The organism is Micromonospora parastrephiae (assembly GCF_016802865.1).
GTDB classification, from domain to species: Bacteria; Actinomycetota; Actinomycetes; order Mycobacteriales; family Micromonosporaceae; genus Micromonospora; species Micromonospora parastrephiae.
Genome location: NZ_JAEVHM010000025.1, coordinates 1 through 47708, shown reverse-complemented (window position 1 = coordinate 47708; position 47708 = coordinate 1). Strand labels below are relative to the sequence as shown.

The following is a 47708-nucleotide window of genomic DNA, read 5'->3' as shown; positions in this document are numbered from 1 at the left end:
GTAACCCTTGACCTTCCCATCGATCATGTCGAGCACCTGCTGGTAGGTACCGTGATCACCGGTCATCCGGGGCAGATACCCGTAGCAGTAGTCGTTCTCGGCCGTGGCCGCATCGCCCCAGTACGCCTTGAGCAGGCTGGCCGCGAACGACTCGGCGTTACCCCAGAAACCCTTCTGACCCGGGTGACGGATGCTGTCCACCCACTCGCCGAAACTCGGGTGGGACGCGTGGTGCGGCATCGGCAGGTAACCCGGCAGCAGGTTGAACAACGTCGGAATGTCCGTGGAGCCCTGGATGCTGGCGTGCCCCCGCAGCGCCATCACGCCGCCGCCCGGGCGACCCATGTTGCCCAGCAACAGCTGGATGATCGCGCCGGTGCGAATGTACTGCACACCCACACTGTGCTGCGTCCACCCCACCGAGTAGATCAGCATCCCGGTGCGCTCCCGGCCGGAGTTCCGCGTCCACGCCTGCGCCAGTTCGAGGAACTGCTCCTTCGGAATGCCGCAGACCCGCTCCACCATCTCCGGGGTGTAGCGGGCGAAGTGCCGCTTGAGGATCTGGTAGACGCAGCGCGGATGCTGCAACGTCTCGTCCCGTTGGGTCTGCCCGCTCACCTGGGCGCCGTGCGACTCGTGCGCCAGCCCCGCGGCGCTGTCCCGCTCCTGAGCGGTGTGCCCGCTGCCGGAGGAGCCCTCGTGCCCCTCGTACTGCCAGCTGTCCTGCACGTAACTGCCGGTCTCCGGGTCGAAGCCGGAGAAGAACCCGTCGCCGTCCTCGGTGTCGCTGAACTGTTCACTGACGATCGTCGCCGCGTTGGTGTACGCGAGCACGTACTCCCGGAAGTCGAGTTCGTTGTCCAGGATGTAGCGCACCACGCCACCGAGCAGGGCGATGTCGGTGCCCGCCCGGATCGGCAGGTACGCGTCCGCCACCGCGCTGGTCCGGGTGAACCGGGGATCGACGTGGAAGACCTTCGCGCCGCGGCGCTTGGCCTCCATCACCCACTGGAAGCCCACCGGGTGCGCTTCCGCCATGTTGGAACCCTGGATCACGATGACGTCAGCGTTGGCGATGTCCTGCTGGAAATCCGTCGCACCGCCACGACCGAAGCTGGCCCCCAGACCGGGGACGGTGGCGGAGTGTCAAATACGGGCCTGGTTCTCGATCTGGAGCGCCCCCATCGCGGTGAACAACTTCTTGATGAGGTAGTTCTCCTCGTTGTCCAGCGTCGCCCCACCGAGACTCGAGATACCCAGCGTGCGGTGGAGTGGCCGGCCCTGCGTGTCGACGTCCTCCCAGGTCTGCTCGCGGGCGGCGAGCATCCGGTCGGCGATCATGTCGAGCGCGGTGTCGAGCTCCAGGTCCTCCCACTGCGTCGAGTACGGTCGGCGGTAGCGGACCTTCGTCTGCCGTAGCGGGCTGGTCACCAGACTCTTGCTGGCCGCACCCTTCGGACAGAGCCGACCCCGCGAGATCGGGCTGTCCGGATCACCCTCGATCTGACTGACCTGCCCGTCCTTCACGAACACCCGTTGACCACAGCCCACGGCGCAGTACGGACAGACGGACCGGGCCACCGAGTCCGCGGTGTCGGTGCGGGCGGTCAACGCCCGGGATCCGGCGGACTTGGCCGCGGCGCCCCGGCCCAGTGGGTCGGTGCCGGTGAGCTGCCGGTACACCGGCCAGCCCTCGATCCAGCTCCGCACCCCCATAGCCGTACCTTCCCGACTAATCCGACTAATATGAACAGCCTGACATTAGTCGAGGTGCCCGACCGGGCGCAGCGGAACGGCGGGGGCGGTCAGCCCCGCCCGGGCGGTGTGGCCGGCCAGGGCGCCGAGATTCGCACGGCCCAGTGCGGGCAGCGACGTCGGTGGACGGTCGCTACGATCTCCGCCCATGCGTCGTGTCGCCCCGTTCCTGGTATCCGTACTCCTGCTGGGCCTACCCGCCTGCGCCGCGCAGCCCGAGGAGTCCACGGAGGTCGCGCTGACCGCCTTCCTGGACAACGACGTGACGGCGGAACGGAAGAGCGCCGTGGAGCAACGACTCCGGTCGATGCCAAGCGTCGAGAAGGTGGCTTTCGAAACCCGCGAGCAGGTGTACGAGCGTCAGAAGGAGGACTTCAAGGACAATCCTGAGCTGCTGGCGAGCCTCAAGCCGGAGGACGTGCCGGAACTGCTCCACGCCACGGTCACCGACGTTCGGATCGCCGAGGCCGTCGAGCTGGTGATGGCCGAGGTGGACGGCGTGGACGATGTCACGCTCAGGGCCGCGGATGTCGATCCCCTGCCGTCGCGGATCGGGATCGTCGTCCGGCTCACGTCGTCGGCGACCGGCGAGCAGCGAACCGCCGTGGAGCAGGCCGTCCGGGCACTGCCGAACGTCAAGTCGGTCGAGTTCGAGAACCGCGACGCCGCGTACGAGCGCCTGCGCCAGCGATGCCGGGACAAGGGCGACCTGGCCACGCAGCTCAGACCGCAGATGGCACACGAGTCATGGCGGTTTGTGGCGCCTCTGGACAAGAAGGGCGCCGGATTGTCCGACCTGATGAAACTCGGCGGCGTCGACGGCGTCCTGCTGGTCCCGGTGGCGATGCTGTAGCCCCGGCGCCGGCTGGCTGCTCAGACGACGTGCAGCAGCCGGAAGCGTTGGGCCACCACCAGGGTGTCGTCGTCGACGGTGAAGCCGGGGTCACCCAGCTCGGCACGCACCTCCGCGCTGTGCCAGAACGTCTCGTGCCCCGCGCGCCACTGTGCCACCGACTCGTCACCCTCGCCCTCGTCCAGGGCGTGTTGCAGGTCGACGTCTCCGAGGCGGACCACCCGCACGTCGGTCAGTTCGATCACGGCGACCCGCCGGCCCCCGGAGTCCACCACGGCCGAGCGCTGGCCGACCTCGGGCAACGGCTCGTTCGCGCGCTCGTAGCCGACCAGCAAGCCGGACGTGGAGGTCTTCGCGCCGGCGAGGATCGCGGCCACGAGCCTGTCCCGCAGCGGCCCCGGAAACGCGAACTCGGCAAGGGGAAGATCATCGAGGTCCATCCGCGGAGGGTACGTGATCCGACGGGCCACCAGCGCCCACGGCCTTGTCAAGCGCCACTGGATCGCGCGCCGACCTCCGCAGGACCCGCGGACACGGAACTGGTCCCGGTCGGCGAGCGACCGGGACCAGTGGGCGGCGGCGTCAGGAGGCGGCGATGCCCTCCATGCCGATGCCGTCGGTGAACTTCGGCAGGCCCTCCACGGTGGTGACGAGTTTCAGGGAGCCGTCCTCGTTCACCTCGTAGCCCTGCACGTTGCCGGCGGTGGCGTTCTGCACGTACAGGAAGCCGTCGCTGGTGGTCATGTCGATCGACCCGCCGCCGGTGTCGGCGGCGACGGCCTTGACGAGTTCGAGCTTGCCGTCGTCGTCGACCCGGTACGAGCTGATGGTGGAGGTGCCGGCGTTGGCGACGAAGAAGTAGTCGCCGACGCGCTGGATCCAGCAGGGCGCCTGCTGGCCGTTGGGCACCGACGGCCCGACCTGGTCGAGCGCGCCGTCGTCCTCAAGCTCGAAGCGGCTGACCGCGTTCGCACCCGATTCGGTGACGAGCAGCGAGTTCTCGGTGTCGAAGGTGAAGCCGAACGGCGTGTTCCCCGCGTCGCTGATGACGGGATTCCGGGCCAGCCTGCCGTCGCGGCCGATCTCGTAGCTGAACATGACGTTGGCGGCCTTGGTCGACACCAGGACGAACTCGCTGTCCGGGTCGATCTTCACCTGCGCGGGGGCGGTTCCGAACGCGGGCGGGTTGCCGTTGTGCAGTCCGAGCGACCGGTTGGCGCCCTCGATCCGTGACAGGCGCCCCTTGTGCAGCTCGAATCCTTGCACGGAGCCCTCGCCACCGGCGTTGAGGACGTAGACGAGGTCGCCGCGGGCCGCGACGCTGACCGGCAGCAGACCTCCGGACCAGATGACCTGAAGCTTGTGCAGCTTGGTGCCCTCGACAGCGAAGACCGTCACGGTGTTGCTGCCGGCGTTCACGGCGAAGAGCAGCCCGCGGTGGTAGGTCAAGGACCCTTGCGACGCCAGCGCGTCGAGCGGCGCGCCGATGGTGAACCCGCCCAGCCCGCCGGTCTCGTACTCACCCGCCTTGGTGAGACGGCCGTCCTCGTCGCGGTCGTACACCTTGATGGTGTTGCCTTCGGCCTTGTTGGTCTGCACGAAGACCGCGCCCTCGTCGCCGTGGTGGTGTTCACCCCCCTTGCGGTCGTCGTGGTATCCGGGGCCGCCGCCGTCGGCGAAGGCGGTCCCCGGGATGGATCCGACGCTGGTCAGACCCGCCAGGAGGGCTGCCGCGAGCGCAACGCTGCGCTTCATCATCTGCTCCTTACGCCCATGATGGGAGGAATCTGAGTTTTCCTCTCGTTCAAAAGCTATCGGAGGCTGTAGTCGTATTAGGGGTCCTTACCCTAAAGCGGTAATTTCGTGCCGTTCCGTCGAATCGGCAGACGCGGGTGACGTCATGGCATACGACAAAGGCGGCGTTCGTCCCGCGTCCGACAGGAGGCCGGGCCCGGACACGGCCCGGTTCCTGTTGCCGGACGTCAGCCCGCGTCGGGCCGCCACCACGGTTCGAGGATGACCGGGTCGGCGACGTAGCCCTCGACCTGGGTACGCTCCGCCTCGGTCAACGTCAGCGCACGGAGGCGGGCTCCCCATTCCGGCACCCGATCGGTCTTGCCCAGGGCGACCGACAGCTCGATCAGTCCGGCGAGCGCCGTCGCCTGCTCGACCACCGGAGCGTCCTCGGCGCGCCGGCGCATCCCCGAGTCGAGCGCCCGGTAGGCCGCCCGGTCGTCCATCTTGAATTCGCGCAGGATCCTAGCGTTGTCGAGCACCCGCGCCAGGCCCTGCAACTCCTTCGACCCGCCGTACTCCAGGTCCTGCGGCTCGTCCCGGCGGATGAAGGTGATGGTGTTGCCCGACGGGTCGACGATGCTGAACCGCGACGCCCCGGCTCGGAAGCGGGTCATCCGGGGCAGCCCCTTGACCAGCACCTTGCCGTAGGTGCGACGCATCGCGTCGGTGAACGCCGCGTGGTACGGCGCGACCGCGTCGACCATCACCAGGCAGCCACCGGACCACTCCTTCGCCGGGTCCAGGTCTTTCGGCGCCGGGCCGTAGTGCAGCTGGAACCCACTCCAGGTGAAGGCCAGGTACACATACGGCCTGAGCTGCTCATAGGCGACCTCGAACCCGAGCGCCCGCCAGAACGACAGGGTCTCCTCGGGTGCCGCGCAGGGCAGCAGTGGCACGGTGGTCTCGTTCGGCTGGACCCGGTCCTCAGTGGTCGTCATGCGCACTCTCCGTCCGGTCGGCAGGCGGGCCATTGTGCCAGCAGCGGCGACGGGCCTCGACGGGTTTCGTCGTCTCCTACCCAGGGAGGAGGTCGGCTCCGACCGCAGGCCGCATGCAGGGCTCGGGGTCGGACGCGATCGGCGGAGGCGACCACGAGCATCTACAGGCATGACTACTGTTCTGCGCCGGGCGACGCACTGGAACCGCCCCCTGATGTTCCTGGTCTGCGTGATGACGGTGCTCGCCGTCGTCGCCGCGATCGGCATCCTCGTCGATCCGCGCGTCCTCACCGGGGCGCCGATCTGGCTCAAGCCGCTCAAGTTCGGGGTGTCCTTCGTGCTGTACGGCCTGACGCTCGCCTGGATGCTCTCCCTGCTGCCCCGCCGTAGCCGGGTCGCCGAGCGGGCGGCCGTCGTCATCGTCACGGTGGCTGTCGTCGAGATCGCGTGGATCGTCGGTCAGGTGCTGCGCGGGCAGACCAGCCACTTCAACGACAGCACACCGCTGAACGCCGCGCTGTTCGCCTCGATGGGCGCGGCGATCATGGTGCTGTTCTTCGCGCACCTCGTCATCGGAATCGTGGTCCTGATCCAGCGGATCCCGGACCGGGTCGCCGCGACGGCCGTCGGGTGGGGGCTCGGCCTGTCTCTGCTGGGCATGCTCGCGGCGGTGCCGATGGCGCTGCCGACGCAGGACCCGGGGATCGAGGGGATCGGCGGGGCACACAGCGTCGGCGTGCCCGACGGTGGGCCGGGGCTGCCGGTGGTCGGCTGGAGCACCACCGGCGGTGACCTGCGGATCGGGCACTTCGTCGGGCTGCACGCCCTGCAGGCGTTGCCGATCCTGGCGATCCTGCTGAGCCGGTTCGCGACGCGGTTGGACGAGCGCACCCGCGCCCGGCTGCTGGTCGTCGCGGGCGGCGCGTACGGCGTACTCACGGTGCTGTTGACCTGGCAGGCGCTGCGCGGACAGCCGCTGCTGCGCCCGGACGCCAGCACGCTTGCCGCGGTCGCGGCCCTGGTGGTCGCGACCGCGACCGCCAGCGGCCTGGTGCTGGCCCGCCGACGCCGACCGGAACTGGCGCTGGCCGCATGACCGCGACGCTGTTCTCCCTGACGTTCGCGGTGGCCGCGCCGTTCTGGGCGCTGATGATCCTGCTGCCGCGCTGGTCGTGGACGGCCCGGATCATCGCCTCGCCGCTGATCGTGCTGCCGGTCGTGGTGATCTACGCGCTGCTGGCGCTCCCGGCGTTCGGCGACGTGCTGCCGGCCGTGACGTCGCCGACGCTGGCCGGGGTGCGCGACCTGCTCGGCACCTCCGCCGGGGCGGCGGCGGGCTGGGCGCACATGATCGCGTTCGACCTGTTCGTCGGGCGGTGGGCGTGGTTGGACAGCCGGGAACGGGGGGTGCCGGCGCTGGTCATGGCCCCGGTGCTGGTGCTGACCATCCTGCTCGGACCGCTCGGCCTGGCCGCGTACCTCGCGGGCCGGGCCCGGTGGCGGCGGTCGTCGGTCGCCGCCACCGGGCCGCTGCACCTAGGCTGACCACCGTGGTGAGGCCGGTGCGGGTGTTCGACATGCGGGACACGCTCGTGCGGATGATGCTGCTCGACCTCACCGGGGTGGGCTACCTGCTCTTCGTCCCTCATTCGGCCAGCACACCCACGGCGACACAGTGGATCCTCGCGCTGCTCGCGTTCGCCGTGGCGCTGGTGGCGCACCGCCGACCGGCGGTCAACCTGGTGGCCCAGGCCGCCCTGCTGACGGTCGCGATCGGGCTGATCGACGACTTCACGATCAACCAGGTGGGCGCCAGCTGGGCGTTGCTCGAGGTCACCATGCGGGCACGCCACCCCCGAGTAATCTGGCTCTGCACGGCACTGCTGGTCGTGGTCGACCTGACCGACTCGATCGGCGACCCGCTGCGCCGGGTCGCCTCCGGCGTCGTGGGGCTGGCCCTGGAGGTCGGCGTGCCGGTGCTGCTCGGCCTGGTCATCCGCACCAACCGGGAGCTCAGTCGGCAGGCCGTGGAACGGGCAGCCGCCGAGCAGCGGCGGCGCGAGTCGGAGAGCCGCGCGGCGCGCGCCGACGAACGCAGCGCCATCGCCCGCGAACTGCACGACGTCGTCGCGCACCACGTGGCGTCGATGGTGCTGCGGGTCGGCGTGGCACGGCACGTGCTCACCGACCTCGACCCCCGGGTCGGCGCGGTGTTCGACGACGTGCACGGCACGGGCACCGCAGCCCTCGCGGAGCTGCGCCGGCTGGTCGCGGTGCTGCGCGATCCCGATGGGGTACGCGGTGACGCGGCGCTGACGGCCATCGAACCGTCGGCGCTGCCGGCGGCGCTCGGCGCGACGGTCGACCGGGCCCGGCAGACCGGTGTCACCGTGGAGGCCGACATCGACCCGGCGGTCGGCGCGCTCGACGCGGTGCGGGGCCTCGCGGTGCTGCGACTGACCCAGGAGGCGTTGACCAACGTGGCCAAGCATGCCGGGCCCGCCGCGCTGGCGCGCCTCGTGGTCGCCGTCCAGGACGGGGCCGTGCACTGGGGAGGTGTCGGACGACGGGCACGCCGGCGTGCCGGCCGCGGTGCCGACCGGCGGGGGCCACGGCATCACCGGGATGCGCGAGCGCGTGGAGGTCCTCGGCGGGCGGTTGGAGGCCGGCCCGACGCGGACGGGGTTCCGGGTGCGTACCGTCCTCCCGGCGCTGGCCTCCGGCGCCGAGGCGTCGGCCCGGCCGGTGCCCCGTGACCGCGAGGCCCCCGCCGGGTCGCCCGCACCGGAGCCGGCGTGATCCGCGTCCTGCTGGTCGACGACCAGCACCTCATCCGCGCGGGGCTGCGCATGCTCTGCGAGGCCCAACCCGACATCGAGGTCGTCGGCGAGGCGGACAACGGCCGTGCGGCCATCACCTCCGCCGCGCGGCTCCTCCCCGACGTCGTCGTCATGGACCTGCGCATGCCCGGCGTCGACGGGATCACCGCGACCAGCCGGATCCTCGCCGAACGTCCCGCAACCCGCATCCTGGTGCTGACCACGTTCGGCGACGACGACCACCTCTACCCCGCCCTGACCGCCGGCGCCTGCGGGTTCCTGCTCAAGGACGCGCCCCCCGCCGACCTGCTCGACGGCATCCGCCGGGCCGCCGTCGGCGACAGCCCGTTCAGCCCCGAGGTGCTGCGCCGCCTCGTCCAGCGTGCGGTGCACGCCCGCGCCGAGACGCCGCGACCGGTGCAGGGCCTCACCGCGCGCGAACGGGACGTGCTGGCCCTCGTCGCCGAGGGCCTGTCCAACACCGAGATCGCCGACCGGCTCCACATCGGTGTCACCACGGTCAAGACCCACATCACCAGTCTGATGACCAAGACCGACAGCCCCAACCGGGTCCGCCTCGCCCTGTTCGCGCGCGGCGTCTGAGGATCAGGCCCGCAGCCGCGCGGACAGGGCGATGACGAGGGTGAGCGGCACGATCAGCAGCGCCGGCGCGGCCACCGGCAGGTGCAGGGCCACCAGGGCGCCGACCGCCGCGCCGGTCATCAGGGCCAGCAGCACCTGAGCCTTGGGCCGCAGGCTGCGCCACGGGCTACGTGCGGCGACGCCGGCGATCAGGCTGGTGAGGGTGCCGGTCAGGTAGGTGGAGGACAGGCCCGGCACGCCGAAGCGCTGGATCGCGCTGCTCTGTACGCCCAGCGCCGTCGCCGACAGCATGAGCAGCGCGAGGTCGACGTGGTCGACGTGGGTGGGCAGGTTGACCACCCAGACGACGAGGAACACCACGAACACCAGCAACTCCAGGACGAGCGCCCAGGTGACCCGCCGGGGCCAGACGGGATCGTCCGGTCGGGCCGAGCCGACGACGCGGGCGCCGGCGAGGACGCCGACGATGAAGCTGACGATCGCGCACCCGGAGGTCAGGGCGAGGTCGGCGTCGCCTCTGCCCGCCGAGAGCCCGAGGAGGACCATGTTGCCGGTCATGACGCTGGAGAAGGCCCCGCCGAGGGACAGGAAGCCGATGGCGTCGGCGCTTCCGGTGAGGAAGGTGAGCACGACGACGAGGGCGTGCCGCTGTCGTAGGAGACGATCGTCGTCCTGGGCGGCGACGCGAGGACGGGTGACACGGGGCGCGGTGCTCGACACTGTCGCTGTCCTCCAAAAATTGTTCTTCGTATACACTTTTGCCGGACGGTTCACGGAGAGGCGACCAGGTGGCTGAAGACCTGCGGGACAAGCTCGGCGCTCAGCACCTGCCGCTACGCGACCAGGTCCTCGCCGCGCTGCGGACCGCCATCATCGACGGCGACTACCTGCCCGGCGAGCGGCTGACCGAAGACCGGCTGGCCGAGGACTTCGGCGTCTCCCGCAATCCCGTCCGGGAGGCGCTACGCGTCGCGGAGGCCGAGGGCTTCGTCGTGATCCTCCCCCGCCGGGGCGCGGTCGTCGCCTCGCCCAGCAGCGGGACCATCGGGGACATGTTCGCCGTACGGGAGCGCCTGGAAACGCTTGCCGCCCGACTGGCTGCCGAACGGGCGAGCCCGGCGGACGTCGCGGCCCTGCGCGCCCTGCTCGACCAGGGCCGCGAGGCGACGCAGCGGCAGGACCTGCCCCGCGTCGCCGAGCTGAACAGCGCCCTGCACCTGCGCATCCTCCAGATCAGCGGAAACCCCTGGCTGTCGTCGATCGCCAAGTCGCTGTACCTCCATGTCCAGTGGGTCTTCCGGCTGGGTGCCGAGCAACGCGCACCACACTCGTGGGCCGAGCACATCCAGCTGGTCGACGCCATCGAGTCAGGCGACGGTGACCGCGCCGAGCAGGCCGCGCTCGCCCACCTCGACGCGGCGTCCGCGGCGGCGTACGAGAACGCCGAGGGCGGGTACGGCGCCCGCTAACGACCGCACGCGTAGCCCTGCACGCCGCGCGGATTCGCCCCGGCGGCGAGCACGCCGGTGTCCGGATCCCGGGTCACGGCGCAGAGCCGGCCGAGACTCCACGCGTCGGACAGCCGCACGTCGTGCCCGTACGACCGCAGTGCCGCCAGCACGTCCTCGTCGAACCGTTCCTCCACCACCAGGACGCCGGGCTGCATGTCACGCGGATAGAACGACCCCGGCAGGCTGAGCGTGTGCCACGCGGGCGCGTCGATCGCCTCCTGAAGGGACTGACCGCCGACGAGATGGCGCAGCAGGAACGGCACCTGCCACTGGTCCTGCTGGTCGCCACCGGGCGTGCCGCACGCCAGGATCGGCTCCCCGTCGCGGTGCACCATGGTCGGGCTGAGCGTGGTGCGCGGCCGGCGGCCCGGCGCCAGCGACGACGCGAGACCCTCCTCCAGCCAGAACATCTGCAAGCGGCTGCCGAGCGGAAACCCGAGTTCCGGGATCGTGGGCGAACTCTGCAACCAGCCGCCGCTCGGGGTCGCCGAGATCATGTTGCCCCACCGGTCGACCACGTCCACGTGACAGGTGTCGCCCCGGGTCACCCCGTCGGACTGCACCGTCGGCTCCCCCGTCGTCGCGTCCGACGGATCGGCACGACGGTCGGCGCCGGGTTGGACGTGCGCCGCGAGGCGAGGCTCCGCCCCGTCGGGACGCCCCGGCCGCAGCTCCGCCGACGCCCGATCGCCGATCAGGGCGGCCCGCTCCCGCGCGTACTGCGGGGAGAGCAACGCCTTGGCGGGCACGTCGGCGCCGTCGCCGTACCAGGCCTCACGGTCGGCGAAGGCGAGCTTGAGCGCCTCGACCTGGGCGTGGATGCCGGCCGCGGTCCCCGCGTCGTACGCGCCGGCATCGTCGAGCGCGTCGAGGACCGACAGCGTCTCCAGCAGCACCGGGCCCTGGCCCCAGAAGCCGGTCTTCGCCACCGAGTAGCCGTGCCAGTCGAGGGTGGCTGGCGCCTCCCACGTCGCCGAGTACGCGGCCAGGTCGTCGCCGGTGACCAGGCCGGCGTGTGGGCGTCCGCTGGAGTCCTGGAACGGCTGCCGGCTGAACTGGTCGATCGCGTCGGCGACGAAGCCCGTGCTCCAGGCCCGCCGCGCGGCCTCGATCTGCGCCTCCCGGTCGGCGCCGGCCGCCTGCCCCGCCTCGACGAGCCGACGCAGGGTGCGCGCGTACGCCGGGTTGGTGACCATCTCCCCAGCGGCCGGCGCTCTGCCGCCACGCAACCAGAGCTGGGCGGACGTGGGCCAGTGCTCCTCGAACAGCGAACGCACGGCCGCCACGGTGTCACCGACCCTGCCCACCAGCGGGTGGCCGGCGCCGGCGTAGCCGATCGCCGGCTCCAGCACCTCGGCGAGGGAGAGCGTGCCGTGCTCACGCAGCAGCAGGAGCCAGGCGTCCACGGCGCCGGGCACGGCCGCCGCGAGCGGACCGGCGCCCGGGATCAGGTCCATCCCGAGGGACCGGAAGTGCCCGATGGTGGCACCGGCCGGCGCCGGCCCCTGCCCGCACAGCACCTTCGGAGCGGGGTCCTGTGCGGTCGCCACGATGGCCGGCACCTCGCCGCCCGGCCCGTTCAGGTGCGGTTCGACGACGTGCAGGACGAACCCGGCGGTGACCGCGGCGTCGAAGGCGTTGCCCCCGCGTTCGAGGATGCCCATGGCCGACTGGCTGGCGAGCCAGTGCGTCGAGGACACCATGCCGAACGTGCCCTGCAACGTCGGTCTGGTGGTGAACGTCATGACAACACCTCACTGGGGTCTGCGGTGCGGACGTCGGGGCCGGTACCGTCCGGCTGGACCAGGTGGCAGGCTGCCATACCGTCGCCGATCGGCACCTGTCGCGGCACCTCGGTCGCGCACCTGTCGAACGCGAGCGGGCACCGGGTCCGGAAGCGGCAACCGGACGGAGGGTCCAGCGCGGACGGCAGGTCGTCGCCGAGCAGCACCGGCTGACGCTGCCGCTGGCGTACCGGGTCGGCCACCGGCGCCGCCGCCAGCAGTGCCTGCGTGTAGGGGTGGGCGGGCCGGGCGAAGATCCGCTCGCGGGAGCCCTTCTCGACGAGCTGGCCCAGGTACATGACGGCGATGTCGTCGGCCAGGTACTCGACCGCGGACAGGTCGTGGGTGATGAACAGGCAGGCGAATCCGATGTCGCGTTGCAGGTCGGCGAGGAGGTTGAGCACCGACGCCTGCACGGACACGTCGAGCGCGCTGGTGGGTTCGTCCGCGATGAGCAGCATCGGCTCGGAGACCAGGGCCCGCGCGATGCTGACCCGCTGGCGTTGCCCGCCGGAGAGCTCATGGGGGTAACGGCGCGCCACCTCGGCGCGCAGGCCCACCCGCTCGAGTTGCGGAGCGACGCGGGCCTCCCGCTCGCGCCGCGGGACGCGCCTACCGGCCAGCCGCAGTGGCTCGGCCACGATCTCGCCCACCAGCATGCGCGGGTCCAGTGAGGCGGCCGGGTCCTGGAAGACGATCGACACCGCGTCGCGGTGCGGACGCAACTGTCGTCGGGACAGGTGGGTGACGTCCGTCCCGGCGATCCTGACCACGCCCGCGGTCGGTTCGACGAGGCGTACCACGCACCGGCCGACTGTCGACTTTCCGGAACCGCTCTCCCCCACCAGAGCCGTTACCCGCCCTGCGGCGATGGTGAGGGACACCCCGTCCACGGCGCGCACCGGACCGAAGTGCATCACCAGGTCCTCGATCTCCAGGGCGTTCGGCTGCGACGTCATCGGTTCGCCTCCTGGGTTTGCGTCGCGCAGGGGTGCCAGCACGCCGCCAGGTGGTCCGGCCCTCCCCTCGCCACCTCCAAAGGCGGCGCGGAGTCGCGGCACCGCGCGTCGGCCGCCGGGCAGCGGTCGGCGAACGTGCACGCGTCCGGCTGGGTCGACAGGACGGGCACCAGACCGGGGATCTCCGCCAACCGGGTGGTGCTGGCGTGCCGCCCCGGCTTCGGTGACGCCGACAGGAGGCCGGCGGTGTAGCGGTGGTACGGATGCGCGAACAGGTCGGTGATCGGGGCCCGTTCCACCACGCGGCCGGCGTACATGACGACGACGCGGTCGGCGATGTCGGCGATCACGCCGAGGTCGTGCGTGATGATGAGGATGCTCGTGCCGAGCCGGTCGCGCAGATCCCGCAGGACCTGGAGGATGCCCGCCTGGACCGTGACGTCCAACGCGGTGGTGGGTTCGTCGGCCACCAGCACCTTCGGGCCACAGGCCACCGCCATCGCGATCATGACCCGTTGCCGCATGCCTCCGGACAGCTGGTGGGGATAGGCGTCGACGCGGTGCGCCGCGGACGGGATCCCGACGAGTGTCAGCAGGTCGATCGCGCGGACGCGAGCGGCCCGCCGGGACATCCGCTCGTGGATCTGGAGCACCTCCCCGATCTGCCGGCCGACGGTGAGCACCGGGTTCAGCGACGTCATCGGCTCCTGGAAGATGTAGGCGATCTCCCGTCCGCGGACCCGGCGTAAGGCGGACTCGCGGGCGCCGACCAGCTCGGTGCCGTTCAGGCGCACTGAACCGGATACCCGGGCGCTGCCCGGGAGCAGGCCGGCGATGCTCATGCCGGTGACGCTTTTTCCGCAGCCCGACTCGCCCACCATTCCGACGATCTCCCCGGCTGCGAGGTCCAGACTGACCCCGTCGACCGCCGAGACGGTGCCCGTCTCGGTCGGGAACGAGACCGACAGATCGCGCATCTCCAGGACGATCGCGGCGGTGCTTGCGGCGGCCGTGGTCATCGCCGGTCTCCCTTCGGGTCGAGGGCGTCCCGCAGGGCGTCACCGAAGACGTTGAACGCCAGCGCCAAACCCATGATCACGACACCGGGGAGGACGGCGGCCCACGGCGCGCGGGCGGCGAACTGCTGGGCGGTGGCAAGCATGGTGCCCAGGCTGGGGGCCGGGGGCTGGATGCCGAGGCCGAGGAAGGAGAGCACCGCCTCGCCGAGGATCGCCGCCGGGATCGCGACGGTGGCCTGCACGAGGATCACCGACGTCGCGTTCGGCAGGATGTGCCGGGCGAGGACCCACAGGTCACTCGCGCCGTCCACGACGGCCGCCGCGACGAAGTCCAGCGACTTGAGGCGCAGCGTGTCCGACCGCACCACCCGGATCACCCCGGGGATCTGGGCGATGCCGATGGCCACGGCGGCGTTGCCGAGGCTGGCGCCCCGGATGGCCGCCAACCCCACCGCCATGATCAGGAACGGAAACGCGAGCAGCAGGTCGGTGAAGCGCGAGATCACCGCGTCCCAGGCCCGGAAGTAGCCGGCGGCGAGCCCGAGGGGCACACCGATGACCAGCGAGGTGGCCACCGCCAGGAGCCCCACCTGCAACGACGCCCGCGCCCCGAGCATGATCCGGGACAGGACATCACGCCCCAGGTCGTCGGTGCCGAGCAGGTGACCGGCGCTCCCGGGAGGTGCGAGCGTACGGGCGAAGTCGGTCTGGTCGACGGAGTAGGGGGCGAGCCACGGCGAGAGCAGCGCGACGACGGCCGCGAGAGCGAGCACGACGAAGCTCACGACGGCGAGCGGGTTGCGTCGTAGCCGGCGCAGGACGCGCGTCCGGCGGGTGATGCCGGCCGTGCCGGTTTCCGCCATCGGTACGGTGAGGACGGTCATGCCGGATCTCCCGTCACCCGGATACGGGGGTCGATGACGGAGTAGAGCAGGTCCACGAAGAAATTGATCACGATGTAGGCGGCGGCGGTGAGCAGGACGACGGCCTGGATCACCGGATAGTCGCGCTGGAACACCGCGTCGATGGTCATCTTGCCGAAGCCCGGCAGTCCGAAGATCTGCTCGGTGACGACCGCGCCCGAGATCAGCCCTCCCAGTTGCAGGCCCACGACGGTCACCACCACGATCAGGCTGTTGCGCAGCGCGTGCCGGGTGACGACGGCACGGGGGCGCAGGCCCTTCGCCTTCGCCGTCCGTACGTAGTCCGAGGAGAGCGAGTCGAGCATCGCCGAACGGGTCTGCCGCATGATGATGGCGGCCAGGCCGGTGCCGAGGATCACCGCCGGCAGGACGATGTGGTGCAGGTTGTCGACCGGGTCCTCCAGCAACGGCACGAACCCGGAGGCGGGGAACAGGCCGGTCGCCACCGACAGGTAGAGGATCGCGAGCAACCCGAGCCAGAAGTGCGGCACCGACAGCCCGATCAGGGCGAGCGCGTTGGCGAACCACTCCGCCGGGCGGCCACGACGGACCGCCGCGAGCACCCCGGCGCCGATGCCCAGCACCGAGGCGATGACGATCGCCAGGACGGACAGCTCGACGGTCACCGGCAGGGCGGTGGTGAGCATCGACGAGACCGGCGTGCCGGTCCGGATCGACACCCCGAAGTCGCCCTGCGCCACACGTTCCACGTACTGCGCGAACTGGACCGGCAGCGGTTGGTCCAGGCCGTAGTGCCGGCGGATGGCGTCCAGCGCCTCCGGCGACCGGTCCTCCCCCGCCAGGGCGAGGGCCGGGTCACCGGGGAGCGCCCGCACACCGACGAACACCACGATCGTCGACAGCAGCAGGGTGAGCGCCGACTGCCAGGCGCGGGTGAGCAGATACCGGGCCACGGCGACCTACCTGGTGTAGCCGGCGAACGCCGCACGGATCACGCCGTCCGGGAAGACCTGCAGGCCCTGGATCTGCTTGGCGACGGCGGTCAGGTTGCGCTGCCGGTACAGGTAGATCAGCGCGTCGTCCTGCTGGAGCAGCGTGACCGCCTGCCCGTACAGCTTCTTGCGCTCCTCGACGTCGCCGGCCTGCCGGGCCTGGGCCAGCAGCGTGTCGAGCTGGGGGTTGCTGTAGCCGGCGACGTTCTGGCTCGCGCCGGTCCCGACGAAGTTGGTGATGTTGGCGTCCGGGTCGATCCGCCCGCTCCACCCCAGTTGCAGCAGCTCGAAGTTGCCCCGGTCCTGCTCGTCGAGCAGGGACGAGTACTCCACCGGGTTGATCTTCAGATCGAAGCCGCCGTCCTTGACCATGGCCTGGAGTGCCTGCGCGAGGCGCAGCGAGTCCGGCGTGTTCGACGCGAGCATCGTGACGGTGTACGGCGTCTGCACGCCCGCCTCGGCGAGCAGTTGCTTGGCCTTGCCGGGGTCGTGCGCCGGGCAGGTCTGCGCCTCGGCTGACGAGAACGGGCTGGCGGGCGAGATCGGTGAACAGGCGACGGTGTGGACTCCGTTGAAGACGGCGTCGACCAATGCCTTGCGGTCGATGGCGTGCTCGAAGGCCTGCCGGACCTTGGCGTCCTGGGCGAGGGGGCGGTTGATCGGCTTGGGCGGGGTACGCACCCCGTCGACGTTGCCGACGTTGATGGTGAGGCCCTGGTAGCCGAGGGACTGCGACTGCAGGACCGAGACCGAGGAGTCCTGCCGCAGGGAGGCGACGTCCTGGGTGGAGACGGTGTCGGCGACCTGGGCGTCACCGGAGCGCAGGTTGGCGGCCCGGATGCTCGCGTCGCTGAGGATCCGCCACGAGATCGCGTCGAGGTGGACCTTGTCGGCCTCGTAGTAGTTGGGGTCCCGCACCACGTCGATCGAGTTCTGGGGCACCCGCTTGGCGAACTTGAAGGGGCCGACGCAGACCGGCGCCGACGCGAAGTCGTCGCCCAGGCTCTGTAGCGCCCTGCTGCTCATGATCATGCCGGCGCGGTCGGCGAGGGCGCCGAGCAGGGGCGCGAACGGCTGCTTCAGCCGCAGGACGACGGTCTGCGCGTCGGGGGTGTCGACGCCGTCGATGGGACCGAGTTCGCTCTTGCGTGCCGATCGGGCGTTGGTGAGGTGTCGTTGCAGGGTGGCCTTCACCGCGGCGGAGTCGAACGGGGTGCCGTCCGCGAAGCGCACGCCCTGGCGCAGCGGGATCGTGACCGTCCGGCCGTCACCGCTCGTCGTGGGCAGGGCGGTCGCCAACTGCGGTACGACCTGCGCCCGCTCGTCAATGTCGTAGAGCTTCTGGCACATGGCCTGGAAGACGTACCGGGAATAGAGGCTGCGCGAGAGTGTCGGGTCCAGCGCGTCGGGCTCCGCGGAGAGGGCGATGACCAGCTTTCCGCCCTGCTTCACGGCGGCGGGGTCGGCCGGCGCACCGAAGGAGTCCTGGCCCGCCGACTGGTTGTCGCCGGACTGGGTGCCGCCCCCGCTGTCCGACACCGGTGAGCAGGCGACGACCGCGCAGGCAACAGCGACCGCCGCCACAGCGGCCCGGAGTGCACGGCTCGTTTCGCTGACGGAGAGGTTCGTCATGGAGAGCTCCTCGAGTGGGCGATTCGGGGAGCGTATGTTGTATACGATGACCGCCGCAAGACCTCCGTGAAGGGCTTTCCGGGCACCCCCGTGCCCTGGGCGACCGGACCTGGATCAGCTCGCGGATCGGGTCTGGCCACCGCGCAGGAGGCTGAGCAGGACGCCCAGCGCGAGCACCGCCACCACGCCACTGAAGATCTCACCAGCGGGACGCAGACCGGTCGCCTGGATCAGCAGCCCGACCCCGACCGCGGGCACGCCGAGCATGGTGAACAGGATGGCGAAGAAGGTCGACACCGCCTCGGCCTGATGCTGTGGAGCGGTCCTCATCGTGATCGTCGCGATGCCGTCGCCGACCGCCACCCCGGCGGCGACCCCGGTGATCGTCGCGCTGATCGCCAGCGCCGCCAGCACCGCCATCCACATGCTGAACGCGAGCAGGGCGGCGCCCACGATCAGACCGACGCAGGCGCAGGCCAGCGCGGCGCGCGACGACAGCACGCGGGTCAGCAGCTGACCGAAGGCGGCGCCGGTGAAGGCCAGGAAGACCACCAACGCGGCCAGCGTGTGCGAGCTCTCGTGCAGAACCATGCCGAGGAACAACCCGGTCACCGAGGTGAGCACTCCGAGAGCCGCGAAGCCCGCACCGCTGGTGATCGCCGCTCGGATGAAGTCACCGCGGATGTTCGATGGCACGTGCAGCCGCTGAACCCGCACCGTCACCGGCGACCGCTCCCGCACCGTCTCCGGTACGCCGCGCAACGCGACGATCGCGCTCACCGCCAGGATCAGCACGATGGCCCAGGGCAGCCGGAGTGGATCGGGCGCCACGTCCGACACGATTCCGGCCAGCAGGGTGCCGGCGGCGAGACCGCCCAGGTTCGCGAAGATCGAAACGGTGGCGGCACGTCTGGGGTGCCGGGGGTCGATCAGCTCCGCCAGCGCCGCGGTCGCCGCTCCGATGATCAGTGCGGCGGAGAGGCCGGCCAGCACCCGGCCCACGATGATCATCGCGAGGTCCACGGCGAACAGGAAGACGGCGTCGGCGGCGACGGACAGAACGAGCGCGGTCAGGATGACCGGACGCCGGCCGATCTGGTCGGAGAGCCGGCCGAAGACCAGCAACCCGATGACCACGCCCAGCGCGTACAGCGCGTAGACCACGGTCACGGTCAACGACGAGAAGCCGAACTCCAGCTCGTAGAGCGGGTAGAGCGGGGTCGGCACCGTGGTGCCCACGAGCGTGATCCAGAAGGCGAACGCGACCCGCACCGCCCCGGACGTGGAACCCGACCGCGCCCCTACGCCATCGGCGCGGCTGGCGTTGGACATGATCAGTCCCTCCGGGCTCGGACACCCCTGCTGCGGGCCGACGCGGCTCCTCTCCCCCGTGCAGCATGGGTCCTGGCCGTTGGTGGAGGTGCGGTAACGGCCCTAAACGCCCGCATCAGGTGGCGCCGACGTCACGTGCGCGACCCCGGGCCGGCCGTTCTGCACGTGGACGCTGGCCCGCGTCGTGATCAAAGCGCCCGGCGCGTTTACGAACGGCACGACGCGGTAGTCGGTGCGCATCTCCTGGCGACCGAGGTGGCAGACCTGGTACCCACGCTGGGAGTTGTGGAACTTCATGTGCGGGTTCTCGGCCAGCCAGGTCACGCCGAGCGCGTCCATGTCCTGCCCGTTGCCGCCCGAGCTGATCGCCGTCCCGAGGAACTCGGTGCCGATCGTGCGGGAGGCCGGGTCGGAGAAGTCCAGTTTGAGATCGGCGGCCACGCTCCGGTGCGCGTCGCCGGTGATCACGAGGAAGTTGTCGACGTTGCGCTGCGCCAGCCCGTCGAAGAGCCGCTGACGCGCCGCCGCGTACCCGTCCCAGGTGTCCATGCCGAACGTCTCGGGCGCGCCGTCGGTGTGGTCGGCCTCCATCGCGAACACCTGGTTGCCGAGCACGTTCCACCGGGCCGTGGACGCGCCGAGGCCCGCCAACAGCCAGGCCTCCTGCTGGGCACCGAGCATCTGCCGGTTCGGGTCCCAGCGCAGCGACTGGTCGGTGAGCTGCTGGTCCCGGAACCGGCGGGTGTCGAGGACGTCGAGCTGGAGCAGATCGCCGAACGTCAGACGCCGGTAGACCTGCATCTCCGGACCCCGGGGCATCGACGAGCGGCGCAGCGGCAAATTCTCGTAGTACGCCTGGTAGGCGGCGGCCCGGCGCAGCCGGAACACGGCCGGGTCCTGGTCCGGCTCGGTGTCCGGCTGCGAGTGGTCGCCGGCCCAGTTGTTCTCGACGTCGTGGTCGTCCGGTGCGACCACCCACGGCGCGGCCCGGTGCGCGGCCTGCAACGCCGGGTCGAGTTTGTACTGCGAGTACCGGATCCGGTAGTCGGTCAGGGAGAACGTCTCCGCCGCCGGAAGGTGCGCGCGGCCGATCGTGCCCGCGCCGCCGCCCTCGTAGATGTAGTCGCCGAGGTGGACCACGAGGTCCAGGTCCTCCCGGGCCATGTGCTCGTACGCGGTGAAGTAGCCGTCGGTGTAGGCCTGGCAGCTCGCGAACGCGAAGGTGAACGACCGCAGGGCGGTCCCCGGGCGCGGCGCCGTCCGGGTACGGCCCACGGGGCTGACCTGGCCCGCGACACGGAACCGGTACCAGTACACGCGGTCCGGCCGCAGGCCGTGCACCTCGGCGTGCACCGAGTGCGCCCACGCCGCCGTGGCACGCTCCACGCCACGACGCACGATCCGGCGGAACTTCTCGTCCTCCGCCACCTCCCACCGCACGCTGACGGCACGCTCGGGCATGCCCCCCAACCCGTCGAGAGCGAGCGGGTCCGGTGCCAGGCGGGTCCAGAGCACGACACCGTCGGGCGACGGGTCACCGGACGCGACACCGAGCGTGAACGCGTAGCCCGGCAGGGTGATCCGGTCGTCCGGGACGTCGGAGCTCGCCGAGGCGGGCTCGGCGCCGAGCATCGCCGCGCCGGCGGCGACGCCTCCCAGGGCGAGGAAGTGACGACGCGGCAGCGTCAGAGGGGACTGCGACATGGATGCGAGACCTTCCGGAAAGCAGAGCTGTTGCCTGTGCTCCCGTGATCCCAACCGCCCGACATGACGCCCGTCGGAACACCCCGTGAACACGGCTCGGGCAATCCACTCGCGACGGCGAAGCGATCGGGAGGCGGTGGGAAGTCCTGACTCTCTCCAGCATGCGCATTGGCTGGCCCGGCGTGTCGAGGTGCTGTTGAGCGGTATACCTCAGAGTCATATTCATACCTCTGAGGTATACCGCTCAATACCGCGTCCGCCCCGACGGAGGCGACCGACTACTTACTCGTCTAGGAGTTGTACGCCTGCGCGGTCACCGTGACCTGGCGGGCCACGCCCGCCCGCGCGGGCCAGGAGATCCGCACCTGACGGGTCTCCCCCGGCAGGAGCCAGAAGTAGTTGTCGTCGTAACGGGCCGGCAGGACCCGCTTGCCGTGCTGGTCGCGCACGGCCAGCCGGACCAGAGCGGCGACCGCGCGGCCCTGGTTGCGGACCGTGGTGGTGACCGTGGAGCGACCCTCGACGACACGTACCGTGCTGGACGACGTCGACAGCCGGGCCGACGGCAGGCCGTTGAGCGCCCGCATCTCCTCGGCGCTGTCATAGCGCCAGTACGTGTTGTCCGCCAACAGCCGGTCGCGGCCGTCCCGCAGCTCCAGCCGGACCAGGTGCAGCCCGCCGCCGTCGGGCACCGCGAGGGGGAACGCCGCCGTCGTCGCCGAACGCGCCACGTCCACCCGTTGCCGCTGGGGCGTGCCCAGCGACCGGCCGTTCAGGTCGTACCGGCGGGCGGTGACCGTGACGCCGGTGAGCGCCGTCGTGGTGTGGTTGACCACCCGGACCTGCCAGGTGCCCGGGTCGGCCTGGACGTGCACCGGCTCGCACCCCTTGCGGGCGCCGTAGTAGGCGCCGTTCACGTCGAGGTCGTAGTCGTAGGTCTGCCAGACCGTGCTGTGCCACGCCGGGTGCGACATCCACAGCAGCAGGCCGGTCGCGTCCTGCCACAGGTTGGCGTTCCACGCCTCGAACATGGCGCGGTGGCTCTCGTAGTTGACGAACTGCGCCCGGGCGGCGAACTCGTCGAGCGAGCCGGACTCACCGAGCCGCGCGTCGATCGCCGCCTGGTACGTCCCCACGCGCTGGTTACCGACGGTCGACCAGTCGTGGTAGTTCCACACGTCGCCGATCGGCCACTCCGGCGCGTCGCCGACGAGGTTGCGCATGCTCTCGACCACCGACACCACCGGCATGCCGATCTCGGTGTGGAAGCCGAACGCCCCGGTGTCGTAGGTGTTCCGGTTGTTGTAGGTCCCCGGCTCCACCCAGTGGTACGGGCCGTGGCCGCTGACGATGCCGCCGGCCGAGTTCGGGATGTAGAGGATCTCCGGGTGCTCGGTGGCGGCGGCCGCCTTGAGCCCGGCGTCGACGATCGGCGGCGGGTCGCCCTCGTTCGCGCCGCACCACACGACGATGCTCGGGTGGTGGCGGAACCGGCGGATCGTGTCCGCGGCGATGTCCACGTAGCCGGGCGGGTTGGGCAGGAACTGGCCGGCCTGCCAGAAGTCGTTCCACACCAGGATGCCCTGCTCGTCGCAGGCCTGGTACAGCTCCTCGCGGTTGCTGCTGCCGAGCCAGTTGCGGATCATCGTGAAGTTCATGTCGCGGTGCATCTCGACCGTGTCGGCCAGCCGGTCGGGCAGCACCCGCCGCAGCAACTCGTCCCAGCCCCAGTTGCCGCCCCGGGCGAACACCGGCACACCGTTCACGCTGATCTTGAGCTGGGTGACGGCGTTGCTGACGGCCTTGACGTCGGTCCACCGCTGCCCGTCGTCGGAGACCTGGATGACGAAGTCGCGGGCGTACGCCTGCTCCCAGACGATCGTCACCTGGTCGAAGGCGACCGGCGCGCCGAGGTCGACCTGGATCCACTGGTTGTCCTCGAACTTCGAGGACCACCGGGTCCGTGGGTTGCCGTCGACGGCCCGGTCGGGGCCGTTCGAGTCGCTGTCGGACGACGAGGCGGTGGCGGTCTTACGCAGGGCCAGGTCGACGTCCGGCTCGGCCTGCCGCTGCACCGAGAGCGCCCACATGGACACACCCCACGAGGTCACCCGCGCGCCGGTCTGGATGCGCAGGTGCCGGGCGGTCTGGCTGGCGAAGGTCTCGACCTGGGTGGCGCGGCTGCCCAGCGGGGTGTCGTTGCTGACGGCCTTCACGTCGGTCCAGGCGTCCCCGTCGGCGGAGACCTGGACGCGGTAGTCGAGCGCGTACGCCTGCTCCCACACGATGGTGACCCGGTCGAAGTCGACCGCCGCGCCCAGGTCGACCTGGATCCACTGGTTGTCCTCGGCCTGCGACGCCCAGCGGGTCGCCGGGTCACCGTCGACGGCCCTGCCGGGCCCGTTGGTGTCGTTCTCCGACGACGAGGCGGTCGCTTCGCGGCGCAGCGCGAGGTCCGGGCCGGTGCCGTCGGCCACCGACAGCGAGAACATCGAGATGCCCCAGCCGGTGGCACGCTGGCCGGCCTGGATGCGCACGTGTCGGGCGTGCTGCCCGTCGAACGTCACGGTCTGGGTCGCGGCGCCGTCGACGAACTCCAGCGGGGGCTTCCCGGGCGGCGAGATCACGATCGGCTGGTGCCAGTCGTAGGCGAACTCGCGGATGCCGAAGCGGAGCTCGCGCCGGTCGCTGACCGAACGCTTGACGGTGGCGGTGAGCGTCAGGTCGTACAGGTGGGGCTCGCCGTAGCCGTTGGGCCACCAGAGCCGGGGGTCGCGCAGGCGTAGCGCGCGGAAGCGCTCCGGCGCGAAGGTGACCGTTGTGGATCCCCCGGCGGGCACGGTCACGGTGGACTCGACGCGTACCTTGTCGAACTCGGCGCGCACCGTGACCGTGCTGGGGGTTGCCGCCGCGTTGCGCACCGGCACGTTGATGGTGACCTCGGCGGTGTCGGTGTCCGGCAGGTCGGGCAGCGTGGTCAGTACGTGCGGGTCGCCGACGACCACCGCGCCGGTGCTGCGCAGCCGGACGTGGTCCCAGAGCCCGGTGACCCGGTCGCGGACGGCGGGCATCCAGTCCCATCCGGACACCGCGAGGTAGGTCGGCGCGTCGAGGTAGTGGTGGGCCGACTGGAGGAAGGTGCGGCCGTCGGGGCCCTTGTCGCCGGGGGTGCCCGGGTGCGGCATCGGGGTGACCCGGACGGCGAGGACGTGCTCGCGGTGGCCGGCCAGGGCGTCGGTGATGTCGAAGGCGGCCCGCGCGAACGGGTGTGCGACGCTGCCGACCTGCACGCCGTTGACCCAGGCGGTGGTGGTTGATGCCGTCGAACTCCAGCCAAATCCGGCGGCCGGGCGAGGTGTCCAGCTCACGTGGCAGCCGCAGCGCCCGCCGGTACCACCACGTGTGCCGCGACAGCGCCTCCGGGATGCGCATGTTGTTGAAACCGGCGACCGGGTCGGGCAGGTGGCCCTGGTCGACCAGGGTCCCCAGCACGGTGCCGGGCACGGTCGCCGGCAACCAGGACCGGACGTCGACGCCGGCTCGGGAGAGCTCGGTGCCGTCGGTGGTGCCCGCGAAGTCGTCCATCGTCAACGACCAGCCCGACTCCAGCGGCACCGTGCCGTCGGCGGCCACCGTGAGGTCGGGGGCCTTCTCGGTGTTGCCGCCCTCCCAGCTGGTCCAGCCGTCGGCCTTCGGACGGCCCGTCAGGGCGACGCCGTAGACCTGGAAAGCGTTGAGTCCGACCGGGTTGCCGTTGGACCGCCTGGTGGCGGTCATCCGGATCCACCGCGCGGTGACCGGCTGCGGCAGCCTGATGGCCTGCACGCCGCCCTGACCGTCGGTGGTCTCGTACACCGACCGCCAGTCCCGGCCGTCGGTGGAGACCTCGATCCGGTACGCCGTCGCGGCGCTGGAGAGGATCTCGCCACCGTCGGTGTCGGTGTAGTTGCCGTCGAACGGACCGTCGGCGAGGGTGGCCTCGAAAACCAGGGTGACGGCCTCGACGCGGCACGGTGCCTGAAGGTCGACCGATATCCACTGAGGATCGCCCTTCGCGGCCCGCCACCCGCTGCCGCGCACGCCGACCTGCGGCAGGCCGTCCACGGCGAACGTGGCGGGCGTCGGCGCGTAGTCGGTCGAGGAGACCGCCACCGGGCGGTACCGGGCGAGGTCGGTGGGCGGCGGCGTCGCGGCCGGCGTCGCCGCAGCGGCGGTCGCGACCGCGTCCGGTAGGACGGCGGTCACCCCCACCGACGCCAGCAGCGTGGCACCGGCGGAGAGGAAGGTACGCCGCGACAGGGGCGATTGCTCGGACATCGTGCCTCCAGACAATGACAACGTTGTCAGATGGCGGTGATCGATGACAACGTTGTCAGATCGTGGCCCCATGTCTGGCGAGAGTCAAGACCCCCGGTCGAACGTGATTCGACGAATACGGGGTGCGGTTGTGCCACTTCGGACATCGACCGCAAGCACCGGGCTGAAGCGCTGCCTTTGGAGCTGATGTCGTCAGCGATTCAGACTGACCGCCGGCACCGCCCGCCGGCACCGGCCGCCGGCGTCTCTTGCCCGGAGCCCGCAGCTACCAGCTCGCCGCCGGGTCGATGATGTCGCAAACGATTCAGCTCCAAAGGCACCGATCACACTGACCCGTCCCACGCGGATCAGTCAGCCCGCGTCCGGCGTGCGCCGGGTGGCCACAGGACGGTGGTCGGGATGGAACGCTGCCGCGCCCAGCCGACCGTCCGGTCGGTCGCCGCCTCGTGACAGCCGGCCTCCCCGTCCCAGACGGCCACCAGCCGGTGCACCCGGCGCACCAGCTCCCGGTTGGCGGCCACGTACGCCGCCGTGCCGGAATGCGGAAATCCGGTGTGGACCACCTCGGCGGCCCTGCCGAGCAGGTCGTCGAAGGCCGGGCGGCCAGCCGGGGGAATCGCCCGCTCCCGGTAGTCGGGTGCCGGCAGGACCACCTCGTACGCCCCACCGGTGGCCAGCACCGCCCGCGCGAAGACCTGGTCGCGCCGGCGGCCAGGCAGGTGACACCCCGCACCGGCCGTTCGCTGATCCGGCGCAACTCGGTACGCAGCGCGTCGAACACGAGCCGTTCGGTGGCGGGGGTCAGGTTGATGTGCCCGGTGATTCCCACCCGGACCGGCCGAGGGTCCAGCGTCATCCGCCGATCCTCTCTCCCGACGCGCCACCCGAGGCACGCGGGGAGTCACCCGGGGCACCGCCCTGCCGCGGCGGCCCCGGCGGACCGGCGGAGTCGACGCCCTCGGCGGTCAGCCGGATCATCTCGAAACCGGCGTCGGACAACACCTCCGGCAGCGCCCTTATCTCGTTCCGGTTCGTCTCCTGGACGTCCGGCGGCAGCTCGCCCCACGGCCGCAGCGCGGGGTGCCGGCGGCGGGCGTCGTCGCGCGGCTCGCCGTACACCCAGCCCTCCCCCCGTCGTTCCTGGCACCACCGTTCGTGCTCCAGTCGGGCCAGCTCGTCGATCCGGTCGTCGATGGCCCGGCTGGCGCCGGGGTCCGCGGTACCGGCGGTGGGGCCGTGTCGGGGCGCCACCACACAACCGAGGCTCAACAGCTTCGCGGCGATGTCCTGCACGTGGGCGCGGTTGGCCCGACGCAGCGACTCGGGAAGCCGAGCCCAGTCCACCATCGCGGGCGCCGAACCCGGGCGCACCCCGGCGCGCACCTGCGACTGGACGTACTTGTCGTGGATCTGCCGGGCCAGGCGTTCGGTGAGATCCTCGGCGATCAGTTGGGCGTCGCAGGCCCGGGTCAGCACCGGATAGAGCTGGAGCCGGCCGTGCACCTCGTCGAGCAGGTCGTGCCGACGGTCGCCGTGGAACGCGGCGGCGAGTGCCGCCTGCCGGTACACGGGTACGAACACCGTGCTCTCCGCCCGTTGCCACAGCGCCGGGGTGTCCAACGCCAACTGGAGTCCGTTGCGTTCGTCCACGGCGCAGACGTAGAGCCGGTCGTAGCCACGGCGCAGCATGCCCGACTCGACCAGACCGTCGAGGTCCAGGTCGTACGCCCGCACCTCGCAGGCGGCGGGCAGGAAGGGGTGACGGGCGGTCGCCAGCTCGAGTTCGACGGTGGCGTCCGGGGCCACCAGATCGACGTGCAGCGGCGGCACGGGCCGACCGGCCGACGCCTCGGCCTGGCGCAGCTGCCAGTGCCGTGCGCTGGCCACCAGCGCGGCACGGCGGAAGCTGCCCCGACCGGCGATGAGGATCCGGACCGGTCGTCGGGTCGTGGAGGGCAGGGGGTGGTGCCGGTGCAGGGCCCGGGCGGCGACGTCGTCGACGTGGAAGTAGTCCAGTCGCAGCCGGCTGGAACCGGCCGCGCCCAGCCGTCGGGCCTGCAACGACAGGCACATCTCCGGGTCGTGGACCTGCACGTAGACCCGGGCCGGCTGCCGCCGGTCCTGGATCAGCCGACTCGCCGCGTTGGCGATGGCGTGGTTGCGGTCGTCGTCGTCGGTGCAGGCGTACACCGTGTGGGCGTGCGGCAGACCGGCGCCGCGCAGCACCTCGGGACTCGCCGGGTCGCCGGTGACGCCCAGGTAGCGACGCCTGCGGTACTCCAGTGGCCCGAACGGCTCGGCGCGCACCACGACCACCCGCTCGCCCTCACTGAAGAGCCGGTCGGCGAGCATGTGGGCGAACTGGGAGTCGCCGCAGACCACGGCGTGCCCACGGGCCCGACGGGCGCGCAGCCGCCGGATCTCGGCGGCCAGCAGCAGTCGGCTGGCCTCCACCACCGCGAGCAGGGTGAACAGCGGGGCCGCGAACCGGGCGACCTGCAACTGCCACGGGTACGGGCCGGGATCCTGCAACGGCTCCGCGCCGAGCACGAAGAGCTGGATGTCGTAGTAGACCACGTCGTACAGGTCGTAGCCGCTGCCCGGCTCGGCCCGCAGCAACCGGTCGAAGCCGACGTAGCCGAGCACCAGCGCGAGCAGGCCGATCACCGCGAAGACCATCCGCAGTGCCCTCCCGGCCGGGCGGTACGCGCCGGGGACCGGACCCGTCATCGACCAACTCCCTCGTCCGCGGGACCGTCGTCGCACCAGTGTCGCCGGGCGGGGGGCCGATGCCCACCGTCCGCGCCGCGCCCACCCGGACCGACCCCGCGATCCGGCGGGATCGGCCCATCCGCATCGTATTCGACGCAGTCGATCCGACCGGACCAGCGGCACCCCGGCTGATCGGCTCTTTTTGCAGGTGAGCGGCGCAGTCCACAGGTGCGTACCGGTCCCCCTGACTGGCCACCGAGGGTTACGATTGCAAGACGGGCCGGAGGGGGCGCACGAACGGGTCGGCCTCGGGTCCCCGACACCTGGCGCCCAGGCCGGAGCTACCGGAGGATCACGGAGATGGACGCAATCGGAGGTCCACCGGCGGCAGGCCCGGTCAATCCCTTCTCGCCGACGGCCGTGGCACGGGTGACGGAGCACGGCACGGGCGGAAGCACGGTGGTCACCGCCGCCGTCCGCGACGCGACCGACCAGCTCGACGACTACATACGCACCGGCGACGGCGCCGTGGTCGCCCTCGTCGGTGACTACGGCACCGGCAAGACACATCTCGCGGTCGAGCTGCTGGCCCGCGCCCGCAGGATCACCGGAGCCGCCGGGCAGGCGATCTATCTGGACGCGCCGGGTGACACCTTCCTGTCACTGCACCGGCGGTTCCTGACCCGACTCTCCCGTGACACGGTGCGTGAGCTGCTCACCGGCTACCTGCCCGATCCCGGGGGCGTCGCCTCCTCGGCGGATCAGCTCGTCCCGCGGCTTCGTGCGGACCTCGCGGAGGTCACCACCGACCCGGCGTTCGGCACCGCGTTGGCGATGCTGCTCGACCCGAGCACCGAGGCGGCCGCCTGGGACTGGCTGTCGGGTCACCCGCCGGGCCCGGCGTTGGTCGCCGCCGGCGTGACCCCCAGCGCGGACGTGGAGGCCACCGCCGTCGAGGCGATGGGCGTGCTGGTTCTGCTGCACGGTCGACGGCACGACCGTTTCGTGCTCGTCCTCGACGAGCTCGACAAGATCCTCACCGCGGGTGGCCGGCCCGGTCCGGAGACGATGGCCCGCCTGCAACGGCTGCTCGGGGTGTTCACCTCCGCCGGGGCCTTCCTGGTGATCGCCGGGCTGCCCGACATGTTGCACCTGCTCAGCGCCGACGTGCGGCAGCGGATCGGGCCGATCGTGCGGATGTCGGCCCTCAGCGGCGAGGACGTCCGCACGTTCATCCGGCAGACCCAGCTCCGGGCGTTCGGCGCAGCCCGACTCGCGCCGTTCACCGTGGAGACCACCGAATACCTGGCCAACCTCGCCGACGGGGTGCCCCGGCGGGTGATCCGGCTCTGCTACCACCTCTTCCAGCGCGCCGCCCAGGCCGGCACATCCGTCACCCACGTCATGGTCCGCGAGGTGGTGCGGGTCCAGTTCGACCTGGCCAACCGGCAGGATGTCGCCGCCGACGTGCGGCGGGTGCTCACCCAGGACGGCTGGTCGTACCAGCGGGACCACCTGGTCGGGTCGATGCGCGACCTGCCGGTCGACTTCTGGATACCCCTGGAGGAACGCAACGCCGGCTGCTGTGTGCTGCTCAGTGAGTCGGTCCTCAAGGCCGAGGAGGTCGACGATCTCAACCGGCGGGTCGTCGCGATCCGGGCGGCCGTCCCGGACAGCGAGGTGATCCTCGTCGTCGTCGGTCACCTGCCCGCGGAGTTCGCCGCGGAACTCGCCGGCACGTTCAGCGTCGAACCGATCGTCCACGACCCGCAGTCGTTCGCCGAGGACCTGTCGGGCAGCGTCAAGGCCCTGATGCGCCGGTTGGAGCAGGCGATCGGCGCGGACGCGTTGACCTCGGTACGCCAGCGCGTCGAGCGCATCCACCGGCAGCAGAGCAACACCCAACGCTCCATCGAGCACCTGTCGTACCAGCTCGACGAGATCCGGGGAGAGCTGCGCCAGGATCTCACCGGCCCGGCAGGACGGCTCGGCGTCGTACCGGAGCGGCACCAGCCGGCGACCGGGACGACGCCCCCGCTGCCGGGGCGGGTCGCGCGGGTGTTCGTCGAGGCCATCGCCGCTCTGGACCAGCTCACCGGTTTCGAGCGTCGGTTGCGCGACGCGTTCGATCCGCACCGCGTGGCGACCGTCGGCGGCGCCGACGGCGGGCAGGCCCTGCGGTCGCTGCTGCGTTCCCGGGACGTGCAGCGGGCGGTCGGCACGTCGGTGGTCCTCCGCCGCCTCATCGAGGCGTTCCGGGAGGGTGTCGAGCAGTGGTACGACGGCCACCGCGCGAACCCCCAACCGACCGACCTGGAACGGTTGGACCTGCTCTGCGAGACGTACGACGGGATCGCCGAGTATCTGCCGCTGTTCCAGCTGGACACCCTGAGCGGGCTGGCCGGCGCCGGCGGTGAGGACGGCACGGACCCGGCCGAACGCTCGCGCACCTGGTCACAGGCGCGGTCGGTCTTCGACGGGCTGGGCGGTCGGGTCCGCCAGCTGCTGCTGGCCGGCTGAGGGCTCCGGCCGGGTTCAGCGTTCCGGTTCCAGGGTGCGCGCCGGCGGGACCTCGCGCATGCGGGGCGCCCGGTCGGGTCGGCGTCCGGCGGGGGCGTTGCGTTCCCCGGACCGCCGGGGCGACGCCGGTCGAGCACCGCCGTGGCCAGGGCGTGGATGACGTTGATGACCACGATCGCCGTCGCCACGATCCCCACCGTGCCGGGGAAGTCCCGTTCGAGGACGAGGGCGAGGATCACCGCGGTGATGCCGTTCTGCTGCCCCCAGGCGAGGTAGCGCCGGTCGGCCGCGGGCAGGCCACGGGTGATCGGCACCGACACCACCAGTTGCGCCGCCACCGCCGCCAGCCCGAGCACCACGCCGGGCACGACGTCGACGCCGTTGACGAGCAGCAGCCCGAGCAGGAACGTGGCGACCAGGTACGCCGCCTGCGTGGACCGGCCGACGACGGGGCCGAGCCGGGGCCGGAAGAACAGCCCGGCGATCGCCAGGCCGAGCATGAGGAACTGCCAGGCGGCGAAGAGGACCAGCGCGATCAGCACCGCCACGGCCAGCCAGTTGAGCGCCGAACGGAGCCGGGGGCGGGGTCCGTCCTCGCGGAGGCCGACGGCGCGTAGCAGCCGCCACAGCAGCCAGGCGCCCGCGGCGAAGGCCACGTTGGCGAGCAGGTCGACCAGCAGATCCAGGGGCCGGTCGCTGATCGCGCCGGCGAGCGCGCCGCCGTCACCTCCGCTGAGATCCAGAGCGAACGCGGAGACGTAGACGGTCAGCAGCACGGTGATCGGATCGTCGAAGGACGCCCAGATGGACAGGATGGAGCGCGCCCGGGCGGAGGTGCGGTCGGGGCGGCTCATCGCGGCCACCGCGAGCGGGTCGATCTGGGCGACGGCCACGCCGAGGACCAGGAACGCGGGATCGCGGAAGGCCAGCACCATCACCCCGGCGATGAGCGCGGCCTTGGCGACCACGCCGAGGGTGACGGCCAGCAGCAGGGTGCCCAGGTGGGCGCGAACGTCGGCGAGGCTGATGTCCCGGGTGCTCCCGACCAGGCCCACCGCCAGCAGCACCGAGGCGAGCAGGAGGTACGTGGGCGCTCGTTCGAGCCCGTCCACGTCGCCGGCCCAGGCCACGATCAGCCCGGCCAGGGCGGCGGCGACCACGGCCGCTGATCTCGCCAGTACGGTCACGGCCACCCAACCGACGCGTCGAACCTCGTTGATCCGAGGTGAGGATATCGGCGCCGGCCAACCACCTCAATCGCGAACCACGTGAATCCTCGCGACAATTCAGGCCGCGCGTGAGCCGTCGGGCCACCGTCGCCATTTCCTGGTCGGCGCGGGCGACCGAGTCCTGGCTGAGGGTGACGCCCACCAGGTAGTCGTCCGGGGAGAGCCGGTAGTAGAAGACCGCGCCCATCTCCACGTCGAGCACCAGCCGGGTGACGTTCCCGGCGACGGCCCGACGCAGGTCCCGACCCACCTGCAGGGCCAGCAGCGACAGGTCACCGGCGAGGCGCTGGTAGCGGTCCCGCCGATCGACCACTGTGACCCCCCGGTTGAAGAACGGGTCCAGGTCGGGATGGTCGAGGATGTCGACCGCCCACTCCTGGTCACCCATCCGGTGGTGGCTCAGGTAGTGCAGTCCCTGCGGGCGCAACGCCGCCGTGAGCGTCCCGTCGGGCGAGGGTGACCCGGTCACGTAGGGCCGGAACTCCTCCCCGGACGTGGGGGCCGGTGTCGGCTCACCGTCGGTGTCCGCCTCCCAGCCGCCGGGGTTCTGCGACCGCTGCCGCAGCAGTCGGCGCAGGTCGGTGGCGAGTTGCGCGGCCGCGCGGTCGACGACGCTGACCCGGCTCGGATCGGCCACCGGCTCGGCGTCCGCTCCCGCTACGGCGCCGAAGCCGACCACGTGCTCGTTGCCGACCACCGAGTTGCAGAAGACGAGACCCGTGCGGGTCTGCACGACCGTCCGGATCAGCGCACCCGTGTGCAACTCCCCCAGCCGGCGGTGCAGCTCGCTGACCCGGTACACCAGTTGCGCGCCGACCCGGCGGTACGCCTCGCGGCGCTGCGACGGGTCCGCCTCGTCCTCGGACGGCGGGGCCGACGGGTGAGCGAACAGGTCCAGCGCGAAATCGAGCACCCCGGTGGTGTAGTGGGCGACGTGGTAGACGCCGCAGCCGCTGAGCAGCAACCCTCGGCAGAGGTCCCGCTTCTTCAGGAAGCCCGGGACGTCCTGCTCGGCCGTCTCCTCGACCACGGCGTCGTGCAGCTCCGGATCCGTCACCAGGTCACTCCCTCAGCTCTGCGGCACATCGATGTCGGCGTCGGTCAGCGTGGCGGCGCCCGGGGTCCCGTCCCGCAACGCGCGGATCGCCGCGAGGTTGGCGGCGGCGTCCCGGGTGACCGGGTGGGCGCGGCCCAGGTAACCCAGGGCGGTCGCGTGCCCCTCCTCCTGGGTCGACAGCGCGGTGTCCAGGTCGCCACGGGCGGCCAGGTGGCCGGCCTGGGCGGTCGTCGCCGCCAACGTCCACGGGTGCGCGTCGCCAAGCTTCGACCGCAGCGAGCGCAGGCCGCGCTCGCCGTACCAGACGGCCTGGTCGAACTCCCTCATACCGCGCTGGAACAGGCCCAGGTTGACCGAGCAGACCGCGGTGAAGGGGTGCCCCGCCGCCAGTTTCCGCTCGTAGCCGCGCAGGCAGCGCATGGCGCTCTTCACGGCGATCCCGGCGTCGCCGGCCCGGTAGTAGTCGGCCGCCAGGCTGAGCAGGCTGCCCCGGGTGAGCGGGTGGTCCTCGCCGAGGTTCTTGACATAGCCGCTGTACGTCTCCGCGCTGCGCTTCTTGGCCGGAATGGTCAAACCGAGGCGGCGCTCGGTGACGGCGAGGCTGCGGTTGACCCGCAGCTCGTCGAGGAGGCTGCCGGTGGGCAGCTCGTGAATGCGGGCGAGGGCCTCGCGCAGGGTGGCCAGCGACAGCTCGTACTCGCCGACCTCCCGCTCGCACGTGCCGACCTGGCACGACGCCCGCCAGGTCCGCGGGTCCTCCGGGCCGAACAGCAGCATCCGGCGATCCCGCTCCAGACGGGCCAGTCGCAGCGCCTCCGGTGCGTCACCGGTCAGCAGGAACGAGATGCCGAGGTTGTTCACCGCCATCCGCGTGTTCGGGTGGTCGTCGCCGACCAGCTCACGGAAACCCTTGAAGGTGGCCTGGTCCTCGACCAGGGCGTCCTCGAATCGACCCAGACCGCGCAGGTCACCGCCGCGACCCCGGCCGGCGACCAGGGTACGGAAGTGGCGCAGGCCGTAGCGGCGGCGCTGCTCGCTGAGCACCCGCTCGTCCAGCCGCAACGCCTCCTGGTAGTTGCCCAGCGCCCGGTGCAGATTCGCGGCCTGGGCGAACAGCCGCATGGTCAACTGGTCGATCTCGTCGCCACCGTCCCACCGCTCGCAGGCCGCCGAGGCCAGCAGCAGCGCGGAGCGCCAGGCATCGCTGTCGTTGGACAGGTACAGGTGGCGCACCTGCTTGACGACCCAGTGCCGGACCCGCAGGTCGTCGGACTCCGGCGCACCCGAGGGGACGAGGTGCTGCTGCAGCTCGTCGAAGACGTCGGCGTAGCGGGTGTCGTCGGCCTCCGGATCGGTCGGGGCGTAGCCGGCGAGGCCCCGCAGGACCTGCCGGTGCCGCTCGCACCGCTCGGGCTCGGGGATAGCCCCTCGGAGCAGCACCTGGATGGCGCGGTGCATCCGCAGCGCCGACCCGTGCCCCCAGTCGACGTCGTAGAGCGCGAAGCGCGCACCGACAGTGAGGACGAGGTCCACCTCACCGGCGTCGAGCAGCAGCTCGTCCGCGTCCCTGCCGGACGCCGCGGCGAGCTGGGTCAGCATCGACGTGGACCGCAGCAGTGGTAGCCCGATGCCCTCCGGGGACAGGAACGCGCTCAGCTCGGCCAGCCGGATGGCCAACTCCCCGAAGGGGGTGGCACGCAGCGCCTCCAGCGTGATCCGCAGGACCCGGGCCACGCTGGACGTGTGCGATCCGGGAATGCTCTCCCCGAGATCCTCGTCGGACTGCCGTTCCAGCGCGGCCAGTAGCTCCCGGACACTCTGGCCCACCGCCTCCAGGCTGGGCACGCCGCCGCGCTCCAACCCCAGGGCGCGCTGCCGCATCCAGGCCGTCGCCAGGCGCAGGGCCAGCGGCAGGTGCTCCAGCGCCACCGCGATCGCCCGGGCGTCCTCGGTGCTGATGCCGAGCACCCGGCGCAGCATCGCCACGCTCTCGTCGCCGGTCAGGGCGGCGACCTCCAGTGGAGACGGCAGCCCGGAGGAGCCGTCGTCCCGGGAGGTGATCAGGACGTGCCCCGCGCCGTCCTGCGGCCAGAGGCCGGTCAGCACGTCGGCATCGTCGGCGTTGTCGTAGATCAGCAGCCAGCGCTGGAAGGCGCCGTCGGCCGCGGCGAGCGCCTTCAGGGCCGCCTCCGCCGCCCCGGTGCTGTCCACCGCCTTGATCTCGTCGGCGAGCGCGCCGAGCCCGGTCTGCACGGTCTCCCGGTCCTGGGCGGGGATCCACCAGACCACGTCGTAGTCGTAGGCGAACCGGTGGGCGAACTCGCGGGCCAGCTCGCTCTTGCCGACCCCCGCCCCGCCGGTGAGGGTCACCGGGCCGTCCTCGCTGGTGAGGTGGTCGCGCAGCCGCTCCAGATAGTCGTCGCGGCCGACGAACGACGGGTTGCGGGGAGGCACGTTGAACCGCACCCGCCGGTCGGGATCCGCCGGGAAGCGGGGCACGTTGCGCAGGTCCCCGGCGGGTTGCGCGGGGGCGATCAGGCCGAGCTGGCTCAGCAGCAACGACTGCGCCCGGACGGCGTCGGCGGCGCGCAGGTCGACGACCCGCTCGGGGCTGGACGGCTCCCGCCACGCCTCGCCGGCCACCAGCACGCCGAGCACCTCCGCCGAGACATCGGCGGAGTCCGGACGCAGGCCGGCCAGATCCGTCCCGGCCGTCTCGGCGAGATCCGGCGAGAGGACCGCCAGCACGGTGGTGTCCGGCCCGAAGACGGGCTTCGCGCCGGGGCGTACCGCCCGCAGGTGGGACCGGACTCCGGCGCGGCGCAACTGCCCGCCGATCCAGTCCGCCCAGGGCCGGTCGACCGGGTCGTACGCCACGGCGATGTCGCCGAGGTTCTCCGCCGGCTCCAGCAGCACGGCGCGCCGGTAACGCCGTCGGATCGGGTCCGGCACCGGCGCCGCGCGGGTGACCTCACCCCCGGTGATCCACTCGGTGATCCGCTCGTACGCGGCCAGCGGGCTGTTCGCGTCGTTCGGGTCGTCGGCGAGCACGGACAGCACGTCGTCGAAGGTGTCGTAGTTGTGCGCCGGCACCTCCACGATCCCCGTCGACGCGGGGCCGGGGGCGTCGCCGGCCGGCTTCTCCAGCAGCCAGGCGAAGGACTGCCGGACGTAGTCCCGGGACCCGCCGTGCCCCGGGTCAAGGACCTCGTGCAGGGTTGGCGCTGCGAGCACCCGGATCCCGCCGGTGGCCCGCTGCTGCAACTCCTTGGCGAGCCCCGCGGCGTGCTGCACGGACAGCCGACGGGGTGGCATGAAGACCACCGCGACGTCGCTGAGCACCGCGCTGTGGGTGATCCCCGGGGCGCTCAGATCCACCGGTGCGTCGATGAGGACGTAGTCGTAGTCGGTCTGCTGGAGCAACTGCCGGATCCGGGCGGCATCACCGGTGGGCAGCCCGCCGGCGGTGGCGCCGAGACCGACCATGCTGAACGTGGCGGCCGAGCCGGACACCGCGTACCGGTAGAGGGTGCCCTGCTCGGGCGCGGCCGGTGCGATCACCGTCGCGGGCGGCACCGGCGGCGCGTCCGACGCGGGGGTGAGCACGGCGGCGAGGTCGTCGCCCAGTGCCGGGGCCGCCGCGACGGCGTCCACCTGGACCGGGCGCAGGAAGTCGTGGACCCGGGGGGTCTTCGGGCACCAGTCGACGGCGAGCACCTTCTTGCCGTTGCCGGCGAGGATCCAGGCGACGTTGGCCACCGCGCTGCTGCGGCCGGTGTCGTCGGCGGGCGACACGAACGAGACGATCGTGGCGACACCCGCTGTCTCATCCCTGCTGATCTTCATCGGTCTCCCCCGGCCCGGGCGGTGATGCGGGTCGCCGGCGTCGCCGCGGCGCCCGTGGGGTCAGTCGTCGCCATCGAGGGCGCTTTCGAAGCCTGCGTACTGGTCACCTGCGACGGCACGGCGGTCGAGCCGCCCCAGCGCGGCGACGAGGACACCGCTCGGGAGGGCGTCCAGCTCGGCCAGGTCAAGTTCGGTCAGGTCGATCAGCTCCGAACGGAGGTCGTCCTCTCCGGTGTCCATCCCCGACCACCGCCTGTCTCCGTGTCGCGCCGCGCCCGCTCGGCCCCACCGCCGGGCCAGACATTGACCGGTGGCCAGATCCGCTGAGTGTCCTCATGATAACCGTGCGCCGCTCCTGCTGCGGACACCCGGACGGCGGCGGGACCAGGTACGACGGGTCCACCCCGGCGCCGGCCGGTCAGCGGCGACCCCCCGGAACGTCATCTGTCGATGTATGCTCCACTCTGGTAGGTGGCCCGACCGGCGACCGACAGGACGGCGGAGCGTTTGATACCCGGATCCGTTGGCGGCCACCGGCCGGCACTCGGCACGGTGGTCCGTCCCGCGCCGCCGGGGCGTCCGGTCCCCTTCCGACAGTTCGTGGTGAAGCTGCACAGCCGCTGCGACCTGGCCTGCGACCACTGTTACGTGTACACGATGGCTGACCAACGCTGGCGCAACAGGCCCCGGACGATGTCGGCGGCGATGCTGGCACGCACCGGTGAGCGCATCGGCGAGCATGCCCGCCGGCACCAACTGGACCGGGTCAGTGTCGTCCTGCACGGTGGGGAGCCGTTGTTGGCGGGGGTGTCCGATTTGGGACGGGCCGTCGAGCTGCTGCGGCGTGGCGCCGCCCCGGTTCCCGTGCGGATGACCGTGCAGACCAACGGCGTCCGCCTGGACGACTCCTTCCTGCGCCTGTTCGACCGGCTCGACGTGCGCGTCAGCGTCAGCCTCGACGGGGACCGCACGGCGCACGACCGGCACCGGCGGGGGCCGGACGGTCGGGGCAGCCACCACCGGGTCGAGGCCGCGCTGCACCGGCTGACCGGGTCGTACCGGCGGTTGTTCAACGGTCTGCTGTGCACCGTCGACCTGCGCAACGATCCGATCACCACCTACCGCGGTCTGCTGGCCCACCGGCCGCCGGTGGTGGACTTCCTGCTACCGCACGGCACCTGGTCGGCGCCGCCCGCCGGTCGCACCTCCGATCCACGGCAGGCCCCCTACGCGGACTGGCTGGGCGCGGTCTTCGACGAGTGGTATTCCGGCGGCGGGCAACCGACCAGGGTGCGGCTCTTCGACGAGATCATCCAGCTTCTGCTGGGCGGTTCCTCCCGCCTGGCCGGCGTGGGGGTCAGCCCGGTCGCCGTGGCCGTGGTGGAGACCGACGGGGCGATCGAGATGGACGACACCCTCGGCACCGCCCACGCCGCGCCGGGAGCACCGGCCTGCACGTCGACCGGGACGACTTCGACGCCGCCCTCGACCAGCCCGGCGTCCGGGCCCAGCAGGCCGGGGCGGCCGGGCTCTGCGCGCAGTGCCGTGCCTGCGACCTGCACCAGGTCTGCGGCGGCGGCCTCTACACGCACCGGTGGCGCGCCGGCAGCGGCTTCGACAACCCGTCGGTGTACTGCGCCGACCTGTACCGGCTCATCGGTCACATCCGCCGCACGGTGCAGCGGGACGTGACGGCACTGCGGAAGGTACGACGGTGACGCCGGCCGGGCACCGGCTGTCCCGGAGCGTCCTCGACGACCTCGCCACGGGCGGAGGCGGGCCGGCCGCCGTCGAGCAGCTGCGCGCCGCCCAGCACAGCAAGAACCTGCTGCTGATCCGGGCGCTGGTCGTCCTCACCCACCGGGTGGACCACCCGGACCGGGCGGCGGTCGAGGCGGCGTACCGGCTGGTGGGTGGCCTGGAGAAGGACCAGCGCCGGGCGGCGTGGGGCCATCCGCCGGTGGCAGCCTGGGCCTTCGGCACCGCGTCGCTGCTGAGCCGCGGCGAACGCGCGGCGGCGTACCCCGGTCTGCTCGCGGCGGTAGCCGCCGCCGCGGCGGTGCGGGCCCGCGCGGACGCGACCTGGACGTGCCGCTCGACCCGGCCACGCCGGGCCGGCTGGACCTGCCCGGCCTGGGCACCCTGCGGGTCGACCCACGGCGACCCGGGCCCGCGTGCGCTGCGCCGGCGGGCGGGCGGAGGTGCGCTGCGCCGGGGAGCGGATCGAGATCGGGTACGACCACACGCCCGACCACCGCTGGCGACCCTTCCCCGAACTGCGGGCCACCCATGGCGGCCTGGCACTGCGGCTGCTGCTGGACACCGGCACGTGGCGGCACGTGCCTGTGGCGCTCGGGGTCGGCGCCCATCCGATCGCCGCTTCCGTCCGCGATCCGGGCCGGTGGCAGCACCGGCTACGTGGGGCCTGGCGCCTGCTCGCCGACGAGCACCGGACGGTCGCCGAGGAGGTGTCGGTGGCGCTGCGCGCGCTGGTGCCGCTCGCCACGCCGCGGGCCGGAGTCCGCAGCGGCACGTTCCACCACGGCTTCGGCGCGGTGGCGATGTCCCTGCCGCCGGACTCCCGCTCCGCGGCGGTCACCCTGGCCCACGAGATCCAACACCTGAAGCTGGCCGCGCTGACCGACCTGTTCGCGCTGGTGGAGCCCGGCCCCGACGAGCCGTTCTACGCGCCGTGGCGGCCCGACCCCCGCCCGCTGGAGGGCCTCCTGCACGGCGCGTACGCCCACCTGGGGGTGGCCGGGTTCTGGCGTCGACAGCGGCTCGTCGAGCGGGACCGGGCGGCCCGTCACCATGCCGAGGTCGAGTTCGTCAGGTGGACCCGAGCCGCCGGAGAGACAGTGCGGGTGCTTGCCGCGCAACCACGCCTCACCCCTGTCGGCCGGCACCTCGTCGACGGCATGACACAGGTCCTCGACAGGTGGGCACGGGAACCAGTGGAGCCCGACGCGGCGGCCGACGCCGGGCGGCTGCTCGCCACGCACCGCGCCCAGTGGGACCGGGAGCGGGCCGGGGCACGACCGGCGTGACAGCGAGGCTTGCCGATCTCCTCTACGCTGAGCGGCATGGGGGACGCTAACGGGCAGCCCACCCGACGCGAATGCTTCGTCATCGCTCCGATCGGCCCAGAGGGCTCCGAGATCCGCGAGCGCAGCGACCAGATCCTCGAATACGTCATCCGTCCGGTGGTCGAGGAGCGGGGGTTCCAGGCGATCCGGGGTGACGAGATCGAACGCGCCGGCCTGATCACCTCACAGGTGCTCGACCGGATCATCCAGAACGACCTGGTCATCGCGGACCTCACCGACCAGAACGCGAACGTCTTCTACGAGCTGGCCGTGCGGCACGCACTGCGTAAACCGTTCGTGCAGCTCATGGCGAAGGACCAGCAGCTCCCCTTCGACGTGCAGGGGATGCGCACGATCCTGGTCGACCACAGGAATTTGCGCAGCGTGCACGCTGCCAAGGAGCAGCTGGGCCGGGCCATCGACTCGATGACCGACGACGCCGACATCGTCACCCCGATGTCGGTCGCCCTCACCCTGCAGGACCTGCGCGGCTCGTCGAGCCCACACGAGACCGGCCTGTCGCAGATCATCGAGACACTGCCGCAGATGATGGACATCCTTCAGGACCTGCAACGGCACATGGGCACCGGCAACCCCGTCGACCCCTCCGAGGCCGACGACCACCGACGGCTGCGCCGCCTCATCATGTCGCTGACCGACCGCGGCGTGGTCACCGAACAGGACCTGACCGGTCTGCTCGGCGGCGCCAGCAGCAGGTTCGACAAGTGGGTCCAGCACCTCATCCAGCGCTCAGGCGGGGCCGGCTGACCCATATACCTCTGGTGTGCGGGCTGGTCGTCGCGCATTCGGCCCGCCACCGACGACGTGGCCACAGCTGACGCGTAGCACTCCGCCACCGTCGCACGGGTAGGGTCCAGTCACGGTCGACGAGAGGCAGATCAACCATGGCGATCCCGCACCTGACGGCAGCCGACGGTACGACGTTGCCGGCGATCGGGCTGGGCACGTACCGGCTGAACGGCGCGGTCGGTGTCGACGCGATCGGTCAGGCGATCCGGGCGGGCTACCGGCTGATCGACTCCGCGGTGAACTACGAGAACGAGGGCGCGGTGGGTCGGGCCGCCCGGGCGGCCGGCGGCGTACGCGACGAGCTTGTCGTGACGTCGAAGCTGCCGGGTCGGCACCACCGCTTCGACGAGGCGCTGACCACCATCGAGGAGAGCGTCTTCCGCACCGGGCTCGACCGGATCGACCTCTACCTGATCCACTGGCCGAACCCGAAGGTCGACCTGTACGTGCAGGCGTGGCGGGCGCTGATCGAGGCCCGCGAGCGCGGCCTGGTCCGGTACATCGGCCTGTCCAACTTCCTGCCCGAGCACATCGACCGGCTGGTGGCGGAGACCGGGGTCGCCCCGGTGGTCAACCAGATCGAGGTGCATCCGTACTTCCCGCAACAGGAGGCCATCGACTACCACCGGGAGCACGGGATCCTGGTGCAGGGCTGGAGCCCGCTCGGGCACGGCAACGACCTGCGGCAGCACCCCACGATCGTGGAGATCGCGGCCGCCCATGGTGTCAGCCCGGCGCAGGCCATCCTCGCCTGGCACGTGGCGCGTCAGGTGATTCCGCTGCCGAAGGCCGCGTCCCCGCAGCGACAGCTCGAGAACCTGGACGTCTTCGGCATCACGCTCACCGATGCGGAGGTGGAGGCCATCAGCGGGCTGGGCCGCCCCGACGGGCGTCTCGCGGACCAGGACCCAGCGGTGTACGAGGAGTTGTGAGCAGGGCGGGCGCGGCGTGCACGACACGAGCGTGGCGTCCGCGCGAGTGGATACCGCGAGGAGCGTTATGACTCGGAGTCATAAATATGCCTGTGAGTCATAACGCTCACTGACACATCCGCCTCGAGCGGGCGGTGCGCACCCGCCCGGGCCGGCACCCGGACCGGCAGCGGTCCGGGTGCCGCGACGTCGATCAGACGAGCCCGCCGAGGGACGGGTCGCTGATGCTGTCCTTACCGTTCTCGACGTGACCCGCGTAGCGGTACGCGAACCCGGCGGCACCGGCCACGGTGACGGCTAGGTCGTACCAGCCGTGGGTTCGGGTGAGCGTCCACTGCGCCCGCTCCGTCTCGCCGGGACGCACCGCCAGCGTCACCGGACGGGAGTGGTACCCGTCCCGCACGGTCACCTCGATTCGCTTCGCGCCACGGTTGCGCATTGTGAGGACGACCTTGTGGTCGCGCTCGTCGTACGAGGCGGCGATGTCGAGGTTAGTCGCGTGCCCGCCGGGCTGGCCGTCCGTGAATCGGCGGAAGAACCCGTTCGGCCCGTGCACCGACAGGTCGTACCCGGCTTTGGCGTCCCAGGTGTCGGTCAGGTGCTTGCCCGGTTCCACGGTGTAACTGCGCGGGGCGTCCGTGCTGCCGGCCCGGCGCACCTGGAAGACCGCGCCGGCGCCACCGGAGTTGCGGAAGTCGACGCGGATCGCGCCGTCGGCGACGTGACCGTCGGCGTGCAGGGTGTACGGGATGGCCCGCGCCGGGCGTACCCCACGCTCCTGCTTCGGCAGCCGCTGGTCGACCGGTGGCACCGGCACCTCGTCGGGGTGCCGGACCAGGTCGTCGGGCTTGAAGTCGTCGGTGTCGGGCAGCCTGACCTCGCGCGACCGGTTCGGGTGCCGGAAGTCGAAGGCCGTGGTCAGGTCACCGACGACGGCGCGCCGCCACGGGGTGATGTTCTTCTCGATCAGGTCCGGGCGGCCGTGGCCGAACCGCGTCTCCATGAACTTGATCAGCGAGGTGTGGTCGAAGACCTGCGAGTTGACGTAACCACCGCGCGTCCACGGCGACACAATGATCATCGGTACGCGGATGCCGAGGCCGTACGGGCCGGCCGGGTGGTCGTTGTCGCCGGGGAAGATCTCGTTGGTGGTCGGTACGGTCGACAGGCCGTGCTCGCGCGTCTGCGGGGGCGTCGGCGGGACCACGTGGTCGAAGAAGCCGCCCTCCTCGTCGTACGTGATGAAGAGCGCCATCTTGCTCCACACCTCGGGGTTCGACGCGAGGATGTCGATGACCTGCGAGATGTACCACGAGCCGTAGGCCGGTTCCCAGTTCGGGTGCTCGGTGTACGCCTCGGGTGCGGTGATCCAGGAGACCTGCGGCAGGCGGCCCGCCTCGACGTCGGCCCGGAAGTCGGCGAGCAGCGCCTCGGGGTCGCGGCCCTGGGTGCGGATCTCGGTGCCGGTCTTGGCCCGGTCGGCGAGGGGCGTTCCGGGCTGCGCGTGCTGGTACTGGTGGAAGTAGAGCAGTGAGTTGTCGCCGTAGTTGCCGATGTACGGGTCGTTCGTCCAGCCCCAGGAGCCGGCAGCGTCGAGGCCGGTGCCGACGTCCTGGTAGACCTTCCAGGAGATGCCGTTGCGCTCCAGTCGCTCCGGGTACGTCGACCAGTCGTAGCCGGCCTCCGCGTTGGTGATGACCGGGCCGCCGCCCTTGCCGTCGTTGCCGACCCAGCCGCTCCACATGTGGTAGCGGTTCGGATCGGTCGGGCCCATCAGTGAACAGTGGTAGCTGTCGCAGACCGTGAAGGCGTCGGCGAGCGCGTAGTGGTAGGGCAGGTCCTGGCGGGTGTGGTAGGTCATTGCCGTGACGCCCTTGTTCGGCACCCACCTGTCGAACCGGCCGTCGTTCCAGGCGGCGTGCCCGTCGTTCCAGCCGTGCGGCGGGTCCGGCAGGAAGGTCTGGCCGAGGTCCTTCACCTCGGGCCGGAACGGCAGCAGCTCGTCGGCGCCGTCGGGCTGGTGCCACACGTCCTTGCCGGACGGCAGTGTCGCCGGATGTGGGTCACCGAAGCCGCGTACGCCGCGCATGGTGCCGAAGTAGTGGTCGAAGGAGCGGTTCTCCTGCATGAGGATGATGACGTGCTCGACGTCGTTGATCGTGCCGGTCCGGTTGTTCGCCGGGATGGCGAGCGCCTTGCTGAGATCCAGCGGGAGCGCCGCGCCGATCGCGGGAACTCCCATCGCCTTGAGGAACGTACGCCGATCCACCGTGCCCATGACTCATCCTTTGTGCGGTCTGGTCGAGAAACTGGCGACCGGACGCTACCGACGACGGGTTGACGGCAGATGGCCATAATCGGGCCGGCCGGGAGCACCCCGACGTACCGTGAGGTGGTGCCGACGAGCGACGTACTCACCAAGGCTGACCTGGCCGAACTGCGCCGCTCGGCGCTCGGGGCGGCGACCCGCTGGGTGTCGCCGCGGACCTCGCCGAGGCCGCGGAGCAGGGCCGCCTGGAGGATCCGGATGACGCCGGCGACGCGCTGACCCTGGCCGCCGAGATCGCGGAGATCCGGGCGAGACCGGATGCCGCGCTGCGGTACGCGGACCGGGCGTTGGAGGCGTACCCGTCGGGTGACGATCCTCGGGCCGGGGTGGCCCGCGCGTTGCGGGCGCGCGCACTCTTCCGGGCCGGTGGTCGGGACGACGAGGCGATGGCGGAGCTGACGGCGCTGCGTCCGTTGCTGCTCACGCAGCCCGACGCGCCGGCGTACCTGAGCGCGGCGTTGGACGCCGGCGGTCGTTCGCCGATCGCCGAGACGTGGCTGAGCGAGGCGGTGGAAACGCTGCTCGGTGAGCGCGCCCCGGCGGCCGACCCGGAGGTCGGTCCGCCGGACGCGCCCGGCGTGCTCTTTCTCCTGCTGCAACAGCGCCATCGGGTACGACGGGAGCTCAACCTGCCGCACGACCGGCAGGACGACCTGGCCGACCGGCTGGAGAACCAACTCGTCCGCCGGGCGGCGGAGCGTCAGGGCGCCGATTCGGATCTGCTCCTCTGGCGCCGGGACGAGTTCGACCGTCTGCTCGCGGAGCACGCCGAGCTGACCGACGTGTACGGGCCGGACTGGGACGCGCACCGGGCCCGGCTGGAGAAGGCGCTGGTCCGGTTGGCGGGCGCCGGCCGGACGGGGTTGGGTGTGTTCGCCGCGACGGTGGCCGGGCTGGACGCGTTCGCCCGGAGCCGCAACGGGGATCCGTCCGATCCGGAGATCCGGGCCGGCTACGCGGCCGAGGTGTCGGCGCGACCCGGCGCGCGGGTGCCCTGGCCACCGGAGCGCAACGACGCCTGCTGGTGCGGGTCGGGCCTGAAGTACAAGAAGGACTGCCTGCCGCGTTCCCGCAGCTGAGCACCCGCCATTGCCGCCGACTCTAGGACGGTGTACCGAGGCAAATCAATACTTGAAGAAGTTAAGTATTCGCCTTAGGTTTCGTCCATGTTTCCGGACAGCGGCACGGTCGCCGGGCCCCCGGCGGCCACGGCGGTGTTCACCACGGTGCTGACCGAGGGGCCGGTGAGTCGCGTCGCCCTCGCCCGCCGGCTCGGGCTCTCCTCCGCGGCGGTCACCAAGGCCGCCCGCCCGCTCATCGACCTGGGCTACCTGCACGAACTGGCGGCCACCGAACGCACCGGGCCGGGCGCCGGACGCCCGGCCAGCCCGCTGGCCGTAAGGGCCGAACGCGCGTTCTTCCTCGGCGTGAAGATCACCGCCGACGCGCTGATCGGTGTGGTGTGCGACCTGCGCGCGCAGGTCCACGCCAGCGCCCGCCGGCCGTTGACCGATCCCGACGTCGAGGCCGTCCTCATCGAGGTCGGCCGGCTCGTCGACGACCTGTTCGGCGCGTTCCCCGGCGACCGTACCCGTGTCCGGCGGCTCGGGCTCGCCCTCTCCGGCGACATCGACCGCACCACCGGGCTGGTGCGCTACTCCCCCTTCCTGCACTGGCGCGACGTGCCGCTGGGTCGACTCGCGGCTCAGCGCACCGGCCTCACCGTGACGGTGGAGAACGACGTCAAGGCGCTCACCGCCGCCGAACACTGGTTCGGCGAGGGGGTGGGCGCCGAGTCGTTCGCCCTGGTCACCGTGGGCACCGGCATCGGCTGCGGCCTCGTCGTCAACGGCCGGCTGGTCTCCGGTTCGTACGGGGTGGCCGGCGAGATCGGCCACCTGACCGTCGACGGCGCCGGACCCGACTGCCACTGCGGTGGCCGTGGCTGCGTGGAGTCGATCGCCGGTACCGACGCGATAGTTGCGCGGGCCCGCGAGCACACCGGTCGACCCGAGCTCACCATCGACGAGGCCGTGGCCCTGGCGCGCGGCGGCCACGAGCGGGTCCGGGCCGTCTTCACCCGGGCCGGCACCGCCATCGGCTGCGGCATCGCCGCCGTCGCGAACCTCGTCGGCCCCACCCGGATCGTCGTGTCCGGGGAAGGGCTGGCCGCCTACGACCTGTTCGACAGCCACATCCGGACGAGCTTCGAACGGCAGGCGTTCGGGGCCGCCGCGCGGTGTCCCCTCTCCATCCGGCCGCTGCCCTTCGAGGAGTGGGCCCGCGGCGCGGCAGCCGTCAGCATCCAGTCGCTCGTCGTCCCCTGAGCCCGCACGTCGCGCTCGACTTCACCCACCCCGCCACCAGGAGGTTGACCATGCCGACGACACCCCACAGACGTTTCCGGGCCACCGGCGGCCGGCGCGGCACCCGCACCGGTGTGGCCGCCGTCGCGCTGGCCGTGCTCCTCGGCGGGGGCGCGTCCCGGCCCAGGCCGCTCCGGCCGGGTCGTCCCCGACGGCGACGGCGGCCAGCGCCGGCGTCGCCGAGCGCCCCTTCATGGGGTGGACCAGTTGGAGCATGCAGTCCTCGAAGTACCCGGGCCTCAACCCGGACGGCGACTACAGCTACCTCACCGAGGCGAACGTCCTCAGGCAGGCCGATGCCCTCGCGGCCAAGCTGAAGCCGTACGGGTACGAGTACGTCAACATCGACGCCGGCTGGTGGCGCGACAACGCCTGGGTGCCGAGGTTCGACCAGTACGCCCGGCAGACCCCCGACCCGGTGCGCTTCCCCCGGGGCATGAAGCCGGTCGCCGACCACATCCACGCCAAGGGCCTGAAGGCCGGCATCTACCTGCCCGTGGGGCTGGAGAAGGAGGCGTACGCGGGCGGCGCGGCGCCGATCTGGAACGCGCCCGGCTGCACCACCGCCGACATCGTCCACCAGGACCTGCGCACCACGAACGGCTGGGACAGCGCCTACAAGCTGAACTTCGACAACCCCTGCGCCCAGAGGTACATCGACTCGCAGGCGCAGATGTTCGCCGACTGGGGATACGACTTCCTCAAGCTCGACGGCGTCGGCCCCGGCTCGTTCAAGTCCGGTGACAACTACGACAACGTCGCCGACGTGGCCGCCTGGCAGAAGGCCATCGCGACGACCGGCCGCCCGATCCACCTCGAACTGTCGTGGTCGCTGGACATCAACCACGCCGCCGACTGGAAGCGGTACTCCAACGGCTGGCGGATCGACACCGACGTCGAGTGCTACTGCAACACCCTGGTCAGTTGGGAGAACTCGGTCGACGACCGGTTCGCCGACGCGCCGGCCTGGAGCCGCAAGGCCGGCCCGGGCGGGTGGAACGATCTCGACTCGCTCAACGTCGGCAACGGCGAGATGGACGGTCTGACCAAAGCCGAGCGGCAGTCGTACGCGACCCTGTGGGCCATCTCGAAGTCGCCGCTGTACACCGGCGACGACCTCACCCGCCTCGACGACTACGGCCTGTCCCTGCTGACCAACCGCGAGGTCATCGCCATCGACCAGAACGGCGGGGCACCCGCCCGGCCGGTCACCCCGACCGGCGACCAGCAGGTCTGGGGCGCGAAGAACCCCGACGGCAGCTACACGGTCGCCCTGTTCAACCTGGCCGACGCGCCCGCCTCGGTCACCGCCCACTGGGCCGCCTTCGGCTTCACCGGCAACGCCTCCGTGCGCGACGTGTGGAACGGCCGCAACCTCGGGCCGCAGAAGAACCGGATCACCGCGGCGCTGCCCGCGCACGGCTCGCGCCTGTTCACGGTACGACCGGGCGCCGCCCTGGCCTCGACGAGCTACGAGGCCGAGTCGGCGGCCAACACGCTGAGCGGCAACGCCTCCGTCGGTGGCTGCGACGCCTGCTCGGGCGGCCAGAAGGTCGGCAACCTCTACGTCGGCGGCGCGCTGCGGTTCAACGACGTCACCGTGCAGACGGACGGCATCTACACGGTCGCCGTCTCCTACGTCAGCGGTGACGCGCGCTCGGTGAACGTCTCCTCGAACAGCGGCAACCGCACCTACCTGACGTTCCCCTCCACCGGCGACTGGGGCACGGCCGAGACCGTCGGCGTCCAACTCGCCCTCAAGGCCGGCACCAACACCATCACGTTCGACAGCGGCACCTGGTACTCCCCCGACATCGACAAGATCGCCATCGGCACCGGCTGGTCGGTCTGGCGCAGCGCCTCCCACCAACACACCGTGTGCAGGTAGGTGGTGTCGACGAGGGTGCCGTCGACGTCGAAGA

Annotated in this window: 37 protein-coding genes and 3 pseudogenes; 16 read left to right on the top strand and 24 right to left on the bottom strand. The window is 71.6% G+C overall.

Features of this window, described 5'->3' with window-relative positions; translation table 11 throughout:
* Positions 1–1716, bottom strand: a 1716-nt coding sequence (locus JNW91_RS32050; RefSeq protein WP_238424600.1) for a molybdopterin-dependent oxidoreductase, incomplete at its 3' end; no start/stop codon positions are given.
* Positions 1717–1761: 45 nt separating this feature from the next.
* Positions 1762–1905: a hypothetical protein gene (locus JNW91_RS08380; protein ID WP_203174322.1), complete on the bottom strand. Its 144-nt coding sequence runs from the start codon at positions 1903–1905 to the stop codon at positions 1762–1764.
* Here JNW91_RS08380 and JNW91_RS08375 point away from each other — a divergent pair.
* Positions 1904–2608, top strand: coding sequence for a permease-like cell division protein FtsX (locus tag JNW91_RS08375; RefSeq protein ID WP_203174321.1), 705 nt, complete (start codon positions 1904–1906; stop codon positions 2606–2608). The two genes, JNW91_RS08380 and JNW91_RS08375, sit on opposite strands and share 2 nt — an antisense overlap.
* 20 nt (positions 2609–2628) lie before the next feature.
* Here the strand turns inward: JNW91_RS08375 and JNW91_RS08370 are convergent, their stop codons facing one another.
* The 3 genes from JNW91_RS08370 to JNW91_RS08360 form a co-directional block, all read right to left on the bottom strand.
* Positions 2629–3048 carry an ASCH domain-containing protein gene (locus tag JNW91_RS08370; protein WP_203174320.1) on the bottom strand — a complete coding sequence of 140 codons (420 nt, stop codon included), beginning with the start codon at positions 3046–3048 and terminating at the stop codon, positions 2629–2631.
* A 142-nt stretch (positions 3049–3190) separates the two neighbouring features.
* Positions 3191–4363, bottom strand: coding sequence for a lactonase family protein (locus JNW91_RS08365; protein ID WP_203174319.1), 1173 nt, complete (start codon positions 4361–4363; stop codon positions 3191–3193).
* Between the two features lie 227 nt (positions 4364–4590).
* Positions 4591–5343: a VOC family protein gene (locus tag JNW91_RS08360; protein WP_203174318.1), complete on the bottom strand. Its 753-nt coding sequence runs from the start codon at positions 5341–5343 to the stop codon at positions 4591–4593.
* A gap of 169 nt (positions 5344–5512) precedes the next feature.
* Between JNW91_RS08360 and JNW91_RS08355 the strand changes: the two genes are divergently transcribed.
* The 4 genes and pseudogenes from JNW91_RS08355 to JNW91_RS08340 all read left to right on the top strand — a co-directional run bounded on the left by JNW91_RS08355 (position 5513) and on the right by JNW91_RS08340 (position 8765).
* On the top strand, positions 5513–6439 hold the full coding sequence (locus JNW91_RS08355; RefSeq protein WP_203174317.1) for a hypothetical protein: 927 nt from the start codon (positions 5513–5515) through the stop codon (positions 6437–6439).
* Positions 6436–6888, top strand: a complete 453-nt coding sequence (locus JNW91_RS08350) for an ABA4-like family protein (protein WP_203174316.1) — start codon at positions 6436–6438, stop codon at positions 6886–6888. Before JNW91_RS08355 ends, JNW91_RS08350 begins: the two co-directional genes overlap by 4 nt.
* A gap of 32 nt (positions 6889–6920) precedes the next feature.
* A pseudogene (locus JNW91_RS08345) lies at positions 6921–8142 on the top strand (sensor histidine kinase).
* Entirely contained in the window at positions 8139–8765 is a 627-nt protein-coding gene (locus JNW91_RS08340; protein ID WP_203174315.1) for a response regulator, read from the top strand. The pseudogene JNW91_RS08345 and the gene JNW91_RS08340 overlap by 4 nt, the downstream one beginning before the upstream one ends.
* Before the next feature lie 3 nt (positions 8766–8768).
* Here the strand turns inward: JNW91_RS08340 and JNW91_RS08335 are convergent, their stop codons facing one another.
* A complete protein-coding gene (locus JNW91_RS08335; protein ID WP_203174314.1) occupies positions 8769–9485 on the bottom strand; it encodes a YoaK family protein in 717 nt (238 codons plus the stop codon).
* 68 nt (positions 9486–9553) lie between these two features.
* On the opposite strand from JNW91_RS08335, the gene JNW91_RS08330 reads away from it, so the two are divergent.
* Positions 9554–10234, top strand: a complete 681-nt coding sequence (locus JNW91_RS08330; RefSeq protein ID WP_203174313.1) for a GntR family transcriptional regulator — start codon at positions 9554–9556, stop codon at positions 10232–10234.
* Here the strand turns inward: JNW91_RS08330 and JNW91_RS08325 are convergent.
* From JNW91_RS08325 to JNW91_RS08265, 13 genes and pseudogenes are all read right to left on the bottom strand, one after another.
* The gene (locus JNW91_RS08325) at positions 10231–12021 is read right to left on the bottom strand and encodes a gamma-glutamyltransferase family protein (RefSeq protein WP_203174312.1); all 1791 of its coding nucleotides are present in this window, start codon (positions 12019–12021) and stop codon (positions 10231–10233) included. The genes JNW91_RS08330 and JNW91_RS08325 overlap by 4 nt on opposite strands.
* Entirely contained in the window at positions 12018–13019 is a 1002-nt protein-coding gene (locus JNW91_RS08320; protein WP_203174311.1) for an ABC transporter ATP-binding protein, read from the bottom strand. Before JNW91_RS08320 ends, JNW91_RS08325 begins: the two co-directional genes overlap by 4 nt.
* A complete protein-coding gene (locus JNW91_RS08315) occupies positions 13016–14038 on the bottom strand; it encodes an ABC transporter ATP-binding protein (RefSeq protein ID WP_203174310.1) in 1023 nt (340 codons plus the stop codon). The genes JNW91_RS08320 and JNW91_RS08315 overlap by 4 nt, the downstream gene beginning before the upstream one ends.
* On the bottom strand, positions 14035–14922 hold the full coding sequence (locus JNW91_RS08310; RefSeq protein ID WP_238424598.1) for an ABC transporter permease: 888 nt from the start codon (positions 14920–14922) through the stop codon (positions 14035–14037). Before JNW91_RS08310 ends, JNW91_RS08315 begins: the two co-directional genes overlap by 4 nt.
* Positions 14919–15875 (bottom strand): ABC transporter permease, encoded by a 957-nt coding sequence (locus JNW91_RS08305; RefSeq protein ID WP_203174309.1) that lies wholly within the window; start codon positions 15873–15875, stop codon positions 14919–14921. The genes JNW91_RS08310 and JNW91_RS08305 overlap by 4 nt, the downstream gene beginning before the upstream one ends.
* A gap of 6 nt (positions 15876–15881) precedes the next feature.
* Positions 15882–17546 carry an ABC transporter substrate-binding protein gene (locus JNW91_RS08300; RefSeq protein WP_203174308.1) on the bottom strand — a complete coding sequence of 555 codons (1665 nt, stop codon included), beginning with the start codon at positions 17544–17546 and terminating at the stop codon, positions 15882–15884.
* Between the two features lie 114 nt (positions 17547–17660).
* Positions 17661–18878, bottom strand: coding sequence for an MFS transporter (locus tag JNW91_RS08295; RefSeq protein ID WP_203174307.1), 1218 nt, complete (start codon positions 18876–18878; stop codon positions 17661–17663).
* Positions 18879–18980: 102 nt separating this feature from the next.
* Entirely contained in the window at positions 18981–20582 is a 1602-nt protein-coding gene (locus tag JNW91_RS08290; RefSeq protein ID WP_203174306.1) for an alkaline phosphatase D family protein, read from the bottom strand.
* 290 nt (positions 20583–20872) lie between these two features.
* Positions 20873–23872, bottom strand: a complete 3000-nt coding sequence (locus JNW91_RS08285; protein WP_203174305.1) for a discoidin domain-containing protein — start codon at positions 23870–23872, stop codon at positions 20873–20875.
* 82 nt (positions 23873–23954) lie between these two features.
* A pseudogene (locus JNW91_RS33885) lies at positions 23955–24062 on the bottom strand (hypothetical protein); the annotation flags it as partial.
* Positions 24063–24377: 315 nt separating this feature from the next.
* Positions 24378–24899, bottom strand: a pseudogene (locus JNW91_RS33880) (discoidin domain-containing protein); the annotation flags it as partial.
* Positions 24900–25246: 347 nt separating this feature from the next.
* Complete coding sequence (locus JNW91_RS08270; RefSeq protein ID WP_203174303.1) at positions 25247–25579, bottom strand: hypothetical protein; 333 nt, start codon at positions 25577–25579, stop codon at positions 25247–25249.
* Positions 25580–25751: 172 nt separating this feature from the next.
* Entirely contained in the window at positions 25752–27629 is a 1878-nt protein-coding gene (locus JNW91_RS08265; RefSeq protein WP_203174302.1) for a RyR domain-containing protein, read from the bottom strand.
* A gap of 342 nt (positions 27630–27971) precedes the next feature.
* Here JNW91_RS08265 and JNW91_RS08260 point away from each other — a divergent pair, with 342 nt between their 5' ends.
* On the top strand, positions 27972–30131 hold the full coding sequence (locus JNW91_RS08260; RefSeq protein ID WP_203174301.1) for an AAA family ATPase: 2160 nt from the start codon (positions 27972–27974) through the stop codon (positions 30129–30131).
* A 152-nt stretch (positions 30132–30283) separates the two neighbouring features.
* On the top strand, positions 30284–30748 hold the full coding sequence (locus JNW91_RS08255) for a hypothetical protein (protein WP_203174300.1): 465 nt from the start codon (positions 30284–30286) through the stop codon (positions 30746–30748).
* Between the two features lie 106 nt (positions 30749–30854).
* Here JNW91_RS08255 and JNW91_RS08250 read toward each other — a convergent pair whose 3' ends face one another.
* From JNW91_RS08250 to fxsA, 3 genes are read right to left on the bottom strand one after another with little or no spacing between them, the layout of a single operon-like run.
* On the bottom strand, positions 30855–32417 hold the full coding sequence (locus tag JNW91_RS08250; protein WP_203174299.1) for a hypothetical protein: 1563 nt from the start codon (positions 32415–32417) through the stop codon (positions 30855–30857).
* Positions 32418–32429: 12 nt separating this feature from the next.
* Complete coding sequence (gene fxsT / locus JNW91_RS08245; RefSeq protein ID WP_203174298.1) at positions 32430–36263, bottom strand: FxSxx-COOH system tetratricopeptide repeat protein; 3834 nt, start codon at positions 36261–36263, stop codon at positions 32430–32432.
* Between the two features lie 60 nt (positions 36264–36323).
* The gene (fxsA, locus tag JNW91_RS08240; protein ID WP_203174297.1) at positions 36324–36503 is read right to left on the bottom strand and encodes an FxSxx-COOH cyclophane-containing RiPP peptide; all 180 of its coding nucleotides are present in this window, start codon (positions 36501–36503) and stop codon (positions 36324–36326) included.
* 363 nt (positions 36504–36866) lie between these two features.
* On the opposite strand from fxsA, the gene JNW91_RS08235 reads away from it, so the two are divergent.
* Positions 36867–37955 carry a radical SAM protein gene (locus tag JNW91_RS08235; protein WP_309244281.1) on the top strand — a complete coding sequence of 363 codons (1089 nt, stop codon included), beginning with the start codon at positions 36867–36869 and terminating at the stop codon, positions 37953–37955.
* Here JNW91_RS08235 and JNW91_RS08230 read toward each other — a convergent pair.
* Entirely contained in the window at positions 37924–38217 is a 294-nt protein-coding gene (locus tag JNW91_RS08230; RefSeq protein WP_203174296.1) for a hypothetical protein, read from the bottom strand. The genes JNW91_RS08235 and JNW91_RS08230 overlap by 32 nt on opposite strands.
* Positions 38218–38437: 220 nt before the next feature.
* On the opposite strand from JNW91_RS08230, the gene JNW91_RS08225 reads away from it, so the two are divergent.
* From JNW91_RS08225 to JNW91_RS08215, 3 genes are all read left to right on the top strand, one after another.
* Entirely contained in the window at positions 38438–39310 is an 873-nt protein-coding gene (locus JNW91_RS08225; RefSeq protein WP_203174295.1) for an aKG-HExxH-type peptide beta-hydroxylase, read from the top strand.
* Between the two features lie 36 nt (positions 39311–39346).
* Complete coding sequence (locus JNW91_RS08220; protein WP_203174294.1) at positions 39347–40117, top strand: hypothetical protein; 771 nt, start codon at positions 39347–39349, stop codon at positions 40115–40117.
* A 137-nt stretch (positions 40118–40254) separates the two neighbouring features.
* The gene (locus JNW91_RS08215) at positions 40255–41091 is read left to right on the top strand and encodes an aldo/keto reductase (protein WP_203174293.1); all 837 of its coding nucleotides are present in this window, start codon (positions 40255–40257) and stop codon (positions 41089–41091) included.
* A 193-nt stretch (positions 41092–41284) separates the two neighbouring features.
* Here JNW91_RS08215 and JNW91_RS08210 read toward each other — a convergent pair whose 3' ends face one another.
* A complete protein-coding gene (locus JNW91_RS08210; protein WP_203174292.1) occupies positions 41285–43369 on the bottom strand; it encodes a phosphocholine-specific phospholipase C in 2085 nt (694 codons plus the stop codon).
* Positions 43370–43486: 117 nt separating this feature from the next.
* On the opposite strand from JNW91_RS08210, the gene JNW91_RS32045 reads away from it, so the two are divergent.
* From JNW91_RS32045 to JNW91_RS08195, 4 genes are all read left to right on the top strand, one after another.
* On the top strand, positions 43487–43639 hold the full coding sequence (locus JNW91_RS32045) for a hypothetical protein (protein ID WP_238424597.1): 153 nt from the start codon (positions 43487–43489) through the stop codon (positions 43637–43639).
* Positions 43640–43707: 68 nt separating this feature from the next.
* A complete protein-coding gene (locus JNW91_RS08205) occupies positions 43708–44499 on the top strand; it encodes an SEC-C domain-containing protein (RefSeq protein ID WP_238424596.1) in 792 nt (263 codons plus the stop codon).
* Between the two features lie 87 nt (positions 44500–44586).
* On the top strand, positions 44587–45747 hold the full coding sequence (locus JNW91_RS08200) for an ROK family transcriptional regulator (RefSeq protein WP_203174291.1): 1161 nt from the start codon (positions 44587–44589) through the stop codon (positions 45745–45747).
* 232 nt (positions 45748–45979) lie between these two features.
* Entirely contained in the window at positions 45980–47674 is a 1695-nt protein-coding gene (locus tag JNW91_RS08195; RefSeq protein WP_255545039.1) for an alpha-galactosidase D, read from the top strand.
* Positions 47675–47708 lie beyond the last annotated feature (34 nt).

Bases quoted from the DNA above. Each gene is read 5' to 3' on its own strand.
- JNW91_RS08260 (WP_203174301.1), top strand. From the start codon at position 27,972: ATGGACGCAATCGGAGGTCCACCGGCGGCAGGCCCGGTCAATCCCTTC.
- JNW91_RS08210 (WP_203174292.1), bottom strand. From the start codon at position 43,369: ATGGGCACGGTGGATCGGCGTACGTTCCTCAAGGCGATGGGAGTTCCC.
- JNW91_RS08220 (WP_203174294.1), top strand. From the start codon at position 39,347: ATGGGGGACGCTAACGGGCAGCCCACCCGACGCGAATGCTTCGTCATC.
- JNW91_RS08315 (WP_203174310.1), bottom strand. From the start codon at position 14,038: ATGACCACGGCCGCCGCAAGCACCGCCGCGATCGTCCTGGAGATGCGC.
- fxsT (WP_203174298.1), bottom strand. From the start codon at position 36,263: ATGAAGATCAGCAGGGATGAGACAGCGGGTGTCGCCACGATCGTCTCG.
- JNW91_RS08380 (WP_203174322.1), bottom strand. From the start codon at position 1,905: ATGGGCGGAGATCGTAGCGACCGTCCACCGACGTCGCTGCCCGCACTG.
- JNW91_RS08195 (WP_255545039.1), top strand. From the start codon at position 45,980: ATGGGGTGGACCAGTTGGAGCATGCAGTCCTCGAAGTACCCGGGCCTC.
- JNW91_RS08200 (WP_203174291.1), top strand. From the start codon at position 44,587: ATGTTTCCGGACAGCGGCACGGTCGCCGGGCCCCCGGCGGCCACGGCG.
- JNW91_RS08295 (WP_203174307.1), bottom strand. From the start codon at position 18,878: ATGTCCAACGCCAGCCGCGCCGATGGCGTAGGGGCGCGGTCGGGTTCC.
- JNW91_RS08300 (WP_203174308.1), bottom strand. From the start codon at position 17,546: ATGACGAACCTCTCCGTCAGCGAAACGAGCCGTGCACTCCGGGCCGCT.
- JNW91_RS08325 (WP_203174312.1), bottom strand. From the start codon at position 12,021: ATGACGTTCACCACCAGACCGACGTTGCAGGGCACGTTCGGCATGGTG.
- JNW91_RS08350 (WP_203174316.1), top strand. From the start codon at position 6,436: ATGACCGCGACGCTGTTCTCCCTGACGTTCGCGGTGGCCGCGCCGTTC.
- JNW91_RS08360 (WP_203174318.1), bottom strand. From the start codon at position 5,343: ATGACGACCACTGAGGACCGGGTCCAGCCGAACGAGACCACCGTGCCA.
- JNW91_RS08365 (WP_203174319.1), bottom strand. From the start codon at position 4,363: ATGAAGCGCAGCGTTGCGCTCGCGGCAGCCCTCCTGGCGGGTCTGACC.
- JNW91_RS08320 (WP_203174311.1), bottom strand. From the start codon at position 13,019: ATGACGTCGCAGCCGAACGCCCTGGAGATCGAGGACCTGGTGATGCAC.
- JNW91_RS08355 (WP_203174317.1), top strand. From the start codon at position 5,513: ATGACTACTGTTCTGCGCCGGGCGACGCACTGGAACCGCCCCCTGATG.
- JNW91_RS08290 (WP_203174306.1), bottom strand. From the start codon at position 20,582: ATGTCGCAGTCCCCTCTGACGCTGCCGCGTCGTCACTTCCTCGCCCTG.
- JNW91_RS08310 (WP_238424598.1), bottom strand. From the start codon at position 14,922: ATGACCGTCCTCACCGTACCGATGGCGGAAACCGGCACGGCCGGCATC.
- fxsA (WP_203174297.1), bottom strand. From the start codon at position 36,503: ATGGACACCGGAGAGGACGACCTCCGTTCGGAGCTGATCGACCTGACC.
- JNW91_RS08370 (WP_203174320.1), bottom strand. From the start codon at position 3,048: ATGGACCTCGATGATCTTCCCCTTGCCGAGTTCGCGTTTCCGGGGCCG.
- JNW91_RS08215 (WP_203174293.1), top strand. From the start codon at position 40,255: ATGGCGATCCCGCACCTGACGGCAGCCGACGGTACGACGTTGCCGGCG.
- JNW91_RS08230 (WP_203174296.1), bottom strand. From the start codon at position 38,217: ATGGCCCCACGCCGCCCGGCGCTGGTCCTTCTCCAGGCCACCCACCAG.
- JNW91_RS08265 (WP_203174302.1), bottom strand. From the start codon at position 27,629: ATGACGGGTCCGGTCCCCGGCGCGTACCGCCCGGCCGGGAGGGCACTG.
- JNW91_RS08375 (WP_203174321.1), top strand. From the start codon at position 1,904: ATGCGTCGTGTCGCCCCGTTCCTGGTATCCGTACTCCTGCTGGGCCTA.